General features: G+C 69.4%; 42 protein-coding genes and 7 pseudogenes. 18 read left to right on the forward strand and 31 right to left on the reverse strand.

The genetic code is table 11. The annotated features are described in order from the left end of the window. From O3W51_RS36995 to O3W51_RS37035, 9 genes and pseudogenes are all read left to right on the forward strand, one after another. Nucleotides 1–1267 (forward strand): annotated as a pseudogene (locus O3W51_RS36995) (ArnT family glycosyltransferase); the annotation flags it as partial. Nucleotides 1268–2078: 811 nt separating this feature from the next. Beyond that, nucleotides 2079–2615, forward strand: a pseudogene (locus O3W51_RS37000) (bile acid:sodium symporter); the annotation flags it as partial. A gap of 86 nt (nt 2616–2701) precedes the next feature. Beyond that, nucleotides 2702–3007 (forward strand): hypothetical protein, encoded by a 306-nt coding sequence (locus O3W51_RS48575; protein ID WP_331284123.1) that lies wholly within the window; start codon nt 2702–2704, stop codon nt 3005–3007. 267 nt (nt 3008–3274) lie between these two features. After that, nucleotides 3275–4627 carry a sensor histidine kinase gene (locus O3W51_RS37010; RefSeq protein ID WP_269288475.1) on the forward strand — a complete coding sequence of 451 codons (1353 nt, stop codon included), beginning with the start codon at nt 3275–3277 and terminating at the stop codon, nt 4625–4627. A gap of 242 nt (nt 4628–4869) precedes the next feature. Further along, nucleotides 4870–5293 (forward strand): annotated as a pseudogene (locus O3W51_RS37015) (hypothetical protein); the annotation flags it as partial. A 164-nt stretch (nt 5294–5457) separates the two neighbouring features. Continuing rightward, nucleotides 5458–6333 carry a COG4705 family protein gene (locus O3W51_RS37020; RefSeq protein WP_269288476.1) on the forward strand — a complete coding sequence of 292 codons (876 nt, stop codon included), beginning with the start codon at nt 5458–5460 and terminating at the stop codon, nt 6331–6333. Between the two features lie 224 nt (nt 6334–6557). Further along, entirely contained in the window at nt 6558–7211 is a 654-nt protein-coding gene (locus O3W51_RS37025) for a response regulator transcription factor (protein ID WP_269288477.1), read from the forward strand. Then, complete coding sequence (locus O3W51_RS37030; RefSeq protein WP_269288478.1) at nt 7202–8455, forward strand: sensor histidine kinase; 1254 nt, start codon at nt 7202–7204, stop codon at nt 8453–8455. The genes O3W51_RS37025 and O3W51_RS37030 overlap by 10 nt, the downstream gene beginning before the upstream one ends. Nucleotides 8456–8493: 38 nt before the next feature. Continuing rightward, nucleotides 8494–9768 carry a COG4705 family protein gene (locus O3W51_RS37035; RefSeq protein ID WP_269288479.1) on the forward strand — a complete coding sequence of 425 codons (1275 nt, stop codon included), beginning with the start codon at nt 8494–8496 and terminating at the stop codon, nt 9766–9768. A 581-nt stretch (nt 9769–10349) separates the two neighbouring features. On the opposite strand, the gene O3W51_RS37040 is transcribed toward O3W51_RS37035, so the two are convergent. From O3W51_RS37040 to O3W51_RS37075, 8 genes and pseudogenes are all read right to left on the reverse strand, one after another. Then, the gene (locus O3W51_RS37040; RefSeq protein WP_269288480.1) at nt 10350–10931 is read right to left on the reverse strand and encodes a phosphatase PAP2 family protein; all 582 of its coding nucleotides are present in this window, start codon (nt 10929–10931) and stop codon (nt 10350–10352) included. A 433-nt stretch (nt 10932–11364) separates the two neighbouring features. Beyond that, on the reverse strand, nt 11365–11742 hold the full coding sequence (locus tag O3W51_RS37045) for an anti-sigma factor family protein (protein ID WP_269288481.1): 378 nt from the start codon (nt 11740–11742) through the stop codon (nt 11365–11367). Between the two features lie 294 nt (nt 11743–12036). Then, nucleotides 12037–12732 carry a response regulator transcription factor gene (locus tag O3W51_RS37050; protein ID WP_269288512.1) on the reverse strand — a complete coding sequence of 232 codons (696 nt, stop codon included), beginning with the start codon at nt 12730–12732 and terminating at the stop codon, nt 12037–12039. Further along, a complete protein-coding gene (locus tag O3W51_RS37055) occupies nt 12704–13942 on the reverse strand; it encodes a sensor histidine kinase (protein ID WP_269288482.1) in 1239 nt (412 codons plus the stop codon). The genes O3W51_RS37050 and O3W51_RS37055 overlap by 29 nt, the downstream gene beginning before the upstream one ends. 448 nt (nt 13943–14390) lie before the next feature. After that, nucleotides 14391–14900, reverse strand: coding sequence for a transposase (locus O3W51_RS37060; RefSeq protein WP_269288513.1), 510 nt, complete (start codon nt 14898–14900; stop codon nt 14391–14393). A gap of 30 nt (nt 14901–14930) precedes the next feature. Continuing rightward, nucleotides 14931–15415: pseudogene (locus O3W51_RS37065) on the reverse strand (ISL3 family transposase); the annotation flags it as partial. A 106-nt stretch (nt 15416–15521) separates the two neighbouring features. Continuing rightward, nucleotides 15522–17306: a reverse transcriptase/maturase family protein gene (locus tag O3W51_RS37070; RefSeq protein ID WP_198359598.1), complete on the reverse strand. Its 1785-nt coding sequence runs from the start codon at nt 17304–17306 to the stop codon at nt 15522–15524. A gap of 535 nt (nt 17307–17841) precedes the next feature. Continuing rightward, nucleotides 17842–18543 (reverse strand): annotated as a pseudogene (locus tag O3W51_RS37075) (ISL3 family transposase); the annotation flags it as partial. Between the two features lie 166 nt (nt 18544–18709). Between O3W51_RS37075 and O3W51_RS37080 the strand changes: the two are divergent. The 7 genes and pseudogenes from O3W51_RS37080 to O3W51_RS37110 all read left to right on the forward strand — a co-directional run. Further along, a pseudogene (locus O3W51_RS37080) lies at nt 18710–19327 on the forward strand (IS256 family transposase); the annotation flags it as partial. Nucleotides 19328–21433: 2106 nt separating this feature from the next. Further along, nucleotides 21434–21658: pseudogene (locus tag O3W51_RS37085) on the forward strand (DUF5655 domain-containing protein); the annotation flags it as partial. 120 nt (nt 21659–21778) lie between these two features. Continuing rightward, nucleotides 21779–22957: a tyrosine-type recombinase/integrase gene (locus O3W51_RS37090; protein ID WP_269288484.1), complete on the forward strand. Its 1179-nt coding sequence runs from the start codon at nt 21779–21781 to the stop codon at nt 22955–22957. Nucleotides 22958–22992: 35 nt separating this feature from the next. Continuing rightward, nucleotides 22993–23604 (forward strand): hypothetical protein, encoded by a 612-nt coding sequence (locus tag O3W51_RS37095; RefSeq protein ID WP_269288485.1) that lies wholly within the window; start codon nt 22993–22995, stop codon nt 23602–23604. Nucleotides 23605–23754: 150 nt separating this feature from the next. Further along, nucleotides 23755–24066 carry a hypothetical protein gene (locus O3W51_RS37100; RefSeq protein WP_269288486.1) on the forward strand — a complete coding sequence of 104 codons (312 nt, stop codon included), beginning with the start codon at nt 23755–23757 and terminating at the stop codon, nt 24064–24066. A gap of 232 nt (nt 24067–24298) precedes the next feature. Continuing rightward, nucleotides 24299–24874, forward strand: coding sequence for a hypothetical protein (locus tag O3W51_RS37105; RefSeq protein WP_269288487.1), 576 nt, complete (start codon nt 24299–24301; stop codon nt 24872–24874). Next, nucleotides 24864–25523: a Fic family protein gene (locus tag O3W51_RS37110; RefSeq protein ID WP_269288488.1), complete on the forward strand. Its 660-nt coding sequence runs from the start codon at nt 24864–24866 to the stop codon at nt 25521–25523. The genes O3W51_RS37105 and O3W51_RS37110 overlap by 11 nt, the downstream gene beginning before the upstream one ends. 125 nt (nt 25524–25648) lie before the next feature. Here O3W51_RS37110 and O3W51_RS37115 read toward each other — a convergent pair whose 3' ends face one another. The 21 genes from O3W51_RS37115 to O3W51_RS37215 all read right to left on the reverse strand — a co-directional run bounded on the left by O3W51_RS37115 (nt 25649) and on the right by O3W51_RS37215 (nt 42678). After that, on the reverse strand, nt 25649–26335 hold the full coding sequence (locus tag O3W51_RS37115; RefSeq protein ID WP_269288489.1) for a DUF317 domain-containing protein: 687 nt from the start codon (nt 26333–26335) through the stop codon (nt 25649–25651). A gap of 59 nt (nt 26336–26394) precedes the next feature. Then, nucleotides 26395–27015, reverse strand: coding sequence for a hypothetical protein (locus O3W51_RS37120; protein ID WP_269288491.1), 621 nt, complete (start codon nt 27013–27015; stop codon nt 26395–26397). A 454-nt stretch (nt 27016–27469) separates the two neighbouring features. Next, entirely contained in the window at nt 27470–29257 is a 1788-nt protein-coding gene (locus tag O3W51_RS37125; RefSeq protein ID WP_269288492.1) for a type IV secretory system conjugative DNA transfer family protein, read from the reverse strand. A gap of 204 nt (nt 29258–29461) precedes the next feature. Further along, on the reverse strand, nt 29462–29767 hold the full coding sequence (locus O3W51_RS37130) for a hypothetical protein (protein ID WP_269288493.1): 306 nt from the start codon (nt 29765–29767) through the stop codon (nt 29462–29464). Between the two features lie 286 nt (nt 29768–30053). Further along, nucleotides 30054–30902: a DUF317 domain-containing protein gene (locus O3W51_RS37135; protein WP_269288494.1), complete on the reverse strand. Its 849-nt coding sequence runs from the start codon at nt 30900–30902 to the stop codon at nt 30054–30056. Continuing rightward, nucleotides 30889–31107 (reverse strand): hypothetical protein, encoded by a 219-nt coding sequence (locus O3W51_RS48580; RefSeq protein ID WP_331284124.1) that lies wholly within the window; start codon nt 31105–31107, stop codon nt 30889–30891. Before O3W51_RS48580 ends, O3W51_RS37135 begins: the two co-directional genes overlap by 14 nt. 16 nt (nt 31108–31123) lie before the next feature. Beyond that, on the reverse strand, nt 31124–32056 hold the full coding sequence (locus tag O3W51_RS37145) for a DUF317 domain-containing protein (RefSeq protein ID WP_331284121.1): 933 nt from the start codon (nt 32054–32056) through the stop codon (nt 31124–31126). Beyond that, nucleotides 32056–32436 (reverse strand): hypothetical protein, encoded by a 381-nt coding sequence (locus O3W51_RS37150; protein ID WP_269288497.1) that lies wholly within the window; start codon nt 32434–32436, stop codon nt 32056–32058. The genes O3W51_RS37145 and O3W51_RS37150 overlap by 1 nt, the downstream gene beginning before the upstream one ends. A 271-nt stretch (nt 32437–32707) precedes the next feature. Beyond that, on the reverse strand, nt 32708–33115 hold the full coding sequence (locus O3W51_RS37155) for a hypothetical protein (protein WP_269288499.1): 408 nt from the start codon (nt 33113–33115) through the stop codon (nt 32708–32710). Nucleotides 33116–33135: 20 nt separating this feature from the next. Then, nucleotides 33136–33888, reverse strand: coding sequence for a hypothetical protein (locus O3W51_RS37160; RefSeq protein WP_269288500.1), 753 nt, complete (start codon nt 33886–33888; stop codon nt 33136–33138). 23 nt (nt 33889–33911) lie between these two features. Continuing rightward, nucleotides 33912–34409, reverse strand: coding sequence for a hypothetical protein (locus O3W51_RS37165; RefSeq protein WP_269288501.1), 498 nt, complete (start codon nt 34407–34409; stop codon nt 33912–33914). A gap of 211 nt (nt 34410–34620) precedes the next feature. Beyond that, nucleotides 34621–35472 carry a relaxase/mobilization nuclease gene (locus O3W51_RS37170; RefSeq protein ID WP_269288502.1) on the reverse strand — a complete coding sequence of 284 codons (852 nt, stop codon included), beginning with the start codon at nt 35470–35472 and terminating at the stop codon, nt 34621–34623. Continuing rightward, nucleotides 35469–35894, reverse strand: coding sequence for a hypothetical protein (locus O3W51_RS37175; protein WP_269288503.1), 426 nt, complete (start codon nt 35892–35894; stop codon nt 35469–35471). Before O3W51_RS37175 ends, O3W51_RS37170 begins: the two co-directional genes overlap by 4 nt. Nucleotides 35895–35994: 100 nt before the next feature. Beyond that, on the reverse strand, nt 35995–36492 hold the full coding sequence (locus tag O3W51_RS37180) for a hypothetical protein (RefSeq protein WP_269288504.1): 498 nt from the start codon (nt 36490–36492) through the stop codon (nt 35995–35997). Between the two features lie 12 nt (nt 36493–36504). Next, entirely contained in the window at nt 36505–37809 is a 1305-nt protein-coding gene (locus tag O3W51_RS37185) for an MFS transporter (RefSeq protein WP_269288505.1), read from the reverse strand. A 26-nt stretch (nt 37810–37835) separates the two neighbouring features. Beyond that, a complete protein-coding gene (locus O3W51_RS37190; protein ID WP_443048382.1) occupies nt 37836–39038 on the reverse strand; it encodes a hypothetical protein in 1203 nt (400 codons plus the stop codon). 62 nt (nt 39039–39100) lie between these two features. Further along, a complete protein-coding gene (locus O3W51_RS37195; RefSeq protein WP_269288506.1) occupies nt 39101–39559 on the reverse strand; it encodes a hypothetical protein in 459 nt (152 codons plus the stop codon). Between the two features lie 347 nt (nt 39560–39906). After that, the gene (locus O3W51_RS37200; RefSeq protein WP_269288515.1) at nt 39907–40656 is read right to left on the reverse strand and encodes a glycosyltransferase family 2 protein; all 750 of its coding nucleotides are present in this window, start codon (nt 40654–40656) and stop codon (nt 39907–39909) included. Nucleotides 40657–40702: 46 nt separating this feature from the next. Beyond that, nucleotides 40703–41218 (reverse strand): hypothetical protein, encoded by a 516-nt coding sequence (locus tag O3W51_RS37205; RefSeq protein ID WP_269288507.1) that lies wholly within the window; start codon nt 41216–41218, stop codon nt 40703–40705. A 119-nt stretch (nt 41219–41337) separates the two neighbouring features. Beyond that, nucleotides 41338–41859 (reverse strand): hypothetical protein, encoded by a 522-nt coding sequence (locus tag O3W51_RS37210; RefSeq protein WP_269288508.1) that lies wholly within the window; start codon nt 41857–41859, stop codon nt 41338–41340. A 27-nt stretch (nt 41860–41886) separates the two neighbouring features. Continuing rightward, nucleotides 41887–42678 carry a hypothetical protein gene (locus O3W51_RS37215; protein WP_269288509.1) on the reverse strand — a complete coding sequence of 264 codons (792 nt, stop codon included), beginning with the start codon at nt 42676–42678 and terminating at the stop codon, nt 41887–41889. 254 nt (nt 42679–42932) lie between these two features. On the opposite strand from O3W51_RS37215, the gene O3W51_RS37220 reads away from it, so the two are divergent. Together O3W51_RS37220 and O3W51_RS37225 are read left to right on the forward strand one after the other, a co-directional pair. After that, nucleotides 42933–43499, forward strand: coding sequence for a dihydrofolate reductase family protein (locus tag O3W51_RS37220; RefSeq protein WP_269288510.1), 567 nt, complete (start codon nt 42933–42935; stop codon nt 43497–43499). A gap of 283 nt (nt 43500–43782) precedes the next feature. Next, on the forward strand, nt 43783–44265 hold the full coding sequence (locus O3W51_RS37225) for a WapI family immunity protein (RefSeq protein ID WP_138357633.1): 483 nt from the start codon (nt 43783–43785) through the stop codon (nt 44263–44265). On the opposite strand, the gene O3W51_RS37230 is transcribed toward O3W51_RS37225, so the two are convergent. Both O3W51_RS37230 and O3W51_RS37235 read right to left on the reverse strand, forming a co-directional pair. Beyond that, on the reverse strand, nt 44225–45073 hold the full coding sequence (locus tag O3W51_RS37230; RefSeq protein WP_269288511.1) for a TniQ family protein: 849 nt from the start codon (nt 45071–45073) through the stop codon (nt 44225–44227). The genes O3W51_RS37225 and O3W51_RS37230 overlap by 41 nt on opposite strands. Beyond that, nucleotides 45070–45285, reverse strand: a complete 216-nt coding sequence (locus O3W51_RS37235; RefSeq protein ID WP_443048381.1) for a hypothetical protein — start codon at nt 45283–45285, stop codon at nt 45070–45072. The genes O3W51_RS37230 and O3W51_RS37235 overlap by 4 nt, the downstream gene beginning before the upstream one ends. Nucleotides 45286–45399 lie beyond the last annotated feature (114 nt).

The following is a 45399-nucleotide window of genomic DNA, read 5'->3' on the forward strand; positions in this document are numbered from 1 at the left end:
GGCGCGGATACCCGCAGGCGACCGGCCCTACATCGCCGGGACCACGAACAGCTCGCCGGTGACCATGGTCGGGGGGTACAACGTCCTCAACCGCTTCCCTCAGCTGGGACTGACCCCCGCCGACACCGGCAGCGTCAACTCCGTACCCAGCGGCCCCGCGGCGAAGGCGCCGTCAGGACCCGGACCGGCCGCTGCCACCGGCGACGAGGGTGGCTGGACCAAAATGGTTCGCGCGCCCCTGGCCTCGCAGACCGGCTGGCTGTATCCGGCAGCGGCCCTGACGGTGGTCTGCGGCCTGGTGTGGCTGCGGCACCGGCCGCGCAGCGACCCCGAGCGGGCCGCCCTGCTTCTCTGGGGCGGCTGGCTGACGACGTTCCTCGCCGTCTTCAGCGCGGGGACGGTCACGGGGCACACGTACTACATGGGCGTCGTGGCGGCCCCGCTCGCGGCCCTGACCGGGATCGGCACGGTCCAGTTCTGGCGCGCCCACCGGGCGGGCGGCTCCCGCGCGTGGACGCTGCCCGCGATGATCGGCGGCACCGCGGTGTGGGGCGCCGTGGTGGCCGGCGTCTGGCCGCGCTTCTGGCCGGGCCTGGGGTCCGCTGTCCTGGTGCTCTGCTTGACAGCGCTGGTGCTGCTGGCCTGGAGCCGCCCGAGCAACGGGGGAACGGGGCACCGGGGCAGCCATCGGGCCGCGGTGGCCGGGCTCGTCGTGGGGTTGACCGCCATTCTCCTGGCCCCCGCGGCATGGTCGGTCTCGGTCGTCATGCCTCGCTACAGCCAGTCCACCAAGGGCACGGTAGGTCCCGACAGCGACGCGGATCGCACCCGCCTGCGGGCCCCGGCGGTCGCCGCCCCGGGCGAGCGGACCGCGGCCCCCGGCCCTACCGCGCGGCGGCGGCTGCTCAGCTACCTGCAGACCAACCGGCATGGCGCCGACTACCTCGTGGCGACCATCAGTTGGAACATCGCCTCCCCGTATCTCCGGGCCACCGGCGACGCCGTGCTGCCCGTCGGCGGATACATGGGCCAGGCCCCGTCACCCACCCCGGGCGAGATCCAGCAGTACGTAGCCGCAGGCCGACTGCGCTACGTACTGCTCCGCCGGGCGCACCCGGGCGCCTCCGCGACCACGCCCGCCGGCCGCGTCGCGCACTGGGTCCGTACGTCCTGCGCCCGGATCCCGGACAGCGCCTATGGCGGCACGGTCACCGACTCCACCGACGGCGCGCCGTTGCAGCTCTACCGGTGCGCACCTACCCGGTGAGTGCCGGGCCCCTGCGCCTGCGCGAGGAAACCGACGGTCGCCCCGACCACCATGGTGTGCGGGTCGGGTAACGACGGCATGGCACCGCTCGTTGAGTCAGTATGCGCGAATTGCCTTCCTCTGACGATGTCGACGCCGCTCCCAAACCTGCCCGATGCACGTGCGACCCGTTCGACGCCGGTGTTGGGGAGGGGGCGCTGACGGGAGGTCACCGAAAATGCCGGTCCTGGTGGTACGGCGCCGGTGAGCAGCGGCGACGGCCAGGTCCCTCGTGGTCGGGGTGTCGTCGGGTCATCTGTCCGCGGCCGAGTGCTGGTCTCGATCGTCACCGTCACCGCGTGCGCTGTCCTGGTGTTTACTGTGCCGTTGGCCATCGCAGTCTCCCGGATCTACCGCGACGGGGCTGTGGCCCGCCTGGAGCGCGACGCCATCTGGGCGGCGGCCGGCTTGGCGGGCGGTGCCGTTGGCGCCCCCGATCGCCCGACCGCGCTCCACCGTCCCTCGCACGGTGTTGACGTGGGGGTTTACAGCCCGTTGGGCCAGCGTGTTTACGGGCGGGGGCCTGCCCTTTCCTCGGGAGCGGCGGCTGCCCGTGACGGGGTGCTGCATCGAGGGGTGGAAGGCGGAAATCTCGTGGTCTCCGCTCCGGTCTTCCGGGGCGGTGCCGTGCGGGAGGTGGTGCGGGCATGGATGCCATGGGACCCGGTCGCCGACAGCACCGTCCTCGTCTGGCTGCTGCTGGCCGCTATCGGTGCGGTCGTCGTCGCGTTGGCCGCGTTCTCGACGCGGCCGGCGTGCCCGTCGGCCGCGGTTCCCATTACTCGGCGTGGCCGCCCGCTTCCTGGTGCCCCACGTCATCGCGCCACAGCTTCCCCGGCTTGCTCTACCTGTGTCTCCTGCCATCCACCGTCCAGTCCTCCATCGCCTTCACCGCCATCGCACGCGGCAACGTCGCCGCCGCCATCTGCGCGGGCACTTACTCCAGCCTCCTCGGCATGGTCGCCACCCCCCTGCTCGCCACCACCCTGCTGGGCTCAGCCGCAACCTTCTCCCCCGATCGGCTCTTCGCCGTCGCCACCCAACTGCTGCTCCCGTTCCTCACCGGACACCTGCTGCGCCCATGGATCGGCGCCTTCATCAACCGCCGGCACACGGCACTGCACCTATTCGACCGCAGTTCAGTGCTTCTGGTCGTTTACACGGCCTTCAGCCAGGGCGCTGCACAGGGCATTTGGCACCAGACGGCACCGCTACGACTGCTCACCCTGTTGGCGGTGGAAGTGGTCTTGCTTGCCCTGTCCTGACCGTCACCGGGATCGGCGCTTCGGCGTTGGGGTTCGGGCGTGACGCGGCCTCGCCGCCCTGCACCACCTCATACAAGCATCTCTGCGTTCCGTCGCCCTGATCGCCGTACCAGCCCTGGCTGGGCGCTTCCTGCGGCTCAACCCGGTCGCCGCCTTCTGGGCGGCCTACGTGCTGACCCGCCCGCTCGGGGCGTCCTTCGCCGACTGGATGGGTGTCCCCGCCCGGCGCAGCGGGCTCGGCTGGGGCACCGGGCCGGTCAGCCTGGTCCTGGCCGTCCTCATCGTCACACTCGTCGCGTACCAGGCGGTCGCGCACCGGCGCCGCCGCTTCGGCGGCCGTCGCCTGACGGTGAAATGCCAGGTCTCCGTTACGTGTGTGGCGACGGTCGTCAGCGGAGCGCGGTCGGTACCTCTGCCTCGACGGTGTTGCTGGTGACCGTGCCGTTATTGCCGGCCAGGGTCACGGCGTGCCGGACCCCGTCGGGGCCGAGGACCACGGCCTGCCAGGCGCTTCCGCCGCCTTGCTGGTGGAGACGATCCGCGGTGCGGGCTACCGGTTGGCAGCCGACGGTGGCTGAACGACGCGGCCGACCCGATCGGTGGGGCCCGGCCGTGCGGGGGCTCCTTCCACGGGAGATGCGACGTCGGGCTCTGGCCTGGATCCGGGACCTCGGGCACCGGTTGCGTCCTCGGTCCGTCCGCCGTGGTCGCGCTGGCACTGGGCGCCGCATCCTGGGGTTTGCTCGGGCTCCTGGACGGCAACCTGATCCGCACCGCGCAGACCGACGCCGAACGGCAAGCCATCGCCACCGCCGGGCTGGCCGCCGAAGGCCGTCTCGACCCCGTACTGGCACCGGACCGTGGAACCGACTTCCTCCAGGTCGTCGACGCCCAGGGCCGGGTACTGGCGGCAAGCCCCAACCTCGCCGGCCGCCCCGCGCTCTCCACCCATCGCTCCGGCACACCCGGCACGGTCCGCGGCACCTGGAACGGCAGCCCCGTGCGGGAAGAGCACCGCCAGCGAGTCGTCCAGGTCACCACCCCCACCGCCCAGGGTCTGGTCACCGTCTATGCGGGCACCTCGCTGCGGGAGGCCGACGCCGCGGACGAGACCATCACCGCCGCGCTGGCCATCACGGTGCCGCTGCTCGTACTCACCGTCGCCGTGGTCACCTGGCGGGTTACGGGCTGGGTGCTGCGTCCGGTTGAGGCGATCCGCGCTGAGGTCGCCGAGATCAGCGACCGCGACCTGCACCGCCGCGTGCCCGTTCCGAACAGTCAGGACGAGGTCGCCCGGCTCGCCGTCACGATGAACACCACCCTGGACCGGCTGGAATCCGCCGGAATCCGCCAGCGTCAGTTCATCGCCGACGCCTCGCTCGAGCTGCGCAGCCCGATCACGGTGCTCCGCACCCAGCTGGAAGTGGCTCAGGCCCATCCCGATCCCGCCCTGTGGGGCGAACTGGTCAGTGGGGCTCTGGAAGACACCGTACGGCTGCAGGATCTCGCCTCCGACCTGCTCCTGCTGGCCCGCCTCGATGCCGCGGAACCGCCTCCCACCGCCGCCGTCGACCTCACGGAGGTCGTCCGCGAAGCAGCACGGTCGCGCAGGCAGGACCGGATCTCCGTGCACATGGAGATCGCGCCCGAGGTCACGGTCCGTGGCAGCACGCTCTGGCTCGCGCGGCTGGTCACCAACCTGCTGGACAACGCGCAACGGCACGCGGACCACCGGGTCCTGCTGTCCCTGCGCATCGACGAGGCCCACAACACGGCTGTGCTGGAAGTCGGCGACGACGGGCCGGGCATCCCGGTCACGGATCGTGAACGGGTCTTCGAACGATTCACCCGGCTCGACGACGCACGCAGCCGCCATCAAGGGGGCACGGTCTCGGCCTGGCCATCGCCCGTGACATCACCACCCACCTGGGCGGCTCGCTCAGCGTCCAGGACTCGCGAACGGGCGCCCGACTCGTGGCCCGACTTCCGCTGGACACGGCCGGGCGCCCGTACCGTTCGCGGCGCCCCGCCTGAGCAGGGCCACGGCCAGGCATGACACGGCGCGGCGACCCGTTGCCCCATGTGCGGCTGAGCCCTCGCCCCGGCTCAACGTCTACGGGCTCGCTGATCGTCCTCGACTGCTCCCGGGGATCAAGCTAGGTCTGAGATCGAGGGGTTCGCCGCCGATGCGTTGCAGGAGGCGGCACGGTGGTCTCGGCCGGGGCGACCGGCCCGGCCGGTTGCCGCATCGGTCCGCCGAGCGAGGTGAGCCGGCCGGTGGCGCGTCGGCCGCTCTCTCCGCGGACGCTGTCCATTCACCGCATCGACGCCACCAGGCGCAAGTCCTACCACTGGCTTGCTGTCCTGTTCACCTTCGCCCTCGGCACCTTGGCCGGCGACCTCGTCCCTGAGCGCATGAACCTCGGCTACTGGCTCGCGGCAGTCCTGTTCGGCCTGGCCATCGCCGCGGTCGCCCTCGCGTACTTCAAGCTCGGCTTGGACGCGGTGCGGAGCTTTTGGATTGCCCACATCCTCACCCGTTCGCTCGGCGCGCGTCCATCGGCGACTACCTCTCCCAGCCCACCGGTGACGGCGACTGGGCCGGGGCACCGTCATCACCAGCGTGCCGTTCCTCCCCGCAATCCTCGGCCTGGTCGTGTGCCCGTCGGTGACCCGGAAGGACGTGACGGAGCCCCTGCGCGCCGCGCGCCACGCCGCCTGATCGGGCGTCAGGCATTCAATAGGCGTTCAGGCAGACACTGCCCAGGTCGATTGAGACGACCGCCGTTGAGCGGTCGCCGCTTGTCACAGGGCACTCGTCTCCATTGCGGGGCGGGCGCACTGCCGTTCGCCCGGATTGGAGCCCCCACCGTGCAGGAACCGGACATGCCCCCTGACCTCGAGGTCGCGAGCGCGACCAACTCGGTCATGAAGAGACTCCCGGAGGTGACGCTGGCGTTCTGGATCATGAAGATCGCCGCAACCACCCTTGGTGAGACGGGCGGCGACCTCTTCGCGCAGACCCTCCAGCTCGGATACTTCCTCACCACAATCGCGCTGTTCCTGCTCTTCGTGGCCACGCTGGTCGTCCAGCTCAGGTCCAGCCGCTACAACCCGTTCTTCTACTGGACCGTGATCCTGTCGACCAGCATGGCCGGCACCACGACGTCCGACTTCATGAACCGCGACGCCAGCGCCAAGTTTCTTTCCGGCGGGACCACTTCGCTGGGCTGGGGACCGCAGGGTCTGGGCCTCGGCTACCCCACGGGCGCCGCGATCCTGATCTCGATCCTGATCGTCATCTTCGCCGTGTGGAAGCTGAGCGGGATGACCTTCGTCATCCGGGACATCGCCAGCTTCCGCGGGGAAGCGCTGTTCTGGTCGGCGATCCTTGTGTCCAACACGCTGGGTACGTCCATGGGCGACTTCCTCTCCGACAGTACCGGCCTCGGGTACGCCGGCGGAGCCCTACTCGTGACGGGCGCGCTCGCCGTCCTCGTCGCCCTGATGAAGGTGCCGACTGTCCCGAACGTACTGCTGTTCTGGATCGCCTTCGTCCTCACCCGTCCGCTGGGAGCCACTGCGGGCGACTTCCTGACGAAGCCCATCGCCAAGGGTGGCCTGAACCTTGGCGCGGCGGGTTCCTCGGCTGTGCTGCTGGCGATCCTGTTCGGTCTGATGGCCTACGCGCAGGTCCAGGAGCGCAGGACCGTTTCCCCACGGCAGGCCGAGCGGGGGCCGGTCACCCAGCAGGTCGACTGAGAGGGCGTTGTATCCCGCCATTTCGTACCGTATTACCGCATTTGTTACGGTTTACGCCGCGCCATCTGGGTGTGGATTCTCCCGGTGAGGCGGCGGGTCATGAGGATGCTCATTGCGAGGTTGGGGAGGGCACGGGACGGGCGTCATCAGCGGCCTGTTCCCGACCGTCGGGCGGCTGATCAGGGCAGATGGAGAACTGGGACGGGAGTATCTAGGGTCAGCACGTGGCATTCATCATGGTGTGCGAAGACGACGCGGCGGTTCGCGGCATCCTCAAGCGTGCCCTGGAACACGACGGCCACACCGTCTCTGTCGCCGCCACGGCCGGCAGCCTGCTGCGGCAGCTCGCAACGGTGCCCGATCTGGTCGTCCTGGATCTCGGGCTCCCGGACGCTGACGGTCGCGACGTCTGTCTAGCCCTTCGGGCGCGCGGCGTCGACGCCCCGGTGCTGATGCTCACCGCCCTGGACGGCCTGCACCACAAGGTGGGCGGCTTCGAGGCCGGCGCCGACGACTACATGACCAAACCCTTCGACATCCCGGAACTGCTGGTCCGCGTCCGAGCGCTGCTACGCCGGGCCACCGTGGCGCCCCCACCGCGCGAGGTCACCCTCGATCCGGCGAAGCACGTGGTCACCCACGACTCCGTGAGTGAGAGCCTGACCCCGACCGAGTTCCGGCTACTGGGCCGCCTGATCGCCTCGCAGGGCGACGCGGTACGCCGACACGCCCTCATCGCTGCCGGCTGGCCGCACGGAGCGCAGGTCAGCGACAACACCCTCGACTCCTTCGTGCGCCGGCTGCGGACCAAACTCGGTCCGCTGGGTGTGGCCGGGCGTCTGGCGACGGTCCGCGGCGTGGGCTACCGATGGCACTGACGCGATTCCGCAGGAGGGTCGTCGCACTCACGGTGCTGATCGCCACTGTCGTGGTCGCGATCCTGGTCGTGGTCTCGCATGTGCTGCTGAGCCGGGTGACGGACACCGACGCGCACGACCTGGCGCGGACCCGCGCCGAGGCGGTCGCGGCGAACGTCACCGCGGTGGGCGGGCCTGTCGTGCTGACGGAGAACAATAGCGAGGCGCTGGACGAGGTCGCCTGGGTCTATGCCGACGGCCGCCTGATCGACGGGAACGTTCCGGGCAGCATGGTCGAGCGCGTCGAGGCGCTGGCAGGCTCAGGGCGATCGCAGACCGCCACGGTCGCGCACTACCTCCTGTACGCGCGGGAGGTCCCCCTCGACGGCCACCACGTCATGGTGATCGTCCGAGTGGACCTCACGCCTTATGAGACATCCGAGCAGCACAGCTTGACCTTGTCGCTGGTACTGGGCGGCCTCGCCATCCTCCTCGCCGGCGGCGTCGCGCACCTTGTGGTGCGCCGCGCGCTGCGGGTCGTACACGAGATGGCCGCCCTCGCCGATGACTGGGGCCATCACGAACTGGGGCGCCGCTTCAACCTCGGAGTCCCACGCGATGAGTTCGGGGAACTGGGACAGACCCTGGACCGCCTCCTGGAGCGCGTGGACAACGCCTTGGCGGACGAGCGCCGGCTCACCGATGAGATCGCCCACGAGCTGCGGACACCCCTCACGGTCCTTCGGGGCGAGGCGCAGCTGGCGCAGCTGTCCGGCGAACCGGTCGGGCCGGCGGTGGTGCTGAGCGAGGTCGACCGCCTCAATGCGGCCATCACTACACTTCTGCGCGCCGCGCGCGCACGTACGGACGCCGGGCGATGTGAGCTGCGCTCCGCCGCGCGGCAGGCGATCGCCGGCCGCGCGGTCGAGGTCGCCTTCCCCTCGAAGGCCGACGTCGCCGTGTCGGCCGACGTCGCCGTGTCGCTGCTGTCGCCCCTGCTGGACAACGGCCTGCGGCATGCACGGTCACGCGTGTGGATCACCGCGCGCATCCACGGTGAGAAAGTCGTGGTCGATGTCCTGGACGACGGTCCCGGAATCGAACCCGGGGAGGTCGACCGGGTCTTCGAATCGGGTGTCACCGGCGGCGACGGGTATGGGCTTGGGCTGCCGGTGGTCCGGCGCATCGCCGCCTCGGCCGGTGTGGAGATCCGCGCGATCGCAGATGGCCGCGGTCACGTCGAGGTGACGCTCCCGGCGGCGTAGTCAGGTTGCTTGCAGGTTCCCCGCGTAAACCTCCCCACATGACAACGACAACCGAAGCACGCACGCGCAGCGGGCGGCTCATGCTCAACAAGGTTCCCGAGGTCACCATCTGGTTCTGGGTGATCAAGGTCCTGTGCACGACGGTCGGTGAGAGCTTCGCCGACTGGATCAACACCCAGCTGGGCGTCGGCCTGGTGAACACGGCCTGGATCTTCACCGCAGTCCTGGTGGTGGCCCTGGCCGTCCAGCTGCGGCTGAAGCGGTACGTACCGTTCCCCTACTGGCTGACCGTGGTCGTTGTCAGCGTCACGGGGACCTTGTACACCGACATCCTGACCGACCAGCTGAACGTGCCGCTGTGGATCAGCTCCGCGGTCTTCTCGGTGCTGCTCGCCGTGGTCTTCGGCGTGTGGTGGCTGCGTGAGCGCACGCTGTCGATCCACTCGGTCACGACACTCCCTCGGGAGTCGTTCTACTGGCTGACGGTCCTGGTCACCTTCGCGCTCGGCACCGCGACCGGCGACTGGACTCTGGAGCTGACCGGCTGGAGCCCGGGCGTTTCGGTGCTGCTGCCGCTCGGCCTCATCGCGGCGATCACGACGCTGCGGCGGTTCGGCGCGAACCCGGTGCTGTCCTTCTGGCTGGCCTACATCCTGACCCGCCCGCTGGGTGCGAACATCGGCGACTGGCTCGCGTCCCCCAAGGTCGCTCAGAGCCCGGGCGACCCGACCGGTCTCGCGCTGGGCACGTTCACCACCAGCCTGATCTTCCTCGGCCTGATCCTGGCGACAGTGGTCTACCTGACGGTGACGCGCTCGGATGTGACCGAGACCCACGAGGCGACCCATGCCGCACAGGGCACCAGCAACCCACGTAAGGAGCGCATCGCGCTTGGCGGCTTCGGAGTACTGGCCGTAGCCACCGTGGCCCTGCTGAGCTGGGCCCACGCTCAGCCGCACGTCGGCCCGGCGCCGGAGACCGACACCACCTCCACCGTGCAGCTGCCTCCCGGCCAGGCGGTGAAAAACTTCCCGCCCGCGAAGGTCGGCGCGCTGCGGACCCTCGTATCCACCTCGCTCAAGGACGCACGCTCGGGGGACGCGGCCGGGGCCCACGCGGCCGCCCAGTCGCTACGTGATCTGTGGGATGCCGACCAGGACTCGCTGCAGCCACTGGACGACACCGGCTGGACCTCCATCGACGCCCAGATGGACAAGGTGCTGGCGACCTTCGGCATCGACCACCAGAACCCCCCGATGTCACCGGTACAACAGGAGAGTGAACTGAACGCCCTTCTGGCGGACCTGGGCTGACGGACCGCACAATGCCCGGCCGGCCCATCCGGCCGACGGGCTCAGTACGCCGGGCTGCGCCGAGAACCGCGCCGCCCCGGAACACGCCGACGAGCCGTGGGCAGCGCAGGCGGCCAAAGCACCTGGGGCAGCCCGTCCATGTCCGGAGACTCCCTTGGGCGGTCGAAGCCGACGTCACGGTTTCGGCCGCCCTGCTGTTGAACCGAGCTGTCCCGTCGCAGTGGCGGCCGATGCCCAGAAGCAGACGCCGGTGGCTACCGAGGCTCGTCGCCGGTCTCCTTGTGCGACACGGCTCACGAGCAACGTGTACGTGGTGGGCGTTCGGCTGGTCAGGGAGAGCCGTTCCCCGAGCGAGGCGGCCAGATCGCGGGCCACGGTGAGGCCACGAAACCCGTACCTGCCCCGCCTCCGGTGTGACCCCGCTCGAACAGCCGCGCCGTGTCCGTGGGTGCGGGCCTTGTCCAGCAGGACGTCGAGATCTCGGTCACGGGGCCGCCGGGGGCGGCGGCGTCTGCGGGCACGTCACCGCTGACCTGTCCTGAGCGATGGCCGCCTCCGTCTCTGTGGCCATCGGGACGCACTCAGCCCAGTGGACACGATCCACGCGGCCAAAGTTCCGACCATCGCCGTAGCGTGAGCATCGACAGGAGCGCGACGAGCCCGCCGAGCGCGACTCCGGCCGCGGCGTCGTGCGGGTAGTGAGCACCGACCCACACCCGGGAGACCGCCATGGCCAGGGCGGCCACGACCGCGACCGCCCCCAGCCGACGTGAGACGAACAGCAGCGCCACGGCAGCCGCAGCCGCGATCGCCGCGTGGTTGCTGGGGAAGGTCCAGTCACCGGGCGCCGGACACGCCTCCAGGGTCGTCACCCGCAGGCTCTGGCACGGCCGGTCCTCGCGAACCGCCAGCTTCACCACAGCATCCACGCCGTACGCCCCGACCACGACTACCGGCACGGCCAGCGCCCTGACCACCACCGCACCCCCGGCCCGGTGCGCGGACCACCAGCCGACGCCCGCGAGGACGGCGAACACCGCGAGCCCGTACGTCGACCAGAACGACGTCGCGCCGTCCAACCAGCCCGGCGCATGCCGGGCCAGACGCACCACGTCCAGGTATGCGGAGCCATCGACCGACGACCCGTCAAAGGCCATGATCACTGACGCCCCTTCGGATTTGGCGCCGCGGCGAGCCCGGTACACCTCGGTAAAAAGGGGGAACAGCGACACGACAACGATCAACGCCCCCAGCGGCAGCAGGAAGTTTGCGGCACAGCCGCTCGCCAGCGCGGCCGCCGAGTTCGACGACGACGGTCCGTAGCCACTCCTTCAGGCCGAGGGTAGATCTGCCGTGACGCTCCGTGAGTCGATCGACCGCCGCGGTGACGATCACACCCTCCAGTCGCATATCGATCCCGGCAAACAGCACATCCTCGACCGAGCAGACCCCCATGATCGAGAGTTGCAGGGAGTCCCATCACCCCGACGCTCAGCACGCCGAACGCCGCGAGCAGCGAATGGGCGTCCAGGACGTTGACGGCCAGCTGCAATGCGGGGTGGATCGGTGGGCCATGGACGGGAGCCCTTTCATTGCTCACCTGATGCACGAAGAGGTCCTGCTGACCCATTGGGGAAGCGTGATCTGCATGGTCACGGCCGAGGGGTCTGGCCTGCGCCGACGGGGCGACGCGTGGCGGCATTCGTCCCGGGGGGCCGCGCACGCCGGCGTGTGTCGGCCTTTGCCGCAGGCCAGGGCATCGCGCAGCAGGGACAGGTGTGCGGGCACCGATGTGAGCACGTCGTGCTTGTCCCGGCACCTGTCGCAGGTTGCCAGGTGAGCCCGCACGGCGCTCGCCTCCTCGGGTGCGAGGGCCTTGAGGGCGTGGCCGGCCAGTAGTTCACAGACCGTGCGGCATTCCTCGATGGACGTCTTCTCGCCGGACTTCTCGGTCAGGCAGGGCGCTTGGGTCATGGCGAAACCTCCGTTTCCAGGTCTCACCTTCGCCCAGGAACAGCCGCTGGCGCGTCGTCTCAGCGCAGCGATTTCCGGCTACCACGGTCGCGGTATATATCCGGTCGCCTACTGCCGGGGCGGATAGCGAACACCGTTTACACGGACGCCCGTGGGCGGCTGGGCCTGTCCTCCGCGCCACTCGGGGAGAGTGGAGACCGAATGCCTGAATTGGCAGGGTTCAAGGTGAATCGGACCTCGATCCGGCGTCCGCATCGTGCGATTTCGATGCCATCGTGAGCCGGTTCCCCCTTTTCACGCCCATGTGCGAAGTGACCGGCTAGGTTCAGCCGGACCGACCATCCCGCACTGGTAGGCGATGACCACGAGCTGGGCACGGTCACGCACTGCCAGCTTGGTCATGGCCCGGTTGATGTGAGTCTTGGCGGTCAGCGGGCTGACGAACAGGCGGTGGGCGATCTGGTCGTTGGTCAGGCCCAGTGCCACGAGGGTCGTGACGTCGCGTTCCCGCGGCGTCAAGCACTCCAGCCGCGCATGTACGGCTGCCGGGCATGGATCCGGCTGGGCCAGAAATCGCGTTATCAACGCCCGCGTCGCCGACGGGGACAGCAGCGCCTCGCCCTCTGCGACCGTGCGGACCGCATCGAGAAGCTGCTCGGGTCGCGCGCCCTTGCCGAGAAAGCCGCTCGCACCCGCACGCAGGGCCTCGGCGACGTGCTCGTCATCCTCGAAGGTGGTCAGGACGAGCACCCTCACGGTTGCGAGGTCCTCGGATTGGCTGATGAGGCGTGTCGCCTCGATGCCGTCCATCTCCGGCATGCGGATGTCCATCAGGACCACATCCGGGCGCTCCGCGGCGGCCAGCTCGACTGCCTCGCGTCCGTTGGACGCCTCGGCCACGGTCTCCATGCCATCCGTGGCGTCGAACAGCATGCTGAAGGTGCCCCGCAACAGAGCCTGGTCATCGGCAAGCAGTACGCGAATCGTCATGCCCATTTCTCCGATCCTGCTCCGGGCCGGAGCAGCCGGACCGCAGCGGCAGTTCGGCGGTCACGGTGAAACCGCCCTCAGCGCGCGGCCCCGCATACAGCCTGCCCCCGATCGTGGCAGCCCGCTCACGCATCCCGATCAGCCCGTGACCGGCCCCCGGGCGAGGATGACGCGGTCCGGCGGACCCGTCATCCTCCACGGTGATCGTCAGCCGTTCACGCTGGTAGTGCAGGAACAACCGGGCATGGTCGGCTCCGGCGTGCTTGCGCACATTGGTCAGGGACTCCTGCACGATGCGGTACGCGGCCAGGTCGACCGCCGGCTCCAGCGGTTCGGCCGTGCCGCGCAGGCCTTGGCTCACGGCCAGCCCGGCGCGTTCGAACGACTTCAGCAAGGCCGGCACCTGCGCAAGGCCCGGCATCGGGTCACGAGGCGCGACCGGGTCGTCGGACTGCCGGAGCAGGCCGACGGTCACCCGTAGTTCGTCCAGCGCGGAGCGGCTGGTGTCCCGGATGTCCTCCAGAGCCGTGAGGATGTGTTCCGGTCGCTGGTCCACCAGATGGACGGCGACGCCTGCCTGAGCGTTGATCAAGGCGATGTGGTGCGCGACGATGTCGTGCAGGTCACGTGCGATGCGGACGCGTTCGGCCGCCACACGCCGCTGTGCTTCCTGCTCACGGGTGCGCTCCGCGTGCTCAGCCCGTTCCTCCACGGCCGCCACATAGGCGCGGCGTGAGCGCACCCCATCCCCGACGGCGGCCGGCAGAGCTGTCCAAGCCAGCATCGCAGCTTTGTCCGGGTCCAGCCACGACGCCGGAGTGCACACCACAGCGGCGCTAACCAGGACGGCAGCCGAGACAGCTGCCACGGTCCAGGCGGTACGCCGGTTGGTCCGTACGGCCACGGTGTAGACAGACACCAGAACCGGGCTCGTCACCAAGGGGCTGCCTCGAACCCCGAGCAGCTGCAGGACCACCCCACAGCAAATAGTGACCGCTAGTACGCCGAACGGGCGGCGACGCCGCCACACCAACGCGGAGCAGCCGACGGCTGCCAGCGCCACGGCAGGCCACCGCAACAAGAACTGGTGCTGATGCGGTTGGATCGAGGCGGCCACGACCGACAGCACGAACAGCACGGCCGAGCCCAACGCGTCCACCGCGCGGATCCGGGCTCGCGCTTCCAGTCCCCAACCGTTGATCACCGCCATATCACCACCGTAGGTTCGACGGCTGCTTCGGGCATTGCCACGCCAGGGAGCGTGGCGGAGGTCCAGTCATGTCTTACCGAGGTAGAGGCGGATATCCAGAACCGCATCGAGGCCCACGTGGAGACCACCCTGGGACCCGCTTCCTGGGAAGCGGGAGCACACCGGACCGCTATATGGCGGGCAGATCGGCTCACAGAGGATCGACTCCCCAGATTCTCCCCCAAGAGGGATTGCCATAGGAGTCAGCCGTTCACCTGCGGATGACGCCTCGCGGGCGTGAAAATCGGTACGGGGGCTGTCCGCCGACGCCGATCGATGTTTGGGCCGTTCAGCCCGCATAGGTGTCTGGTGAGGGAGTCGTCCGAGGGGCCGCACACTGTCGTCTCGAGCACGCCGTTCAGCTTCTCCGTTTCCCCTCAGAGGCGTTCGATACCGTTTTAGGCTTGCGCTAGGGCTTCGGGCGAAGGTATTGCCCGGTTCTGTCCGGGCTGGCGGTCAGGCGGGTGGTCATGGAGTTGACCATGGCCCAGTGGATAATCGAGCGGGACCGGTCGGGTAACGCCTCGTAGTCCCGGTGGAGACGCCGGTATCGGGACATGATCCCGAAGGTCTGCTCGACGCGCCATCGGATCGGCTGGACGACGAAGCCTTTCTGTTCCTTGTCTCGGGCGACGACTTCGACGTCGATGCCGTGGGCGGCGCCGTGTCTGACGACGCCGTTGTTGTAGCCGGCGTCGACCCAGGTCTTGGTGATGGTGGGCCACTGGGCGGCGAGAGTGTCCAGGATCCGCTTGCCGCCGGCGGAGTCCTGGACACCCCCGGCGGTGACGATCAGCACGACGAGGAGTCCAAGGGTGTCCGTGGCGATGTGCCGCTTGCGGCTCTTGACCCTCTTGCCTCCGTCGAAGCCCTGCGATTCCGGGGCGTTCGGGGAGGCCTCGACGGTCTGGACGTCCACGATCGCCGCGGTGGGCAGAATTCTGCGGCCCTCCTTGGCGCGCAGGTGGTCGGGGTGGGTGAGCAGGAGCCAGGTAGCTTGGCGAGGAGTGGTCACCGGGCGATCGCCCTCCGCGCGGCTCTGATTGAGGTAGCGAACCAGCAGGTTCGCACTGCCGGCGTAACCCAGTTCCCTGATCTCGTGCAGGAGGTGGGTGACGGGGACTGTGGGGTTCTCGGACCGACGCCGGCGCAGGTGGTCGCGGTAGGGGTCCACCAAGGTGGGCCGGTATGTCGGGGCGATGCGCTGGGCGGTCGGCTCGCATGCGCGGGCGTAGCGTTTGACAGGGCGAGGTTCAGTCTGCGGGAGCAGTCGAGCAGGCCGACGCCCTTGTCGAGGAGGTCGTGGACCTGGTGCCAGCTTTCGCGGGTGGTCTGCTCGCGGATTCCGCCGGGCCGGGGCGGGTTGACGGTGGCCCAGCAGGGGGCGTGGGCGCGGACTTCGGCCAGGGTCTTGTCGCACAGGTTTCTCCACAGAGTACTGGTGGGCCGTCGGCGAGGTGCCTGCTCAGCAGGTCCTTTTCCAACGGCCCCCAGCCCGAACGACGCATGCGACTTGTCACCGCACGTCGCTCTCCAGTGATTACTCCGTGAGTGCTGCGACAGGCTTCTTGCCGTGGATGTCCGCGTGGCAACTTCCGCAGACCACAAGGGTTTTGCGGTGCCTCGCGGCCATGAGATCTGCCCACGGCGGCCGGGTTCCCGATCTTCCGAGGTCCGCGAGCTTGGCGACGTGGTGAACTTCCACCGCATCGATGCGCCCGCATGACTCGCACCGCCCGGCGAGGAGCCGGGTGACCAGCTCCTTGCGTTTGATGTTGACCGGGGCCAGCCGACGGTCGGTGATGACAGTCTTCTTCTCCCGCCGCAGCGGGATCCCGCCGAACCGTCCAACCAGTGGCTTCCTGCCGACGCGTTCTACGCGTGCCTCGAAGCACTTGCGTAGCCCGTGCGGTGTCTCGATGGTGGCCGCGTACTTGCGGGCCATTTTCGACACCGACGAGCGGTGCTTGTTGGCGAGCGTCATCAGCATCGAGGTCTCCATGACCCATTGCAGCCGGGCGAGTCGAAAGACGTCGCCGGCCAACAGGTAGTACTGGACGATGCCGCGGTACTCCGACCCGTAGGTGCTGAGGATGATGTGGTCGTCCTGGTTCAGCAGTTCGGGCCGACGCGCGGGTTTGCCGCGCTCCATGTACTGGGCTTGCTTGGCAGATACCACCGAACGAGGGACGCGCAATCTGATGACCCCATTGACGGAGCGCCGTCCGCCGGTGATCTTGCGGTCGTTGTGGTGCACGGTGATGTCGTAGCCGAGGAACCTCGCCGCCTCGGTGCGGGCATGCGTGATGAGCGTCTTCTCCGGCGACAATTCCAACTTGAGTTCGTCGCGCAGGAATTGCGCCAGACGCTCCTTGATTTCCTCGGCTTCTGCCTTCGGTCCGGCGAACCCGAGCAGGGTATCGTCGGCGTAGCGCACATATCGCAGCCTCCTGTATCCGGGATCCTGAGTATCCTGGCTGGGAATACTGCGGAGTTGCTTGCGCAGATCCCGCACTTCGGTGCGGTCACCGCGCTTGCGGGCGCGCCGCATAGCGTTCCACACCTCGAAGAAGGCGCGGCTCGGATTCCTGATCCTGCCCCGGGTGTACTTCGGGATCAGAACCTTCTCGACAAACTCGTCCAACTTGTGCAGGTAGATATTTGACAAGATCGGTGAAACAACTCCGCCTTGCGGGCTTCCGCTGTGCGTCGCGTTCCAGATCCAGTCCTCCATGTATCCGGCCTTGAGCATGTTGTGCACCAGGCGCAAGAATCGGTTGTCGTGGATTCTCTCGCCCAGAATCCGGAGCATGACCGAATGGTCAAGCCGGTCGAAACACTGGGCGATGTCTCCCTCGATCAACCAGACTGTCCCCGTCCAGGTGTTGGCCACATCACGTAATGCGGTGTGGCAGCCCCGGCGGGGACGGAAACCGTGAGAGGAGTTAGAGAACGTCGGCTCGTAATACGCCTCAAGCAACAGACGGATCACCTCGCCGACGAGCTTGTCACTCCAGGGAGGCAGGCCGAGCGGACGCAGCTTCGTGCTGCCCCGACCCTTCGGGATGTAGACCCTGCGAGCTGGGCTCCATCGATAACGCTCGTGGCGCAGCGCGTCGATGACGTGCCCGATCTTGCCCAGCGACATGCCGTCCACGGTCTCCCCATTGACCCCCGGCGTCATCGCTCCCCTGTTGGAATACAGACGCCCGTAGGCCAGCAGATACAACTGCGGATTGACGAGCTGTCGATATAGTTCGTCGCACGGCAGGCCACGCCTGCCGCGTTCACGGAGGACACCCAGCACCGTTTCGGCGCTCTGCATTACGCATACCTCCCGAGTCTTGAGTGCCCGATCACCTGGCCCCCTTCGCCCTGTGGACGGCTTTCCCGTCCTCCTTGGCCGGTCGTGACTCCGGCGACTACTACGGGGCCTCCGTCGCCATAGGAAGATCTCTTCCCGTAGGCGATCCCATGTTCGTCCTTGTCGTACGTTCTAGCGTGGTTTAGGTGCCCCACTCATCCCCTTGAATGCCCTCGCTGGGCATCGCTCCGCACTCCGGAGGTTGCGTCGACCATGGCATAAAGCCGTCGCAGGGTGCGGCGTCGGTGTCAGGCATCTTTCCGACGGATTCGACCTTCAATCTTCTGGGGATTAGGGTTCAGGCAATCCAGCTTTCACCGTGCCACGCGGGTCCCTCGACGCCCCGTCCCTAATGCCTGAGCCCGGCCGTCAATTTCCTGGCATGCTACGGTCCCCTCACCGTTTCCGGATTAGGTAAGCCATCGGACCCAAGAATCTCCCTCCAAATTCATCCCGACTGAATCGGGGATAAGACAAGGCGCCTCATGGCGCACTGCCAGCGGTCGCTGACCTGCACCGCGTCGGGCAGTGCCCGGCGGATCGCCTCGGCGTAGGTGGCCGAGCCGTCCCGGCACACGACCTCGATCTCCTTCTTGCCGCGCAGCCAGGCCGTGAGGGTGGCGGCCTCGCGGTCGGGCAGGACGTCGACGCGTTCCCCGGTCTCGGCGTCGATGATGATGGTGGCGTAGCGGTGCCGGCGGCGCAGGGCGAAGTCATCGACCCTGACCACCCGCGGGATCCCCACGGCCGGCGCGGGGATGCGGCGCAGCAGCCGCAGGGCGGTGGCGAACGATACGGGCACGGCCAGCGACCGGGTGAGCCGCCCGGCCGCATAACTCCTTGACCACCCCCGAGACCTGGCTGGTCAGACGCGTGGTGCGGCGCTGAAGGCGTTCCATCAGCCCCGGTACTGGCTCGCGGAAGGTCTGCCGGCGACAGCCCAGTACTGGGCAGACCAAGCGTCGCATCTGAACGTTGACCACGACCTGGCGGCCGTCGACGGGCACATCCGACACTGTCCGGCCGTAGTACCCGTGCACCTTGCCCGTCGGGACCCACACATCGCGCAGGGAAAGGGAACATCCGGGGTCCGGGCCAGGACCCGGATCACTTCACCGTCGTGTGCCACATCATCGATGACCAGCGCCGCGAGCCCTGAAAACAGCGTTGCCACACGGGAGTTGACATATGACGTCAACGACGCCGGGCACGTGCCGTCACCACCGACTACGAAACAGAGCCCGAAAGTTTGTGTATGCCCCGGTGAGGCCCGCAAGGCATGAGACGGGGTCTCTGCCGGGAAGGATCACTGATGGGGATGAAGAGCGAGCAGCCCGGCGCGGACATCGTACGAACGGGCCGAGTTGGTGAGAGCGGCCCAGCTGGACCGGGATCTGGCCGAGCAGTTGATCGAGCGGGCCCGCCGGGAGGGGGTGAATCTGGTCGGTGAGGGCGGGTTGCTGTCTGGGCTGGTCAAGCTGGTCCTGGAGGGCGCCCTGGAGGCGGAGATGACCGAACATCTCGGCGATGAGAAGGGCGACCAGGCCGGCGCGGGATCGGGCAACTCCCGCAACGGGACGTCGCGCAAGAAGGTGCTGACCGATGTCGGTGCAGTGGAGCTGGACATCCCTCGGGACCGGGCCGGGTCCTTCACCCCGGCGGTGGTGCCCAAGCACTCCCGCCGGGTGCAGGGCTTCGATGCCGCGATCCTGTCGTTGTATGCCAAGGGCCTGACCACCGGCGAGATCCAAGCCCACCTGGCGGAGAACTACGACGTCGATGTCTCCCGTGACCTGATCTCCCGCGCGACCGACAAGGTCAGCGAGGAGCTGGACGTCTGGCGCAACCGCCCGCTGGACAGCCTCTACGCGGCCGTCATGATCGACGCCATCGTCGTGAAGATCCGCGACGGCGCGGTCGCGAACCGGCCGGTCTACGTCGCCGTCGGGATCAACCTGGAGGGCGAACGGGACGTGCTGGGCAGGTTGTAGGGGCCGTCCAGAGGCGTCCACTGGGTACAAGGAAGTGGCGTAGTGCCAGGTCGGGGTCTTGTGGTCCAGGGGCGTCGGTGTTGTTGGTGAGACGTCTGTGAGAGGTGAAGGCCCCGCCGGTTGCATCTGGCGGGGCTCTGCCGTCAGGCGTGGGGAGCTGCGGTAGGGGTGGTACTGGCGGGTCCTTCGTCTGGCGGCAGGTTGTGCTCTGGGGTGATTGACGTGGTTTGGTGATGCTCCGGCTCGCCCATCCCGCTTCTGCTGTGCGGCGGGCGGTGACGACACTAACGTGGTATCCGGCGGGGGCACCTTCTGCGGAGATCGGGAAGGGCGGATCGTCCCAAACGGGGCGTTCAGTGACCGCCGAATTCAAAAAGGCGCAGGGGTCCGTAATGTTCGATTCGATGGAAGTGCTCGAAATCCGAGCCTCTGGCGGCTGAGTTCGCAGGTCACGCATTCCTGCTCCCCGCCCGCGCGGGGATGGACCCACGTTCGGCACGGATATGACGCTGCAGTCGCACTACTCCCTGCACACGCGGGGATGGACTCGTCGTACCGGCTGCGGCGGTCACGGCGACGGCCTGGTCCCCGCCCGCACGGGGATGGACCGTCCGGTTTCGCGATCGAGCTGTGGGCGGAAGTCTGCTCCTCGCATGCGCGGGAATGGACCCTGAGGAGAAACCATGGCTTCAGGCGGATACCGCTGCTCCCCGCCCCCGCGGGGATGGACCCGACCCGTCCTTCGACGTGGACGAGGCGCTCACCCTGCTCCCGCCCGCGCGGGGATGGACCCGTCATCCAGGGCGGTGCGATGGTCATGCTCCGCTGCTCCCCGCCCGTGCGGGGATGGACCCGCGTCGCGAAGCGGCACGCCGCCTGCTGGATGTCGTCGCGGATCTCCCAGCGGATCCGCAGGCGGCGAAACCAGTGCAGATGGGCGAAGGCCCGTTCCATGACCCAGCGTTGGGTTCCCAGGACGGCAGCCGGACTTGGCGAAGGAGGAAGGACCCGCCCTAGACACCCAAGGACGCGATCGCGGCACATTGGGGTGTGCTTATCAGGCCGCCAGCATGCTCGCGGGGTGCCGCGCGATGTCCGTGTGGAGGCGTTGGACCGTATGCGGGCGCAGGCGTTCGGCACCGGCCGCCCCCTGCTGGCCCGCCTGCCGGACGGTCAGCTGACTCTCGACCGCCAGCACCGGAGGGAGGTCCGGCCCACTCGGGCGGGACTTCAGGGTGTGAGAGCGGAGGGGTGCCGAGGGTTGACCCGGTTGTACTCGGGCTCTCCGCTTTCCAGCACGCGGAGCAGGGACGCGGTGACTACGCGTGTGCCGCGGCCGATCTGGAGCACACGGCAGGGAAATTCTCCCCGGCGTATGAGGTCGTAGCCCTTTGAGCGGGAGAACCCGAAGGCTCTGGAGGCATCGGCCACGCTGCCGGTGCCGCCCCAGGCGGCACGAATACACATGGGACTGAGGACGGCACTCCCGATATACGTATCGGCGCTTGTTGGGCTCACTCGAAGGCTCCCAAGGTAACGGTGAACGGATCGATCTGCACGGACATGAAGGGCTCTCCAGCACCGAGGAATCATGCTGTCTGTTCGGAGCAGGGGAGATGCATCCATGATGGGCGGGGATGCCGGTTTGGCTAACCGGCGTTCTCGGGCTATGTTGCCCAGCCTCAGATGACTCGGACCTCGTGCCGCGATCGCACCGACCGGGTGCGGCCGCCTGACTCTCGTGTGAACACCCGCTATCGCGGACCCATGGGTGGTGGGATGCCGCCTGCGTTTGGGTGTCCGCGCAGTGGGGCGTCAACAGCGGGACTCGCGCCTGAGGCCAAGTGCTTAGAAGGCACTCGCCCTACGCGCCGGGCCAAGGGCGCTGACCTGCGCGAACGCACTTCCCTGGCGTCACCCCCCACAACGTGGGGGACATATGGGGGAAAGGCAAACCCCTGAGGTTCAAGGGGACGCGGGTGGTCCTCGTAGGCCGTACGTGCAGTCTCCCACGCTGCCTCCACCAGGCTGAAGGCCCCAGTGGAAACAATTCTGCCCCTGCTCGGCGTTGTTGATCTCGGTGCCGAGGAGGGGAAGGTGTCGGGTCTGAAGCTGTTCCAGACGACGAAAAGCGGCGTGACCGAGGTCGCGCCGCGTCTTGCTGAGGTCGAGGCCGATGTGCAGGGCCTCATCGAGGCGCACATGGAGACACTGCTGGGCGTCCGATTCCTGGCAAGCGAGTACAGCACCGGTCCTGTCCATGGCGGGCGGGTCGACTCGCTGGGGCTCGATGAGAATGGGTCGCCGGCGGTGATTGAGTTTACCGACCGCAGGTAGTCCTGCCCGTGATGTCCGTCTGGGACTGTGACCAGCACGTCCCAGGCTTGTTTACCGACCGTGTCCGGGACGTCTGTCATGTTCTGGAGTCGGTACGGAGGACGAGTGGCACGGCACGTGGTGGTCGGGGACCTGAGGGTTCAGCAGATCGAGCGGAAGGGCGGGCGGCGGTCGTGGACGATCGTGTGGCCCGAGGGGACGGTGCACACGGAGGCGGACCGGTTCCTGCGTCTGCATGACGGTTCGGGAACGCAGAGGACGTACGCGTATCTGCTGGTGGACCACCTGCGGTGGCTGGAGCGGGAGTGCCTGACATTCGCCGCAGTACAACTGCGCGACCTGGAGCGGTACATGGGCATGGTAGGTGCCGAGGTCCGCATGCCGCTCGGCGAGCCGTGGCGGGTCGGTAAGCGCCCCTACGGCCGCTCCGCGTTGTCGATCGCGGCGGCCTGTCTGAAGGGCTTCTATCTGCATCAGTCCTCCCTCGGGATCAACGGCGAACTCGGCAAGAAGCTCGACAAATCCCGGCTGCCGTCGCGGGTGGACCGGCGCCGTTCGTTCCTCGGGCACGTGAAGTCGTCGCTGCCCACCAACCCGCTGGCGCCGAAGGGGCCGCACCGCCGGCATCCGAAGATGCTCCCGGAGGGCGCCCGGGAGAGGCTGCTGGAGACGGTGAACGCCGCCCGGGACCGGCTGGTGGTCACCTGGCTCGCCGACGGCGGGCTTCGCATCGGAGAGCTCTGCGGACTTCATCTGGTCGACCTGCACTTGCGGGAGAACGCGGCTTGCGGCGAGTGCCGTACCCCGCACCTGCACGTCTGCCACCGGCCCGGCAACCCGAACCGGGCCGAGGCCAAGAGCAAGCACCCCTGGCGGGTCGAGCACGGCATCGTGACCGGCGGGCTGATCAAACGGGTCAGCCCCGCGATGGTGCACACCTACTTCGAGTACGTCACCACCGAGTACCCGCGCGGCGCCGGGCACGGCATGCTCATGGTCCAGCTGCACGGCGCCGATACCGGACAGCCGTGGGCGCCGGTCGGAGCCAGGCGGATGCTCGGCCGGGCCGGGAAACGAGCCGGACTCGGGGTCGTGAAACCCCATGCCTTCCGGCACTCGTTCACGTCCGCGGTTCTCGACGCCACCGAAGGCAACACGTTGATTGCCCGGGACGCCGGCGGCTGGGCCTCGGCCACAATGGTGGATGAGGTCTACGGACACGTCGATGTCCACGACCCGGTCTTCGACGCCGCCCTGCGCACGGTCTGGGGTGAGACGAAGTGACGGCGCTGTCGCAGCTGCCGCTCCAGGATGCCCGCATGCGACGGGACCGGCTGGAGGTGCTCACCGCGCTGGTCAACGGGCCCGAGTTCGACCCGGTGCTGCGCGGCGGGGTGCTGAAGATCCCGCCGACGCACCCGGTCTATCCGTGGAGCTGCACGGTCGTCGACTGCGAGCGGCCCCGCTGGCGGCGCTACGCGATGTGCTCGGTGCACGCCGGGCAGTGGCAGGAGGCGGAGGCGCGCGGGATGAGCCGGGCTCAGTTCCTGCGGAGTGCGGAGCCGCTGTCGGCCACGGAGATACCGGAGGCGATGATGTGCCGGATCTGCCCCGAGCGTCCGGCGTTCAGCCTGCAGCGGGTGCTGTGCTTCCGGCACCGCAACCGGTGGCTGAGCTACCGGAAGCGGCTCCCCGGCAGGGGCGAGCGCGGTTGCCAGAGCGCGGCATCCGTCGGGGGTGAGGTGGAGGCGTTCGTCGTGCGGAATGTGCGTGCCCGGCTCGCGGCGCACGAGGCGGCGGGCTTCCAGGGAACGCAGGGTGCTGATGGTGACCCGGCTCTCCCCGCGCTGGACATACGGTTTGTCGAGGAGCCGGTTGACCGTTGCGCGCCCTGCCGCGACGGCTTTCAGGGCTGCCTGCTGGGCAGGTGAGAGCGCCAGCGGCGGGAGGGCGGCGTCGAGTTGCTGCCGGTGAAGCTCGCTGGCGATCAGGCGGGTGGTAGTCAGGCAGTCCTCGGCGCCCAGGGAGGTGAGCCGTCCAGCCAAGGCGGCGCGGCGCCCAGCTTCCAGCAGGGAAGCGCCATGCCGGCCTTGCGCCTCTGGCCCGCTGGTGTGCGCGGCGTTCTGGAGGAGGTCCACGGCGTCGATGAGGTGATCGGCGGCGAGCGTGGCGAGGGCTGCGAGTTGCACCGAGCGGTCCACGGCAGCTCGAATACTCGGGGAGAGGTAGAGCCGCGGCACGGTGCGCAGCGCGTCGGGCAGGTCGAGGGCTTCGCGGGCCAGGGCCTGGGTGGTGGGGATGTGGCGCGAGAGGTTGCCGGCCGGGTTTGGGCCGCGCAGGAGAGTGAGGTGGTGTCGGCGTACGCGCGGCTGTGCTCAGGCGGGTACACGTGAACGTGCCCGGGTGGCCGTGGGCAGCCGGCGGCTGGGCTAGCAAATTGGGGTGACAGATCCCCGCCCGGTAGGCATGATCGGGCGGTTGTTCCGTCTCGTCCGCCTCCGGAGGCACGCCACAATTCACCGTGAACACGCTCGGGACCTGCCGTGGCCCGCCGCAGACCCCCACCGGAACGCCTTCGACTGGGATGACGGCGAGGCGGCACGGCTGACGGCCCTGATCGTCCCAATGGTGCCCTCCGAGGCCGACCACGCGGCCGATCCGGACCGGATGGCGGGCTGGCGCTTCACCGACCAGGTCACCGCGTTGCTCGTGTCCCGGTACGGCCGGTGGGCCTGCGGCTGGGACCATTCGAACCACTTCGGTGGTCCCGTCGAAACCTGGTGCTGCGTCTCGGACTCGGTCGGAGAGGCGGAGGAGACGGCCGCACGCGTCGTGACCTGCCTGCTGGAGTGGCGTGCCTGGCTGCAGGACATCGCCGAGCGCTTCGAACAGCTCGCACCGCATCCCAACGCGGACGCCGAGGACCGCAGCTGGCACCTGGAACGCGCCGTCACCCGCCTGGTCACCGCGGTCCTCAACAGCACCCATGCCGAAGGGGGGTGGTACCGGCTCTGCGAGACGACGCTGACCTGGTTCCTCACCTCCACCGGCCTGGGACCGGACGAGGCCCGGAAAGCGGTGGACGCCGCCATCGGGGGCCGCTTCAAGAGCCACGTCGCCCCCGCTACGACCCTGGTCGACACGGTCGGCGAGGACCTGGCGGTCGGCCTGACCGGTCGAGGGTTCTACCGTGAGCGATGACGCGTTGGCCACCTGGTGCCTCGTCAGGCAGCAGGTCGACTGGTCCTCGGCCGCCGGGGTGGACCCGACCCCGGTGCGCCCGGCCGTGGACGGACTCGCCGCGTGGTTCGACGGCCCGGTCCGCCTCCGCAACTCTGACCGGGCCGACCGCCTGCTCGCAGCGATGACCGAATCCCGGGCCGCGGCCTCCCGGGGAGAGCCGCTCACGCCGCCCCTCCTAGCCGGCTGGCACAAGCTGGTCCTCGGTGTGGACGAGGTGCACCTGCGCCGGAGCGACGCCTACGCCAAGGGCGGCCGGGAACGCTACGGGCTCACGCCCCTCACCTGGCAGGACTTCGCCGCGTACCTGAGCCAGAGCGCCGATCCGTCGCTGCCCCTGCCGGCCCGCGCCGCCAGGGCGTACCTCGACATTGCCTTCTTCCACCCCTACCCGGACGGCAACGCCCGCCTGGCACTGCTGGTCCTCGCCCACGTCCTGGAGCGGGAAGGCGTACGCCTGGACGAAGTGGGACCGCTGCAGACCACCCGTTACGCGGACGACCCGGACGGCGCCCTCGACCTGGCAGCTCTGGTCACCGTACTGATCCGCGCCACTCACGGCCGCGCCACCACACGGTGCCAGAGGGATCCTGCCGAAGCTGACAGGTGAGCACGTTCAGCAGTACACGGTTGAGCACTTATCCGAGTACACCGACAGGTGGTTCAGCGCGTCGTGGTGGCGGGTGCAGTCGGCACCCAGGGCCAGCAGGCGTTCAAGGACTGTGGAGGGGGCGGTCATCGTCTCGGCTGTCGGTCGGCGTGCGCCCGGGCGGCGTGGGCGACGGCGTGGTGGGCGTGGGGGTTCACCGCGGCACCGTTCACGGGTGTGACCAGTGCGCTGTCGCTGTGCTGGACGAGGAACGGCACCTCGTTGAAGACCCGTTCGACGGGCACGTCGCTGGCGAGATGAGCGAAGAACTGGGCGACCAGGTACTCGGGGGCATCGCGAGTGAAGGTGACGCTCCACTCGGTGTCGAAGCCCTCGTAGAGCGAGTGCTCGAACCGCCAGGGCACCTCGGTATCCGGCTCGTGGCGCAGGTGACAGTGCTCGTCGGGCGAGGTGAGCAGGGTGATCGGCCCCGCACGCACGATCCTCCAGCCGTTGAGTTCCGCGGTCTGGGCGAGAGTGCTCGTGGTGAGCGGGATGCGATCGGCGTGCCGGGTGTCGCCCAAAAGCTGGGGCAGGATTTGTGTGACCGCGGCCAGGGCCTCGGCCGGTGTCTGCCGGCTGAACCGGGCTGTCCAGCTCGGCTCGTGGTGCCGGATTTCCCACCAGATGCCGTCCTGCCGGTTCGGCTCGAAGTCGACAAAGACGCTGCCGCAGGGGCTGTCAAGATCGATCCGCCCGGTCCTCGGGTCGTGTTCGTAGCGCCAGTTGAACAGGTGAATTAGTGGACCGATCACATCGTTGAACTTGCTCATCCCGCCTCCGGCGAGGTGCCGCGGAGAGACCAGAACTGGGTCTTCGGGGCGGAACTCGGTCATCGACGCGGCCCCTTCGCCGCTGTTGCCGCGGCGGACGGCGCGGTGGCCGCACACTTGCTCGTTGAGTGACGGTCCAGTGCGTGATGTCCCTCGGCGGTAACCGTCACGCTCCGCCCCTTGTACAGGGGTACGGAGGTGTCGAGGTGCAGCAGGCCGCGCTTGTCCAGGGACTGGAAGGTGGCGATGGTGATCACGGTGAAGTCGGGTGTGCAGACCATGGCTGAGCCACGACCTCGCGTCTGCATCGTCGCTCCGCCCTGCGCGAGCGAGCGCAGCGCCTGGTACTGGGCGTCGCTGAGCCGGCGCGGTACCGGCCGACCGGCGCTGGTGCTTGCGGTGCGTTCGAGGTCGCGAGTGATCCCGGAGGCGGTGTAGTGGCAGCAGGTCGCGCACAGATTGAGGTGGTAGGCGGCGGTGGTCAGGCTCAGGGCCAGGAGGGGTGCGGCTTCCGCGTGCAGGGCCCGGCGCATGGCTGCGTCATCGACCGGCGGACCGCCGGCGAAGGTGGAGGCTTCGAAAGGGTTGTCCGCAACCGCCCGTGCCAGTTGCGAGGCGGCGAAGCAGGCGGAGGCGACGACCTCGCTGAGTGTTTCCAGGGAGGATCGACTGCCGGGCACGGCCGTGTACTGGCTGCCGTCGAGAACGGACAGTTGAACCAGGGCGCGGCCGGTCAGCTCGTGGATGGCGAGGATCTTCGGGCCGAGTTGCTGCAGCAGTTCGCTGCCCGGCCGGGCATCCAGTGCGGTGAGCGTGGTGTGCAGGGTGGCGAAGTCGACACCGAGCTGCCGCAGATGGCCGATCTGCAGCGGCAGATCGATTGGGCGCAGGGTGATGGTGGGGCTCCGTTACGTCGGGGTCAGCGGGTGCGCCCTGGTGCCGGCACGGGGGCCGGCGTGCCGGGGGCGACGGCGGTGGTGGTGGTGATTCCGGGGCCGGCGAGGGCACGTGCGATGAGCCGTTGGTCCTGTCGGTGGGCTGCGGTGGAGGCCAGGCGGTCGATGAACTGCAATCCGAATTCAGGAGAAGGGAATGGGCGAAGGAGCCCAGTTGACGAGCGGGGCGGGCAGAGAGCTACGCGGCAGGTCCGAAGTTGTCCTGCTGGGCGGCGCGCTTGTCGACGGCGCGGTCGGTGATGGCCTTCGAGGCGCGGGCGGAGGCGGCGGACAGGTCGGCGGCGCCGGGTTCGAGGTACCAGGGGCGCAGGTCGAGCATGGCCACGCGCATGCCGGTGGCGAAGCACAGGGCGCTGCCCTTGGGCAGGGCGCGGATCGCGTCGGCGGGCAGGATCCGTTCCTGCCGCATCGACACCGAGGTCGACTTGCCGGATTCGGAGTGCGAGGTGGAGGTGGTCTCCACGTCGTGGTCGCCGATCAGCCGGGACAGTTTGTCGGCGAAGTCCGGGTCGTCGATGCCGGCCCCGATCACTTTCACGGTGGAGGCGGACCACATGGCGTCCATACCGGCGTCGCCCCAGACCTTCTGGCCCTGGCGGTAGCTCTGGAGGATCGTGATGGGGATGATCCCGCGGCTGCCGAGGTGGGAGTACAGGTCCGGCAGGTCCGAGATTTTGCAGACGTTGGCGGCCTCGTCGAGGATTGCTAGCATCGGCGGGTCGAGTCGTCCTCCGGCGCGTTCGGCCTGGGTGGTGGCGGCCCGCATCACCGAGTCTGCGCACGCCGCGATCAGGGCCGAGGCGCCGCCGCCGCCGTCCTTGCTGAGCAGGAACAGGGTGTCGGTTGAGGTGACGAAGTCGGCGGGCCGGAACTCGGCGACGTCCTTCTGCGGCGTCACCCACGCTGCGATCTCAGTGTTGAGCAGGGCGGCGGCGTACTGGCGGGCGGTTTCGTAGATCCCGTCGCGGGTCTCCGGTGGGCCTTCGACGGTGCCCTTGAGCTGGGCTGCGACGGCGGTGAAATCGTGGTCGCGCAGGATGTCGAGCGGGGTGCGGTCGGCGGGGAAAGCGAGCCACTGCATGATGTCGGTGATCGGCCGCTCGTCGAGGGCTGCCGCGAGGAGCAGTTGGCCGAGGATGTTTTTCCCCGCGTTGGACCAGAAGTCGTTCTGGGCGCTGGCGTCGACACTGGCGGCGAGGAAGTGGCCGGCCAGCCGGCCGGCGCCGTCGAGGGTTTTCGCGCTGGCGAGGGGGTTCCACCACATGTCGCGGGCAGCGTGGGCGATCTGCTGCGGGTCCATGGTCCACACCGCTCCCGCCTGCGCCCGGGCGTTGTAGGCAGCCGTGAAGGCGTCGCCGGCCGCCTTGTTGGAGGTCAGGAGGACCGGGCCGGGTGCGTTAAGGATGGACGGGATGGCCAGCGAGGTGGTCTTGCCGGACCGGGGGGCCATGATCGCGACGGCGACGTCCTCGAAGCCCATCCGCACCTCGTGCCGGGTGCCTTGGAGGTTGCCGAGCAGGATCCCGGTGTCCTTGGCGTCGATGCGCTTGGCGTCCTTCAGGCTCGGCCGCAGCGAGCGGGCCTTTTCGGTGATTGCTTTGGCCATGAGCGGCTCGATGTCCCGGGCCTTGGCCATACCGGTGATCTTCTTCCGGCCGCCGTTGCGGTTCCTGTATCGCGCCCACAGGACGCCGGCGACTGTTCCGAAGGCCAGGAGCAGAAGCGCGGGAACGATGCGGGCACCGATGAGCAGTGACGTTTCTCCGGCATGCGGCCAGAGCTGTTCGGGGTGGAGGAGGGCGGTGGTTGGATGGTACGGCGCCCAGGGGGTGCCGGTGAGGTGGGCGGTGATGTTGCCGGATAGCCAAGCGAGGTTCGAAAGGGGAACGACGACGGCGAGGACTCCCAGGAGGAGTCGGAAGGCGATGTCGTACCCGTCGGTGGAGGCGTTCGAGGAGGGAGGCAAGGAGGTACGTACTTCCGGGCGGGAACGGAGGGGCCGGCGGCTACGGCCGTTGCGGGCTGGCGGCCGGCGTGAGGGATTCGGGCTAGCCGTAGCTCCAGTCGCAGGCGCGGTGGAGGGGGACGGTCCAAGCGGCGTCACAACCGCCGGCCAGGTGGCGCGGCGCGATGAATTGCACCGCGACGGCCTGCGGCGACGGGGAAGAGGTCACCTTCGGACCGGGCTGTTCCGGCCGGGCACGGGCGCTTTGGCCGGTGGTGGGGCCAGGGACGAGGGTGCATGCCGGGCCGCGGAGTTGATCTCGCGGAGGGTGTGACCGTGGGTGGCCCAGTCGTCGAGGTAGCCCCACGATTCGGCGTGGTACTCGGCGAGGGCATCATCGAACGTCGGGGTGCCGGGCGGGGCGTCGGCGGGGAGGCTGTCACGGGCGTGCACCCACTGCTCGTGCAGCGCGTCGAGCTGGTCGATGGCCGAGCGCAGGTGGCCCAGCTGGTACGCCCAACGGTTCTGCACCGTGTTCACGGGAAGGCGGGCAAGTTGCATCTCAGCTGTGGCCAGCAGGTTCCGGGCGCCGACGCGGACGGTCTCGAACGCCTCGACGGTGTCGGCGTCGCGCTGGCGCTGACGGGTCCCGTAGGCGTGGTCGTCATGGGGCCAGCCCGCGGGGTCGGTGTGCTCGTCGGAGTAGTCGTCCCAGGCGTCGCAGATGTTCTTGCTGTCGCTCAGGTAATCGTCGAGATGCTGGAGGAGATCGCGGGCAGCTGTGGTATCGGGAGAGATGGGGAGGGTCCTGTCGGGTTCAGCGCCGAGCGGCCGGACGAGCGATGGCCGGCGTCGCCGGGGCCGTCGCGGGTGTCGGCTGCTTCTGGCGGCGGGCGGCGCGGGCTCGCGCGCGGATGGCGTTGATACGGGTGGTGTGCGCGTCGACCACCTGCTGCGGAGTCAGCGGGCTGGGCTGTTGCACGGCGCTGTAGTGGGCGGTGCGGTCGAACATGGCGCGCTGCAGCGGGGCGGGATCGATGAGCGCGGTGACGAACGCGGTCACGAGGTGTTCGGGTGCGTGGCCGTCGAACCAGGCGTGCCACAGACGGGACCCGCGAGCCGTGAGTTCGTCGTCGCCGCGGACCTCGATCTGCCAGGACACACGCTCTGGTTCCCGCCACGGCACGGTGCCGGTGCCGTTCTCCGCCCGGCGCTCCACCCTGCACCCCGACGAATTGGAGTAGGCAACCCCGCGGCCGTCGATGATCCATCCGGCAGCTTCCAGCACCGGCAGAAGGGTGGCCGACTCGCCCGAAGTGGGAGCGAGGAGTGTGTCGGTGAGGCCGGCGAGAACCTCGGCGGGAACGAGTTCGCCGAACTCGGCGTACCACCCATGTTGGGTGGTGGCGGGCTCGGTCTGCAGCCGCCACCACGCGGAGGTGGAGGACTGCGGGTCGAACTGCAGGCTGTGCCGGTGATCGGGGCTGCGCAGGACGATCTCGGCGCTCAGCGGGTCGGAGATGGGTTTCCAGCCGGCGGCGGCCAGGCCGTGGGTGACGTGGCGGGCGTCGCCGGGGCCGGCGAGATGACGCGGGCTGGTATCGAAGGGCATCCGCCAGGCGTGAATCTCGGCGAAGGCCGCGAGCTGCCGTTCACTGAGCGGCACTCTCCGCCCCCGGCCTGGTCTCCGGGGCGTTGTCGATCAGGGCGCGCACGTGGTCCAAGGAGTAGTGGAGGGTGTGCTGGTCGGACTGCTCCCACGCGGCGGCACGCAACTCATCGACCAGGACGCCGACCTCCCTGCTGCGCGGGGTGCCCGGGTGTTCCAGCAGGGAACGGGCGAAGGCGCGCAGGATGTCGCCGAACTGCACGGGAATGCCGGTGCACTCATCGAGCAGCGGCTCGACGAGGGCGAACGCCTCCTGGGGGTCGGGCTTGTCGCGCAGGTATGCGGTCAGACGGGACAGCGTCTCCGTCGCGGCACGGACGGATTCCAGGGTGGGTGCGGGCATCGGACTCCTCGGGTTCAGCGGCGGGTACGGGTGCCGGCGGCATGGGGGCGGCTGCGGTGCGGGGGCGGCTAGCGCGGGTGGTGCTGCGGGCCCAGGCGGTGGCCCGGGCGGCAGTGATCCGGGCCTGCTGCCAGGCCCGGAGCTGGGAGGGCAATACGGAAACCGATGTGGTGCGGATCTGTGCGCTGTGCGGGACGCGGCCCAGCGGGCGCATCACGGGCTCGGGGCTGGAAAGGGCGGTGGAGAAGGCTTGGACCAGGTGCATGGGGGTGCTGGCGGTGAACTGGGCGCTCCAGCCGTTGCCCTGCTGGTCCTTCGCACCCGACGACCACATTGCGTTGCCGCCGGCGGCCTGGTGGTACTGCATCCACGCACTGCCGTCGGGGCTGGTCACGGTGGGATGTCCGGCGTGCGGATCATGGCGCCAGCGCTGCTCCTGCAGCGGCGCCCACACGTTGGGGGCGTGCGCGGAGCGGGGCTGGGTGAGGGCGTCGGTCAGACCGGCGACGACCTCCACCGGCGTCTGCCGGCCAAGGACCGCCCACCACTCGTGCTGATGGCCGTTCGCCTTGCCGTGGATGGTCCATCCGCCGGGCAGGACGAAGGGGTCGTAGCCGACGCGCATGGTGCGATCCGGGCTCTCCATGACCAAAGGCCCACCCGTCTTGGACTTGTCCCGCCATCCCGAAGCGCGCAGGAATTCCGAAACGTGCCGCAGATCGCCACCGCCCGCGAGGCCGCGCGGTTCGACGAGGTAGTGCTGCTCGGGCTGCTCGACCGCCCCCCAGCCTTGCGTCTGCTTTCTCATCACCGGCGCCGCCGGGCGACGAGGGGAGCAGGGGACGGCGGCTGCGCGGTGGCGGACGGGGGCTGCATGCCGACGCGCTGGAGAGTCTGCGCGTGTTCGTCCAGGTCCAGGGCGATGTCGTTGAGTTCGTTCGAGCCCCGGCCCAAAGCGAGCCACACCTCAGCCGGCAGCGCACCGCGTTCGGCTTCGTGCTGGGCGAACATGCTGCTGGTGGCCAAGAGGTAGGTGACGCCGCCCAGGAGGCCGTTGTCCGGATCCAGGACGCGGGCGATGACCTGCGTGGCCTCGCGCGGGGGCAGGTGGGCGACGTGGTCGGCAAGCTGGGTGAGCTGGCGGGTGATGTCATCGGCCATCATCACCGGGTAAGGGGTGCCGGGCATGTTCCTCCAGGTCAGGGATGGTCAGTCGTGATCGAGGCGCCCAGTCCGTTGCGTTTCGGCGAGCACGGCCTCTGGTCGTGCGCGGGCCAGAGGGAAGAGCGTTCGCGTCCGGTGGGGACGCAGGCGAGCAAGTAGTGGCGGAACGCAGCGCTCGCAAGGCGGGGCTTGCGGTGAGGGGACATCGATGGGGGTGTGCGGGGTCCTACGGAACTCTCCATGGGTCGGACGGGGCGGGGCGGCCCCGACTGGGTGCCGGGGCCGCCGGTCGGGCTTACGGGGTACGGCGGGCCGGAGGGGTGCGTGAGGGAGAGGCGGCCGGTGGCGAGTTCTGAGCGCGATGGCGGGGCTTGCCGGAGCGGATCTCCTGTACGGCCTGGTGGTAAGCGGCCTCGTCGAAGACCTCCGGGGCGCAGTTGACCTGATAGCCGTCCACCAAAAGAGCGGGGATGGCGCTGCTGGCCAGGCGCATTTGCGCGTCGGCGCTGAGGTGCTCGGGGACCTCGTGCCAGATATAGACGGGGCCCGCGGTGCGGACCTCCCGCCGCTCCAGACCGAGCTGGTCGAGCAAGTCGAGCAGTCGCCCGGGGGCGCCTGTGGCGGTGTCGGCGTGGATGGTGGTCGTCAGGGCCTTGATGTAGATCTCGACGTCGGTGCCGTACTCATCGGCCAGATTCGCCATCGACGGGTCCTCCAGTGGCCCTATCGAGTCCTGCTGGCCGGGGTACCGGTCGCAGCCGACGCCGGCGGCACCGCGGGTGTGGCGGTGGGGGCGATCCGCCCCGAGGGGTGCTGGACGGCGGTGCCGATGCCGTGCGCGTCGAGCTGGTGACCGGTCTCGCGCACGGCGCGGGCCTGCGCCTGCGTGTCGTCGCCGCTGAGACGGTAGATGCCGCTCTGGTCCTGCACGAACCCGTTGGCCGCCAGGACTTCGGCCGCCTGCTCGCCGACGGGTGCGGCGGCGAGGCTGCCGTCATGCTGCCAGGTCAGGACGACCCGCTCCGGCTGCGACGGCTGCACGCCACCCAGGAGGTTGTGGCGGACTTGGGCGAGCGCGGTGTCGTAGCGGGCGAGCAGGTCGCCCGCGACAGTTTCGGCGCCCAGGAAGGGATCGTCGGTCAGCGCGATGCCGTTGGGCTCGCGGACGGCGCGATAAGCCTCATCGGGGAGGGCGCGGGGGGCGACGGCGGCGATGAGGAATCCGCCGTGGTCGTCGTGCCGGTCCAGGACGACGAGCTGGGCGCCATCGGAACGGCTCAGGGTGGCTGCGTGCTGGAGGGGGTGCTCGGCCAGGGAGGCGGCGATGAGGTCCAGGTCCCAGGCGCGGTCGGTCAGTTCGGCGAGGTCGTCCTTGTCTTCGGGCGAGTGGTAGGTGCTGGTCCAGGTCCCCGGGAGTTCACCGGCGACGATGTCGGCGTAGGAGGCGAGGCGCTCGGAGTTTTCGTGGTCGTACATGGTGTCCTTGGGCGAGGTAGGTGTCATCGGCGCTGGCCGGCGGCCACGGGAGGCGGCGGGGCCGGAAGAGCGCGCGGCGGGGGCGGGCAGGCGCACACGGCGGAGCGTTCACGTTCGGTGGCGGGAACCTCCTGGGCGCAGGTGCTGCGGCCGGGGTGCGGGCCGTGCCGGTCGGCGAGGGCGTTGCGGGTGTCGGCCAGGTCGGTGCGGATGATGTGCAGGTGCTCGTCGGCGAGGTGGCGCAGCCGCCGGGCGATGTGCGGGTCGGCGGCTGCGCCGAGTCCTTCGTGGAACTCGGCGGTGGCGGTAAGGACTTCGGCCAGGGCGGCGAGGATGCCGTCGTGGGCGGCGGTCAGCTCGGTGAGAGCGTCGGCCGCTTCGTCGGTGGTGGTGGCGGCGCGGATGCGTTCGGCGAGGTGGGCGACGGAGCCACCCAGCGGCGGGAAGCTGGGTGGGCGGGATTCGGTATCGAAGCCCGCGTCGCAGTCGACGTGGTACCCGGCGGCCCGCAGCCGGGCCACGGCCTCGATGGCCAGGCGGGATTCGCTGTCCTCATTGAGGCCCGTCGGGGCGCGGTGGTAGGTCTCGTGGACGCGGACGACGGGGACGAACCCGGCCCGCTGCAGGATGCTGTGCGCCTGCGGATCGCCGCCACGGGCGAGGACCTCCTCGGAGTGCGGATCGCGGCGGATGTCGAGAAAACAGTCGGCGCGGGGTGGAGGAACGTTTCTCCTACGGTGATCGGTGGGTGGCGGACCGGACGGCGGGTGGTGCGGCGGCCACGCTGGGGCGGACGACCGACAGGCGGGCTGCCGTGGTGTCCAGGTCCTGCTGGATGACGTAGAGCCAGCGGGCGATCAGCTCCAGGCGGTGCGATGTGTTACCGCTGGCAGCTCCCGGCTGGCGGGCGATCCGGTGGGCGGCGTGCTCGACGAGTGAGCGCACCGTGGCCAGCGGTCCCGTGTGCTCGTCGGCGAGCTGAGACAGGATGCTCGCGAGGTGGCCCGTGGCAGTGGGAACGGGCGGGGCAAGGGGCTGTGGCGTGGGAGCGGCGGGTGCCGGGGTCAGGCGCAGGTCCCCTTCGATGCGGCGGGCCTCGCTCGAAAGGCGTTGCAGGACGCCTGCGGGCTGGGTGGCCCATTCGCCATCGAGGCGGATCAGGTTGGCGATCAGGTCGAGGTGTCCGAGTTGGGCCTGGACGGCGATCCACCGACAGCCGTTCTGGTCGCCGGGGACCTCGATGCCGGCGACGCGGGCGAGGCGGTGGGCGACCTCCGCCCACTCCGGCGGCGAGAGGTCACGGTCATCGTGGTGGAGTCGTGCGTGCAGGTGGAGGATCGCGCGCCGGTCGTCCGTGGGGCTCGCGGCGAACGGGTGCTCCAGAAGCGGGTCTTCGAGGTGTTCGGCCCATTGGGCGGACGTCCAGATCTTCTGTTCGTCGTCCAGGGTGTAGGAGTCGAGGCCCGGCCAGTGGGCGACCACCGTGTACTCGGTCAGCCCGTCATCCGGTGAGACCGGGCGGCCCAGTGCCGCGGTGAGCGGGTCGTGCGCAGTATGGGTGCGCTCGTGGACACGGAAGATCACCTGCCGCCCCGAACGTCGGCGACATGCACCAGCTGGTAGAGGGCGGTGATGGTGTACCAGCCGCAGTCGACCAGGGTGTTGTCGTCGGTGTGTTTCGGCAGGAGGTAGTCCTCCATGGCCCGCAAGTGGATCAGGCAGTCCGGGCAGCGGCGCGTGAGGTGGACGAGATAGCGGGGGTGGGCGGTGATGTACGACTGGGCTCCGCCGGTCGCGTCGCGCACCCGCCATCCGTCCTCGTCGGTCGGGCCGTGCCAGGAGGAGGCGACCACGCGCAGCGCATCCCCCCACAGCTCCCCGCCGGCGACCCCCCTCAGGACGACGACCTGGTCGCCGGCTTGGAAATGGCCGTGGGTGATGTCCCGGTCGGGGGTGAACGGGTCGGGCGTCGCAGCGAACGCCGGGGTGGGCGGGGGCAGGGTCATCCGGTTCCTTCCACGTGAGACGTGATGCGGTGGGAGGAACAATGGTCCGGAAGATCGCCGGTTTGGCTAACCGGCGATCCCCGGCTATGTTCCCCCTCCGTCAGCGAAACGGGTTCTCAGTCCCCCGGTCGTCCTCGCTCGCGGCATCGAGGAGTTCGAGCAGGTCAGAGCCCTCTGCGGCCCTCTGATCAATCCACCAGCCGGCCCGCGAGATGGCCCGCGCCTTCTCCTCCAGGTCCGCCCAGTCCGCCTCGTCCCAGGTCCCCTCGACAACCAGCGCGGTATGCGCGGCGGTCATCAACTGGTGGCGAGAGCGCGCACCCCAGTCCAGGGCCCTCTCCGGCCCTTCCAGCGGCGGCATGTCGAACTTCTGCGCCCACTCGACGGCAGCCTGCTGCTCCTGGGCACGCTTGACGGCGAGCCACTCTTCCTTGGATGCGCCATCGGTATCGCGCGCTGCTTTCCAGCAGTCAGAGCAGTCCTTCGTCGCGAGCCAGCGCGCGAATCCAGCCCGCTTGTCGGCGGGACGGTCGGACAGATCGTGGTCGACTTCGTGGGAACAAGGGTGCTGGACGGTCCAATGGGTGCGCACTGCCATAGATGGCTCTCCTCAAGTAAGTGGGACGGAAGCGGTGTTGAGCTGCTGTTCAGGGGATGTTGCTTCGGCCTGGGGCCGCGCGGTGGTGCCGGCAGTGCCGGGAAGGGGCCCGGCCGGGCGCAGGTGCGGGCGCGCGGCGAGCAGGATGGTGAGTGCGAAGGCGGCGCCGGCGGCGGGGAGTGCGGCGCTGGCGAGGTGGTGCTCGGCGAGGCGTCCGGCCAGCGCAGTGCCGGTGGACTGCCCGGCGCCGATCGACAGGATGAGCCACGCGTACGCCTCGCTGGTGCGGCCGGCAGGTGCGAGGGTGTCCGTGGTCAAGAACGCGCAGGCGACTATGACGGTGAGGAACGCCCCGGGCACGATGACCGCGGCGGTGGCCGCGCCCGGGCCCAAGACGGCCAATAGGGGGAGCCACCCGGCCAGGAACGCCGCCCCACCGGTGATCAGCCGGCTGGTGGTGGTGCCCTTCCACGTACGGCGTCCGTAGACGAGACCGCCCAGGAGGCTGCCGGTGGAGAAGGCGGCGGGGATGATCCCGGACAGCATGCTCTGTCCGTGCTGCTCGGCCAGGGCGACGGACCAGACGTTCATCGCTCCGATCGCGAACCCGACCCCGGCAAGGGAGATGAACAGCAGCACCAGGCGCAGGCTGATCAATCGGCGGCCCGGCCCGCCGTCGGTGGCGGCCTGTACGGGGCGTCGGCGCCGGGAGGGCGGTGCCAGGGCGACGACGGCGGTGCCGATCAGGCCGAGGGCGGCGGTGACGACCAGCGCGCAGGATGGCGCGTACGCGGCGGTGAGTGCGGCGACGAGCAGCGGGCCGACGATGTACAGCAGGCCCTGGCTGCCGGTGTCGAGGGCGAGTGCGGCGTGTCGCATCCGGGGGTTGGGCAGCACGGTCGGCCACAGGGCCCGGAGCCCGGCTTCCAGGGACGGTGTGGTCAGGCCCGCGGCGACGACGATCGCGGTGCTCAGCGCCGGCCCGCCGTGGTGCCCGGTCGCCGCGAGAGCAACCAGGAGCATGGCGTTGAGCAGGGCCGCCGGCAGGTGCACGGCGGTCTGTCCGTGGCGGTCCATCAGGCGCCCCTTGACCGGCTGGGCCAGTGACGACGCCAGCCCGTACAGGGCGCTGAGCAGTCCACCGAGGGCGATGCTGCCTCCGGAGGCGGTCGCCCACAGCACGATGGCGACGGGAGCCATGGCGTTGGGGAGGCGGCCGGTGAGGGTGCCGCCGAGGAGTCGGGCGACGTGCGGGCTGCCCAGCACCGCGTGGTAGGTGATGCGCGGTGCCGGGGTTGAGGGTGCGGTCGGGGACAACGGGGGCTTTCTGGGAGCTGGGGCGGTTATGGCCGGCGCGCGGTTGTGAGGGTGTGGGGTGGCGGCGCGACTGGAGGAGTCGTTTCCAGGGCGGGGCGCGGGCGTATCCGCGGAGGTTTCGGGACGCGGTGCGGCGGTAGGACGGCGACGGTGGCGCCGAGGGCCTCTGCCGTGTCGTGGACCTCGTGCATCAGGGAGTCGAGCTGCCGTGCGAGTGCGTGGATCCGGGCGCCGATCTGCTGGCTCCGCACTGTGCCGAGGGCGTCGGAGAACTCCTCGGCGGCGTAGAGGATGTGTCCCAGGCGGACCATCGCACCGGCGCCGGGGCCCTCTTGCGTGGCGCTGAGCAGGACCTCGGAGACGTCGCCGGCGGTACGGGCTTCGACCACCTCCCGGAGCAGTTCCTGCAGGGGCCGCTCGGGGACTGGCTCTGGGCGGTTGAACCGGGACGCGGCGTCGGGCCGTAGGACTCCGGGCGGCACTGCTCGGGGCAGCGCCTGCCCGGCCGCGTACTCATGGATGTAGTGCCCGATGATCTCCCAGTCCGAGGCGTCCGGGTCTCCGGCGAGCGCGACCACCGTGGACTCGTCGTCCTCGACGAGGTACGCGAGCGTGATGCGGCGGCCGTCGGCCACATGCCACGACTCGATCAAGTCCAGTTCCCCGCCTTGCCGTAGCGCGGCGTGCGCTCGTGCGGTCCAGCTCTGCCGCTCCTGATAGGTCAGCCCAGGTTCGGGCTCGTGGTGCTGATCGGCCAGGTCGGCGGCGATGGATCCGTAGTCCGCCCAGGCGGCGAGGTGAGGCCACACCAGGGCGTACTGGACACGCTGCGCGGCCGAGTCAGGCACGGCGGGATGGTCGAGAACGCGGACGATCTCGGTGTGGGAGGTGGCGAGCGAGTCGAGCACCTCACGCCATGCGCTGAGGGGCCCGGAGGGCGGCAGTTCGTCGAGAGCACGGTGTGCGGCGCCGATCAGGGCGTCGGCGTGCGGGGCGAGGTGGGTGGCGTATGCCTCGACCGCTGACCGGTTGCGGTGGGCGAGGGCGGCTGCCGCGGCGTCCGGGTTCACGGTGCGCCCGTAGCGGTCCCGGGTGATGTCGAGCGCGGTCTGGGTCCCACTGTCGATGACCGCCATCATCAACCGGAAGTCGCGCGCTCGGGCGGTGAGGACGTCCACCGCAGGAATGGGGGTGTCGGAGATGGGGTCCTCCTGGTGGGCGGGGGTCAGTGGCGGTCGGTCTCGGCTCGGCGGTCCGTTCGCAGGTGATGCGGTTGGATCGCTGCCAGGGTTCATCGGGGGCGTCCGGTGCCCGGGACCGCCCAGTGGATGGTCGGTGCGTAGGTGGGCTTCGGCGGGATCGGCCGGGCCGACGGCGGCGCAGTGGTGGGTGCCGGACTGCGCTGTGGCGATCGGCTGGCGGCGGCCTGCGCGAGGCGGCTGCGACGCTCCAGCAGCCCGTCCGGCAAGGCGGGCCGCGGGGAGCTGACCGAGGTTGCGGGGTCGAGGGAGAGGTCGGCATGCACGGCATATCCGAGACGGCGAAGATCCTGTACGGCCTGGCGTGTGCGGCGCGGGCCGTCACGCTCGGGTTCGCTAAGCCGAAACAGCCTGGGCTGGTGGGGGACGGGCTCGAACTGCTCGCGGACCAGGAACCATTCGGCGAGGTGCGGGGTCACGGAAGGTGTGAAGGAGGCGACGAAACCGTGCTCGTCATGGGTGCCGAAGACGAAGTGGGCGGCAGGGTCCAAAGGGGCGGCTCCTCAGGCTAGTGGTGGTTTCGGGAGGGGCCTGTTCGCCCGACGCGATGACGACGATGGCCGCGCTCCTGCAGTGGGACAGGTGACCCCCGCGTCAGCCGCAGCTCAGGGCCTCGTGTAGGTTCCGCAGATTCGCGAGCACTCGCGAGCCCCTGACCTGCGGCATCGGTCACGGTGGGAACTCCTCGCCACCTGCTCCGTCGCGGGATCATGAGCAATGCGCCCCGATTGGCGTGGACTTCGAGGCCGGACGCCCCACAGAAACCGCAGGTCACGAGATCCATTGCTCACCGAACCGTGGAAATGCTCGATCGGTGCTCATGATCACGCGGAAAAGCTCACGGACCTGCGGTCCCTACAACCTCGCGATTGCGAAGGACGGCGCGCAGGCTGCGGCCGTAGTGCCATGCATGCTCTCTGGCCGCAGCCTCCAACTGGTCGTACCCGAACTGTGCAGTCATTTGTCTCGAATGCTGCCGATATCTGTAAACAGGAACGGGCAGCAGGATCCCGGGAGCAAGCGTGCAGACGCCGACGGCAGCGCAATAGTCTTCGCCTTGCACGAGGCCGCCCATCGGGGCGGCGCGTACGAGGTCGGTGCGCGCGAGGATCGTGGTCGGCCCGATCGGGATGGTGTCCGCGGGGGACTTCCAGTACGTCCATACGTCGCCGGCTTCGTGGCGGCCGGGCGGCGTGGGGCACCGCCACAGGGTGGTCGAGTTGTCGGGGTGAAGATCCTCGCTCCATCCTGCGCACCAGCCCACCCCGGCTGACTCCAGAGCTTTCAGGCGCACAATCATGGCGTCGTCGGCGAATTCGTCGTCATCATCGGCCCAGTTCACGTACTTGGTTCGGACTTGGCCGAGACCCAGGTTCCGCGCACAAGCGGCCCCCACGGGACGGGGTAGGGCGAGGACGCGGACCCGCGGGTCTGCCGCGAGCGGCGCCGGCAGGCGTTCAGGATCGGCACCGTCGACAGCGATCACCGCCTCCCAGGGGACGGCCTGGCGGGTGAGGCTTGCGTGCATGGCGGTCAGGTAGTCCAGGCGGTCCTCGCGCAGGCGGGTGGCGATGACGACGGTGATCAGGGGAGCGGCGTACGAGGGCAGGAAGGACTCCGGGGGACGGGGGTGGCTAGCGGCGGTTGGTGTGCCGCGGGGCGCCGGCCTGCGCCGTGGCCGCGGCGGGCGCGCTGCGGGGTGGTGCCGCGTGGGCCGGCTGGATGATTGGGGCGGGTGCGATGGGGACCCAGTGCGCGGGGTGGTCGCTGAAGTTGGTGCGCGGGTCTGTGGTCCAGTCCACGAGTTGGCCGGAGCCTTCGTGGGGCGCGCTGATCACTTCGATGCCGTGCTGGTGCAGGATGTAGCCCCATTGCATGTCCTGCGCGTCGGCGGTGTCGTCGGTGACCGTCATGCGCACCGGTGGGGATCCGTCGGGGGTGATCAGGTGGTCCAGCGTGCTGCTGGGCCACTGTTCGCCGCCGGTCAGCGCGGTGATGAGCGCGGGTGGGGCGCCGTCGAGGAGATCGGTGCCCAGCTCGTCCCAGCCGACGGCGACGTCATCGATGAGGTGACGGACCATGGCCTGCAGGTCGCGCCCGAACTTGTGCTGGTAGGCGGCCAGGAGCAGGGGAAGATGGTGGCTGGGCACACCGTCGAGGTGGACGTAAATGCCGCTGTAACCAGGCGCGGTGGTGGGGCGGGCGATGAAGGAACGTGTGGACAGCGAGGTCTCCAGGCCGCAGGGCGGATATCAGTTCTTTGGGGCGGTCAGTGCGATGGCCCGCGCCGGGGAGCCTGGCCGGGCGCAGGCATGGCCGGACCGGAGGCCGGGGCCTTCGGGGCTGGCGCAGGGTCGTACTGGGCCCGTAGCGATTCCAGGTCGGCGTGGTCCGCGATGACCAGTACGGACAGGCTGCGGCTGGCCGCTTCCCGAAGCAGCTTGGGCGGCGAGCCCTTGGCCGCCGCGTGGTACTGGCCGCGCCAGTGGGCGGCAGCCACGAGGTAGTCACTCACCGCACGGAGCGCCGGTTCGGCGGCGTCCAGGAGGCGGCTGGTGACGGCGTGCGCCTCGGCGGGTGTCTCGGCCGCGGCGAGTGCGGCGATGTAGGGGGCGGGGTCTGGGCCGGGCAGTGGGCCGTCCGGCAGCTGGTGCTCGGCGAGGAAGGGTGTGGCGTCCCGCCGCGCCCACCGGAGCAGGTCGGCGCGGGTGGCGATGCCGTAGCGGGCGGCGGCGATCTGATCGGCGTCGCGTCCGGCGTTGTCGTACAGCTCGAAATCGGGATGGGTCAAGGACAGTCCGTTCTTGGGGCTGGGGGCCTATGCGAGGTTCGGCTGCCGGGAAGCGGCCGGCGGGCCGGAGGCGTCGGTGCGGGCGCACGTGTAGCCGATCAGCCGGGAGGGGGCGCCCTTCGCGGGGACCGTGGCGGCGTCGTTGCAGACGAACGTGTACTGGATGGAGCTGCGCGGCACGTCGTGGAGCCAGGCCCGGTCGTCCTTGTTCGGGGTGATCTGCAGACCGAGGCGTGCGACGGTGTCGGTCTGGGTGTGCGTGTGGGAGAAGAGGATCAGGGCGCCGCCATCGGTGGTCTTGAGCGCGTAGGCGTCGGTGTAGCGGTTGGTGGCGCCGGCGAAGACGCTGGTGCCCAGCTTTCCGTACTGGTTGCCAGTCGTGTCGTGGACGTGGATCTGCCGCTTGCTCGCCTCGGTCGGCGCGAAGACCTTCGTGCCGGTGTTCGCACCTCCTGTGGCGAAGTTGTCGAGGACCGCGGCGCGCAGGAGGTCGGGGCCGGCCGCGAGCTGCTGGAGGTCGTTGGCGGCGACGGCGGTGGCGTAGCCGTTCTGGTCGAGGGTGACATTCGGCAGCGTCTTAGAGTCGAGGTCGACGACGGAGACCATCTCCCAGCGCTTGTTCGAGGGGCTTTCGGCGAATACCGCGAGGCGGGAAGGAGCCGTGCCCCTCTGCTCCGACAGGGCAGCGGCGAACCAGCGGTCCTGCCCGGGGGCCAGGCGCGGGATGTAAAGCTTGGCGCTCGCGGTGTCATACGACCACGCCTTGTACGGCGTACGGTCGGCCTTGGGCAGGCCCTCGGCCTCGGTGTAGGGTCTCACCGCGCGTGACATGTCGATCTTGCGTGACCTGGGCGTTCTTGGCTGTCTCACGGCCTTGTCACCCATGACAGTCTCAAATCCGTGGCATTTCCTCGCGAGGGCGAGGTCGAGATCAGGCGGCTTGCCCGAGTCGGCCGAGTACACCACGCTGAGCCCCGAGCACGAGGACTACCGGCGAGCCCAGATCGCGCACCGATGAGTTTCCCGCGCCACGCTGGTCTATACGCCGGACACCCACGGACGGAAGGCGGGCCATGCGGAAACTGATCTACGGCATGAACCTGACCCTGGACGGCTACATCGCCGCGCCCGGCGACGACATCGGCTGGAGCGGACCTCCGAGCGACGAGCTGTTCCAGTGGTGGCTCGACCACGAGCAGGCGAGTGGCCTGTCGCTGTATGGGCGCAAGCTGTGGGAGACGATGAGCTCCTACTGGCCGACCGTCGACCAGCAGCCCAACGCCACCCCGGCGGAGATCGAGTTCGCGCGCCGCTGGCGGGACACACCGAAGGTGGTGTTCTCCTCGACGATCGACAAGGTCGACTGGAACACCCGCCTGGTCACCGGCGACGCGATCGCCGAGATCACCCGGCTCAAGGCCGAGGACGGCGGCCCGATGAACATCGGCGGCGCAACGCTCGCCGGGGCGGCCATGCGCGCCGGGCTGATCGACGAGTACGCGATCGCCGCCCATCCGGTCCTGGTGGGCGGCGGCACGCCGTTCTTCACCGCGCTGGACAGCTGGGTGAACCTGAACCTGGTGGAGACGCGGACGTTTCCCGGCGGCGTGGTCCTGACCAGGTACGAGACGAGGCGCTGAGCAGCAGCACCTGTCCCGTCTCATTCACCACGTCATGAGAATGCTCTGTGAGCTGGGTGTTGACAGGTCTGACTGAGATTCCGTTCCCTGGGTGACGTGCCGAGACGCGGAGCGCTTGTCGGGCGACGCTGGCAGTCTCACCGATCACGGCTGATGTCGTGGCGCTGAGCTGTGGTTCGTCAGCTTGGCTGAGACGCCGAAGAGGCGGTTCTCGCTGGACCTGACTGTTTCTTGGGGCGCGGCCTCGGTGCCTGGCGGCCTCGCTGCGTGGAATCCTGGGTTGATGAGGTTGATCGGTAGCGACGGGCACGGTGTCGAGCTGGGTGTTGTGGGCTACCAGTTCCCCGATGCGGTTGACCCGCGCCAGCGGCAGAGCTGGCTGGTCGTCGAGGGGTCTGCCCACTGTCCGCGGGGGACATGGTCGTTCCGCTGGCAGGCGTTGACCGCGGACGACGCCGTCGAGTTGGGGCGGTGGCTCGGTCGGGCGGCGACCCAACCCTCCGGTGTTGGACGCGACGGCAGCGGCCGGTTGGACTTCACCGAGCCCAACTTGGCCTTCGCCTTCACCTGGATCGATGCGGGTCTGCTCGAACTGCGCGTCAGCCTGGACTTGGAGTTCTCGCCTCCCTGGCGACGCCAGGCCCGGTCGGGCGAGCCGTTCGTGGTCACGTGCCGGCTGACGGCCGAGTCAGTGTCGACGGCGGCGACTGAGTGGGCGGCCGAGATCAAGCCCTATCCGCCTGTAGGTGGCGCCAACGCGTACTGATGCCGGGCGGCAGGTCCTGGGCCGCGACAGCCAGACGCTGGGCAATCTCGGCCTGAAGACCGTGATGTCCGCGCCAGTGAGGTGAGGCGAACAGGCTGGTCAGGGCAATGGTCTCGGGGTAGGTGGCGAGCTCGATGCGGTCTTCGTCGGGACGATGGGGATCTCCGTAGGGGTCCTCCGGCAGGGTGTCCAAGCGGCGGGTCCAGCGCTGATGCAGTGTTGATGGGTCGGCCTCCCGGAACCACTGGGCTGTGATCTTGCGGGCGTGGAGGTAGTCCACGGCGATGAAGGAGTCCCTGCTGCGGCCGACCAGCCGTCGGTGCCGAAGGTCGGTGGACGTGATCTCGGGGAGCGCGGACAGGTCGTGTTGGTTGCCCCCGAGGAGCCAGAGCCGGTGCCGGTGGCAGACACCTTCATGGGGGCCAGTGGTGCGGACCACGAGTCCATGGACGCTGCGATGGGCCATGCAGAGGCGGCAGGCCGGGCGGCATCGCGGTTCGGCCAGTTCCTCAACGGTCAGAGGTGGTCGGCGCTGTCCGGGTTCCCGAACTGCGGCCAGCACGGGCATCGCGTGGACCAGGGCCGGGATGCTTCTCCCGGTCAGCGTCGCCAGTCGGGGCAGGGCGGCGGGGGTCCAGTTGCCGACGCGGTTGTCGTCGCGCCGGTGGCGACGGTTGGGGCCGATCAGGAACGAGAGGTGGCCGACAGTAAGGTGGTTGGCGTCGGCGAGGCGGTTGAGGTAGGAGCCGATCGTCTCGCGGTGGACGGGCGGCAGCGTGACGGGCAGGGTCCGCAGGTGGCTGGTCACGCGGTCCTTCTCGCTTCGCGGGAGCGGCGTTGGCGGGCGCGCGGGAGGTTCTGCTGTTCGGCGCTCTCGTCGAGGTCGACGGCTTCCAGGCCGGTGCGGGTGATCTTCTCGGTGCCGTCCAGGATGGCGTCCAGGGCGGCCTCGCGGACCAGGTGGGACAGGCTGCCGATCATGCCTGCGGTTCGGTCGTGCAGGTAGGTGTCGGGGTACACGTGAACGTCCCCAGCCTCGTACGGATGAAAAGGGACAGTTGCTGATGCGGTGAGACATGCTGCTCGGCACTCTGATGCTTGGTCGATTCGGGCGGCGGAGGGGGCTGGCAGTGG

Source organism: Streptomyces sp. H39-C1 (assembly GCF_027158125.1).
GTDB classification, from domain to species: Bacteria; Actinomycetota; Actinomycetes; order Streptomycetales; family Streptomycetaceae; genus Actinacidiphila; species Actinacidiphila fildesensis.

Coding starts and splice junctions, on each gene's coding strand:
- O3W51_RS37100 (WP_269288486.1), top strand. CDS start 23,755: ATGCCGGCCTTGCGCCTCTGGCCCGCTGGTGTGCGCGGCGTTCTGGAG.
- O3W51_RS37150 (WP_269288497.1), bottom strand. CDS start 32,436: ATGCCCGGCACCCCTTACCCGGTGATGATGGCCGATGACATCACCCGC.
- O3W51_RS37115 (WP_269288489.1), bottom strand. CDS start 26,335: ATGAGCAAGTTCAACGATGTGATCGGTCCACTAATTCACCTGTTCAAC.
- O3W51_RS37155 (WP_269288499.1), bottom strand. CDS start 33,115: ATGGCGAATCTGGCCGATGAGTACGGCACCGACGTCGAGATCTACATC.
- O3W51_RS37070 (WP_198359598.1), bottom strand. CDS start 17,306: ATGCAGAGCGCCGAAACGGTGCTGGGTGTCCTCCGTGAACGCGGCAGG.
- O3W51_RS37020 (WP_269288476.1), top strand. CDS start 5,458: ATGCCCCCTGACCTCGAGGTCGCGAGCGCGACCAACTCGGTCATGAAG.
- O3W51_RS37095 (WP_269288485.1), top strand. CDS start 22,993: ATGCGACGGGACCGGCTGGAGGTGCTCACCGCGCTGGTCAACGGGCCC.
- O3W51_RS37220 (WP_269288510.1), top strand. CDS start 42,933: ATGCGGAAACTGATCTACGGCATGAACCTGACCCTGGACGGCTACATC.
- O3W51_RS37175 (WP_269288503.1), bottom strand. CDS start 35,894: ATGACCCTGCCCCCGCCCACCCCGGCGTTCGCTGCGACGCCCGACCCG.
- O3W51_RS37225 (WP_138357633.1), top strand. CDS start 43,783: ATGAGGTTGATCGGTAGCGACGGGCACGGTGTCGAGCTGGGTGTTGTG.
- O3W51_RS37035 (WP_269288479.1), top strand. CDS start 8,494: ATGACAACGACAACCGAAGCACGCACGCGCAGCGGGCGGCTCATGCTC.
- O3W51_RS37045 (WP_269288481.1), bottom strand. CDS start 11,742: ATGACCCAAGCGCCCTGCCTGACCGAGAAGTCCGGCGAGAAGACGTCC.
- O3W51_RS37055 (WP_269288482.1), bottom strand. CDS start 13,942: ATGGCGGTGATCAACGGTTGGGGACTGGAAGCGCGAGCCCGGATCCGC.
- O3W51_RS37145 (WP_331284121.1), bottom strand. CDS start 32,056: ATGAGAAAGCAGACGCAAGGCTGGGGGGCGGTCGAGCAGCCCGAGCAG.
- O3W51_RS37030 (WP_269288478.1), top strand. CDS start 7,202: ATGGCACTGACGCGATTCCGCAGGAGGGTCGTCGCACTCACGGTGCTG.
- O3W51_RS37160 (WP_269288500.1), bottom strand. CDS start 33,888: ATGTACGACCACGAAAACTCCGAGCGCCTCGCCTCCTACGCCGACATC.
- O3W51_RS37105 (WP_269288487.1), top strand. CDS start 24,299: ATGGTGCCCTCCGAGGCCGACCACGCGGCCGATCCGGACCGGATGGCG.
- O3W51_RS37050 (WP_269288512.1), bottom strand. CDS start 12,732: ATGACGATTCGCGTACTGCTTGCCGATGACCAGGCTCTGTTGCGGGGC.
- O3W51_RS37180 (WP_269288504.1), bottom strand. CDS start 36,492: ATGGCAGTGCGCACCCATTGGACCGTCCAGCACCCTTGTTCCCACGAA.